General features: G+C 70.5%; 33 protein-coding genes, 2 pseudogenes and 1 riboswitch. Of the genes and pseudogenes, 11 read left to right on the forward strand and 24 right to left on the reverse strand.

Features of this window, described 5'->3' with window-relative positions; all coding sequences use genetic code 11:
• Positions 1-185: 185 nt before the first annotated feature.
• Entirely contained in the window at positions 186-1,046 is an 861-nt protein-coding gene (locus GA0115240_RS08405; protein WP_093736027.1) for a thioesterase family protein, read from the forward strand.
• Positions 1,047-1,092: 46 nt separating this feature from the next.
• On the forward strand, positions 1,093-2,259 hold the full coding sequence (locus tag GA0115240_RS08410) for a cysteine desulfurase family protein (protein WP_093736028.1): 1,167 nt from the start codon (positions 1,093-1,095) through the stop codon (positions 2,257-2,259).
• Between the two features lie 216 nt (positions 2,260-2,475).
• On the opposite strand, the gene GA0115240_RS08415 is transcribed toward GA0115240_RS08410, so the two are convergent.
• From GA0115240_RS08415 to GA0115240_RS08435, 5 genes are all read right to left on the reverse strand, one after another.
• Positions 2,476-3,534: an ABC transporter ATP-binding protein gene (locus GA0115240_RS08415; protein ID WP_370673296.1), complete on the reverse strand. Its 1,059-nt coding sequence runs from the start codon at positions 3,532-3,534 to the stop codon at positions 2,476-2,478.
• 107 nt (positions 3,535-3,641) lie between these two features.
• Entirely contained in the window at positions 3,642-4,694 is a 1,053-nt protein-coding gene (locus GA0115240_RS08420) for an ABC transporter ATP-binding protein (RefSeq protein WP_256069611.1), read from the reverse strand.
• A 65-nt stretch (positions 4,695-4,759) separates the two neighbouring features.
• The gene (locus tag GA0115240_RS08425) at positions 4,760-5,770 is read right to left on the reverse strand and encodes an ABC transporter permease (protein ID WP_093736029.1); all 1,011 of its coding nucleotides are present in this window, start codon (positions 5,768-5,770) and stop codon (positions 4,760-4,762) included.
• 115 nt (positions 5,771-5,885) lie between these two features.
• Positions 5,886-7,658, reverse strand: coding sequence for an ABC transporter substrate-binding protein (locus GA0115240_RS08430; RefSeq protein ID WP_093736030.1), 1,773 nt, complete (start codon positions 7,656-7,658; stop codon positions 5,886-5,888).
• 72 nt (positions 7,659-7,730) lie between these two features.
• Positions 7,731-8,729: an ABC transporter permease gene (locus tag GA0115240_RS08435; protein WP_093736031.1), complete on the reverse strand. Its 999-nt coding sequence runs from the start codon at positions 8,727-8,729 to the stop codon at positions 7,731-7,733.
• A gap of 232 nt (positions 8,730-8,961) precedes the next feature.
• Between GA0115240_RS08435 and GA0115240_RS08440 the strand changes: the two genes are divergently transcribed.
• Positions 8,962-10,485, forward strand: a complete 1,524-nt coding sequence (locus tag GA0115240_RS08440) for a DUF885 family protein (RefSeq protein WP_093736052.1) — start codon at positions 8,962-8,964, stop codon at positions 10,483-10,485.
• Positions 10,486-10,555: 70 nt separating this feature from the next.
• Here the strand turns inward: GA0115240_RS08440 and GA0115240_RS08445 are convergent, their stop codons facing one another.
• Both GA0115240_RS08445 and GA0115240_RS08450 read right to left on the reverse strand, forming a co-directional pair.
• Positions 10,556-11,275, reverse strand: coding sequence for an enhanced serine sensitivity protein SseB C-terminal domain-containing protein (locus GA0115240_RS08445; RefSeq protein ID WP_093736053.1), 720 nt, complete (start codon positions 11,273-11,275; stop codon positions 10,556-10,558).
• Between the two features lie 341 nt (positions 11,276-11,616).
• Positions 11,617-12,360 carry an enhanced serine sensitivity protein SseB gene (locus GA0115240_RS08450; protein ID WP_093736032.1) on the reverse strand — a complete coding sequence of 248 codons (744 nt, stop codon included), beginning with the start codon at positions 12,358-12,360 and terminating at the stop codon, positions 11,617-11,619.
• A gap of 124 nt (positions 12,361-12,484) precedes the next feature.
• Positions 12,485-12,581, forward strand: a riboswitch (glycine riboswitch).
• A 183-nt stretch (positions 12,582-12,764) separates the two neighbouring features.
• On the opposite strand from GA0115240_RS08450, the gene gcvT reads away from it, so the two are divergent.
• From gcvT to GA0115240_RS08470, 4 genes are all read left to right on the forward strand, one after another.
• On the forward strand, positions 12,765-13,907 hold the full coding sequence (gcvT, locus tag GA0115240_RS08455) for a glycine cleavage system aminomethyltransferase GcvT (RefSeq protein ID WP_093736033.1): 1,143 nt from the start codon (positions 12,765-12,767) through the stop codon (positions 13,905-13,907).
• A 118-nt stretch (positions 13,908-14,025) separates the two neighbouring features.
• Positions 14,026-14,406, forward strand: a complete 381-nt coding sequence (gene gcvH / locus GA0115240_RS08460) for a glycine cleavage system protein GcvH (RefSeq protein WP_093736034.1) — start codon at positions 14,026-14,028, stop codon at positions 14,404-14,406.
• A 36-nt stretch (positions 14,407-14,442) separates the two neighbouring features.
• Positions 14,443-15,696, forward strand: coding sequence for a serine hydroxymethyltransferase (gene glyA, locus GA0115240_RS08465; protein WP_093736035.1), 1,254 nt, complete (start codon positions 14,443-14,445; stop codon positions 15,694-15,696).
• A 210-nt stretch (positions 15,697-15,906) separates the two neighbouring features.
• Complete coding sequence (locus tag GA0115240_RS08470) at positions 15,907-17,304, forward strand: L-serine ammonia-lyase (protein WP_093736036.1); 1,398 nt, start codon at positions 15,907-15,909, stop codon at positions 17,302-17,304.
• A gap of 49 nt (positions 17,305-17,353) precedes the next feature.
• On the opposite strand, the gene GA0115240_RS08475 is transcribed toward GA0115240_RS08470, so the two are convergent.
• Entirely contained in the window at positions 17,354-17,950 is a 597-nt protein-coding gene (locus tag GA0115240_RS08475) for a hypothetical protein (RefSeq protein ID WP_093736037.1), read from the reverse strand.
• 439 nt (positions 17,951-18,389) lie between these two features.
• On the opposite strand from GA0115240_RS08475, the gene GA0115240_RS36735 reads away from it, so the two are divergent.
• Positions 18,390-18,545 carry a hypothetical protein gene (locus tag GA0115240_RS36735; protein WP_161302103.1) on the forward strand — a complete coding sequence of 52 codons (156 nt, stop codon included), beginning with the start codon at positions 18,390-18,392 and terminating at the stop codon, positions 18,543-18,545.
• Between the two features lie 210 nt (positions 18,546-18,755).
• Here GA0115240_RS36735 and GA0115240_RS08480 read toward each other — a convergent pair whose 3' ends face one another.
• The 6 genes from GA0115240_RS08480 to GA0115240_RS36100 all read right to left on the reverse strand — a co-directional run bounded on the left by GA0115240_RS08480 (position 18,756) and on the right by GA0115240_RS36100 (position 21,541).
• Positions 18,756-19,151: an Imm50 family immunity protein gene (locus tag GA0115240_RS08480; protein ID WP_093736038.1), complete on the reverse strand. Its 396-nt coding sequence runs from the start codon at positions 19,149-19,151 to the stop codon at positions 18,756-18,758.
• On the reverse strand, positions 19,138-19,647 hold the full coding sequence (locus GA0115240_RS08485; protein ID WP_093736039.1) for an Imm50 family immunity protein: 510 nt from the start codon (positions 19,645-19,647) through the stop codon (positions 19,138-19,140). The genes GA0115240_RS08480 and GA0115240_RS08485 overlap by 14 nt, the downstream gene beginning before the upstream one ends.
• Before the next feature lie 164 nt (positions 19,648-19,811).
• Positions 19,812-20,408, reverse strand: coding sequence for an SUKH-3 domain-containing protein (locus GA0115240_RS39150; protein WP_370673295.1), 597 nt, complete (start codon positions 20,406-20,408; stop codon positions 19,812-19,814).
• A gap of 129 nt (positions 20,409-20,537) precedes the next feature.
• Positions 20,538-20,690, reverse strand: coding sequence for a hypothetical protein (locus GA0115240_RS36745; protein ID WP_161302110.1), 153 nt, complete (start codon positions 20,688-20,690; stop codon positions 20,538-20,540).
• Between the two features lie 14 nt (positions 20,691-20,704).
• A complete protein-coding gene (locus tag GA0115240_RS36095; protein ID WP_141708776.1) occupies positions 20,705-21,121 on the reverse strand; it encodes a hypothetical protein in 417 nt (138 codons plus the stop codon).
• A gap of 15 nt (positions 21,122-21,136) precedes the next feature.
• Entirely contained in the window at positions 21,137-21,541 is a 405-nt protein-coding gene (locus GA0115240_RS36100) for a hypothetical protein (RefSeq protein ID WP_141708777.1), read from the reverse strand.
• 659 nt (positions 21,542-22,200) lie between these two features.
• Between GA0115240_RS36100 and GA0115240_RS08495 the strand changes: the two are divergent.
• Positions 22,201-22,746: pseudogene (locus tag GA0115240_RS08495) on the forward strand (tyrosine-type recombinase/integrase); the annotation flags it as partial.
• 417 nt (positions 22,747-23,163) lie between these two features.
• On the opposite strand, the gene GA0115240_RS08500 reads toward GA0115240_RS08495, so the two are convergent.
• A complete protein-coding gene (locus GA0115240_RS08500) occupies positions 23,164-30,150 on the reverse strand; it encodes an RHS repeat-associated core domain-containing protein (RefSeq protein WP_093736041.1) in 6,987 nt (2,328 codons plus the stop codon).
• Positions 30,151-30,568: 418 nt separating this feature from the next.
• Here GA0115240_RS08500 and GA0115240_RS08505 point away from each other — a divergent pair, with 418 nt between their 5' ends.
• Complete coding sequence (locus GA0115240_RS08505) at positions 30,569-35,521, forward strand: LamG-like jellyroll fold domain-containing protein (RefSeq protein ID WP_256069610.1); 4,953 nt, start codon at positions 30,569-30,571, stop codon at positions 35,519-35,521.
• Positions 35,522-35,625: 104 nt separating this feature from the next.
• Here GA0115240_RS08505 and GA0115240_RS08510 read toward each other — a convergent pair.
• From GA0115240_RS08510 to GA0115240_RS08525, 4 genes and pseudogenes are all read right to left on the reverse strand, one after another.
• Positions 35,626-36,330: pseudogene (locus GA0115240_RS08510) on the reverse strand (DNA polymerase beta superfamily protein); the annotation flags it as partial.
• Between the two features lie 143 nt (positions 36,331-36,473).
• Entirely contained in the window at positions 36,474-36,869 is a 396-nt protein-coding gene (locus GA0115240_RS08515) for a hypothetical protein (protein WP_093736043.1), read from the reverse strand.
• A gap of 100 nt (positions 36,870-36,969) precedes the next feature.
• Positions 36,970-37,425 carry a lamin tail domain-containing protein gene (locus tag GA0115240_RS08520; RefSeq protein ID WP_093736044.1) on the reverse strand — a complete coding sequence of 152 codons (456 nt, stop codon included), beginning with the start codon at positions 37,423-37,425 and terminating at the stop codon, positions 36,970-36,972.
• Positions 37,426-37,554: 129 nt separating this feature from the next.
• Positions 37,555-37,944 (reverse strand): BlaI/MecI/CopY family transcriptional regulator, encoded by a 390-nt coding sequence (locus tag GA0115240_RS08525; RefSeq protein ID WP_093736045.1) that lies wholly within the window; start codon positions 37,942-37,944, stop codon positions 37,555-37,557.
• Between the two features lie 163 nt (positions 37,945-38,107).
• On the opposite strand from GA0115240_RS08525, the gene GA0115240_RS08530 reads away from it, so the two are divergent.
• Positions 38,108-39,103, forward strand: a complete 996-nt coding sequence (locus GA0115240_RS08530) for an undecaprenyl-diphosphate phosphatase (RefSeq protein ID WP_093736046.1) — start codon at positions 38,108-38,110, stop codon at positions 39,101-39,103.
• A 134-nt stretch (positions 39,104-39,237) separates the two neighbouring features.
• On the opposite strand, the gene GA0115240_RS08535 is transcribed toward GA0115240_RS08530, so the two are convergent.
• From GA0115240_RS08535 to GA0115240_RS08555, 5 genes are all read right to left on the reverse strand, one after another.
• Positions 39,238-39,675: a universal stress protein gene (locus GA0115240_RS08535; RefSeq protein WP_161302112.1), complete on the reverse strand. Its 438-nt coding sequence runs from the start codon at positions 39,673-39,675 to the stop codon at positions 39,238-39,240.
• Positions 39,676-39,860: 185 nt separating this feature from the next.
• Positions 39,861-41,141 carry a PP2C family protein-serine/threonine phosphatase gene (locus tag GA0115240_RS08540; protein ID WP_093736055.1) on the reverse strand — a complete coding sequence of 427 codons (1,281 nt, stop codon included), beginning with the start codon at positions 41,139-41,141 and terminating at the stop codon, positions 39,861-39,863.
• A 159-nt stretch (positions 41,142-41,300) separates the two neighbouring features.
• Positions 41,301-41,741, reverse strand: a complete 441-nt coding sequence (locus GA0115240_RS08545; protein ID WP_093736048.1) for a hypothetical protein — start codon at positions 41,739-41,741, stop codon at positions 41,301-41,303.
• Between the two features lie 74 nt (positions 41,742-41,815).
• The gene (locus tag GA0115240_RS08550; RefSeq protein WP_093736049.1) at positions 41,816-42,244 is read right to left on the reverse strand and encodes a cupredoxin domain-containing protein; all 429 of its coding nucleotides are present in this window, start codon (positions 42,242-42,244) and stop codon (positions 41,816-41,818) included.
• 80 nt (positions 42,245-42,324) lie between these two features.
• Entirely contained in the window at positions 42,325-42,696 is a 372-nt protein-coding gene (locus GA0115240_RS08555; protein WP_237554717.1) for a ferritin-like domain-containing protein, read from the reverse strand.
• Between the last annotated feature and the right edge of the window lie 85 nt (positions 42,697-42,781).

The following is a 42,781-nucleotide window of genomic DNA, read 5'->3' on the forward strand; positions in this document are numbered from 1 at the left end:
ACACCCGGCCACCCGTCCGCCCAGGCCGCTCGCGCCGTTCCCCGCGCCCCTCGCGGGGCGCTCCACCCAGGGCGGCTCGGCGGGGCCGGCGGGCGGCGCGTGCCGGGGGGAAGACTAAGCGTTTGCTCAGCGTTGTTGCCGGTGTGGTGGACAACCGCGAACTACCGACGGGTAACGTAGAACTCATGGCAACTGCACCGGCCCGCGCGGCCATCGGGGACAGTGAATTCGACCGGGACACCGCGGTCGTCCCGCGCCCGGGCGAACCCGGGACGTACGACATCGACCTCTCCCCGGGGTGGACGATCATCTCCGCGCTGAACGGCGGGTACCTGCTCGCCGTGCTGGGCCGGGCCCTCGGGGACGCGCTGCCGCACCACGACCCGCTGACGATCACCGCGCACTATCTGACCGCGTCCCAGCCAGGCCCCGCGGTGGTGCGGACGCAGACCGTGCGGGTGGGGCGGACGCTGTCCACCGGGCAGGCCTCGCTGTTCCAGCGGGACGCCGACGGGCGGGAGGTCGAGCGGATCCGGGTCCTGGCGGGATACGGCGACCTGGACGCGCTGCCCGACGACGTAAGGACCACCGCCACGCCGCCGCCGATGGCGTCCTACGCGGACAGCGTGAGCTCGGACGACGCCCCCGGCGGCAGCCCGGTCCCCGGCTCCGTGGCGATCCTGGACCGGCTCGACCTGCGGCTCGACCCGGCCACCGCGGGCTGGGCGGTCGGCGCGCCCTCCGGCGCCGGGCGGATGCGCGGCTGGCTGGGACTGGCCGACGGCCGGGACCACGACGCGCTGTCGGTGCTGCTCGCGGTGGACGCGCTGCCCGCCACCGCTTTCGACCTGGGCTTCAAGGGCTGGACGCCCACCGTGGAGCTGACCGTCCATGTGCGCTGCCGACCGGCGCCGGGCCCGCTGCGGGTCTCGCTGGTCACCCGCAATCTGGCCGGCGGCCTGCTGGAGGAGGACGGCGAGGTCTGGGACAGCGCCGGCCGCCTGGTCGCCCAGTCCCGCCAACTGGCCCGTGCGCCGCGCGGCTGATCCTTCGGTCGGGCGGCCCCCGGCCCGACCGTAGAATCGGGGCACCATGGCCTACTTCGACCACGCCGCCACCACACCCATGCTCCCGGAGGCGGTCCAGGCGATGACCGCCCACCTCACGGTGACCGGGAACGCCTCCGCGCTGCACGCCGCCGGCCGGCGGGCCCGGCGTACCGTCGAGGAGTCCAGGGAGGCGCTGGCCGCCGCGCTCGGCGCCCGCCCCAGCGAGATCGTCTTCACCGGCGGCGGCACCGAGTCCGACAACCTCGCGGTCAAGGGCCTGTATTGGGCCCGCCGGGCCGCCGACCCGCGCCGCACCCGGATCCTCGCCAGCCCCGTCGAGCACCACTCGGTGATGGACGCGGTGTACTGGCTGGCCGACCACGAACACGCCGTGGTGGAGTGGCTGGCGGTCGACCGGCTCGGCCGGGTCCGTGCCGAGACGCTGCGCGCCGCCCTCGCCCGCGACCCGGACGATGTGGCGCTGATCACCGTGATGTGGGCCAACAACGAGGTCGGCACCGTCTTCCCGGTGCACGAACTCGCCGAGATCGCCCGCGAGTTCGGGGTGCCGATGCACTCCGACGCGGTCCAGGCCTTCGGCCAGGTCGCGTTGGACTTCGCCGCCAGCGGCCTGGACGCGATGACCGTGACCGGGCACAAGATCGGCGGCCCCTACGGAGTGGGCGCGCTGGTGCTGCGGCGCGAGGACACCCCGGTTCCGCTGCTGCACGGCGGCAATCAGGAGCGCAGCCGCTCCGGCACCCTCGACGTGCCGGCCATCGCCGCCTTCGCCACCGCCGCCACCCTGGCGGCCGAGCGCCGGCCGGACTTCGTCCGCGACGTGGGCGCGCTGCGGGACGCGCTGGTACGCGGAGTGCGGGCCGCGGCGCCGGACGCGATCCTCAACGGCGATCCCGCGCCGGACGGCCGGCTGCCCGCCAACGCCCACTTCACCTTCCCCGGTTGCGAGGGGGACGCGCTGCTGCTGCTGCTCGACGCGCAGGGCATCGCCTGCTCCACCGGCTCCGCCTGTACCGCCGGCCTGGCGCAGCCCAGCCATGTGCTGCTGGCGATGGGCGAGCCGGCCACTCATGCCCGCGGCACCCTGCGCTTCTCGCTCGGGCACACCACGACACCGGCCGAAGTCGCCCAACTCGTCACCGCGATCGGCCCGGCCGTCACCAGGGCCCGGGCCGCCGGGCAGACCTGAGCCACCGCCGGCCAGCGGCCCGGCACGGCGCGGACGGTGCACCGCGAAGGACCGGCCACCGCGAAGAACCGGGCACCGCGAAGGACCGGGCACCGCGAAGAACCGGGCACGGCGAAGGGGCGGACCCGCGGGTCCGCCCCTCTTCCGTCGTTCCGCGTCCCGGCGGACGCGCCATCACCCGACGGCCGCCACTCAACGGCCGTCACCGGCGGGCCGTCACACCACGGCCGGCTCCTCCACCACGCGCTGGTCCGGCGCGTTCTCCGGGTGGTGGCAGGCCACCTGGTGGCCGGGGGCCAGCGCCGCCAGCGGCGGCTCCTGCGTCGCGCAGATCTCCGTCGCCTTCCAGCACCGGGTGCGGAAGCGGCAGCCGCTGGGCGGGTTGACCGGCGACGGCACGTCCCCGGTCAGCAGGATCCGGCCGCCCGACGCGCCCGCGCCGCCTTCCAGTTGGGCCTTGCGCCGCTTCGGGTCCGGCACCGGCACCGCGGACAGCAGCGCCGTGGTGTACGGGTGGAAGGGCGTGCTGTACAGCGACTCGCGGTCGGAGATCTCCACGATCTTGCCGAGGTACATCACCGCGATCCGGTCGGAGACATGGCGGATGACGGACAGGTCGTGCGCGATGATCACATAGGTCAGGCCGAGTTCCTGCTGGAGGTCGTCCAGCAGGTTGACCACCTGCGCCTGGATCGAGACGTCCAGCGCGGAGACCGGCTCGTCGGCGACCACCAGCTTCGGCTTGAGCGCCAGCGCCCGGGCGATACCGATGCGCTGCCGCTGTCCGCCGGAGAACTCGTGCGGGTAGCGGTTGTAGTGCTCGGGGCTGAGGCCGACCAGTTCCAGCAGGTTCTGGACTTCCTTCTTGACCCCGTGCTCGGTGACGACCTTCTGCAGTTTGAAGGGCGCGCCCACGATGGTGCCGATGGTGTGCCGGGGGTTGAGCGACGAGTACGGGTCCTGGAAGATCATCTGGACGTCGCGCCGCATCGGCCGCATCGCGCCCACGCTGAGGTGGGTGATGTCGCGGCCGTCGAACTCGATCTTCCCGCCGGTGGGTTCGAGCAGCCGGGTGATCAGCCGGCCCATGGTGGACTTGCCGCAGCCCGACTCGCCGACCACACCCAGCGTCTCACCGGCCGCGACCTCGAAGTCCAGCCCGTCCACGGCCTGTACCGCGCCGACCTGCCGGCGCAGCAGCCCCTTGGTGATCGGGAAGTGCTTGACCAGCCCGTGCACCTTCAGCAGCGGTTCCCCGGAGGGTTGCCGCGGCACCGAGTGGTGGGGTTCGGCGGCGGGCGCCGCCTCGGCCCCGGACGCCGCGGACCCGGGCGCGCTCTTGTCCAGCGAGGTGTTCTCCGCCACGGCTTCGTCCCGGCCCTTCACAGCTTCGGTTCAATCTCTTCGGTCCAGATCCGGGCCCGGTCGGCGTCGGCCAGATGGCAGGCGACGACATGTCCGGCGGCCACCTCGCGCAGCTCGGGGACGACCGTCTCGGAGGACCCGCCGTTCAACTCCGCGTACGGGCAGCGCGGATGGAACGCGCAGCCGCTCGGCACGTTGATCAGGCTGGGCGGGGTGCCCTTGACCGGGTTGAGCCGGTCGATGCGGTCCCGGTCCATCCGCGGCATCGAGCCGAGCAGGCCCCAGGTGTAGGGGTGCTGCGGCTCGGTGAACACCTTCTCGGCGGTGCCGCGTTCGGCGGCGCGGCCGGCGTACATCACCAGCAGGTCGTCGGCGACCTCGGCGACCACGCCCAGGTCGTGCGTGATCATGATGACTGCGGAGCCGAACTCCTTCTGCAGATCGCGGATCAGGTCCAGGATCTGCGCCTGCACGGTCACGTCGAGCGCGGTGGTCGGCTCGTCGGCGATCAGCAGCTCGGGGTTGTTGATGAGCGCCATGGCGATCATCGCGCGCTGCCGCATACCGCCGGAGAACTGGTGCGGGTAGTCCGAGAACCGCTTGCGCGGCTCGGGGATGCCGACCCGCTCCAGCATCTCCATGGCCCGCTCGCGGGCGGCCCCCCGGGAGACCTTGTTGTGCACCCGGTAGGCCTCCACGATCTGCGCGCCCACCGTGTAGTAGGGGTGCATCGCGGACAGCGGGTCCTGGAAGATCATGGCCATCTTGCGGCCGCGCAGCCGCCGTACCCGGTCGGCGTCTGCGCCGATCAGCTCCTCGCCGTCCAGCCAGACCTCGCCGGAGATCCGGGCCTTCGCGGTGCGGTGCAGGCCCATGATGCCCAGCGAGGTGACGGACTTGCCGGAGCCGGACTCGCCGACGATGCCGAGGGTGCGGCCGCGGGCCAGGTCGAAGCTCAGCCCGTCCACCGACTTGACCAGGCCGTCGTCGGTGTCGAAGTGGATCCGCAGGTCACGGACCGACAGGTAGGCGTCGGCGGCCGGGGCCGCGGTGGCCGTGGACGACCGCACCGGCTCGCCGACCGCGGCGTCCGGCTGGTCCTTGGTCAGGTTCAGCTCATCGCTGCCGTCGGTGCTCACGAGAACCTCACCCGGGGATCAATGGCGGCGTACAGCAGGTCCACCACGAGATTGCAGAGGACGATGAAAACGGCGGCGATGATGGTGACGCCGAGCACCTTCGGCAGGTCGTTGTCCGTGATGGCCTGTACGGCGTAGGCACCGACGCCGGGGAAGGAGAAGACCGTCTCGGTGAGGACGGCGCCGCCGATCAGCAGGCCGAAGTCCATACCGAAGATGGTGATGATCGGGGTCAGCGCGGCCCGCAGCCCGTGCTTGCCGACCACCACGCGTTCGGGCAGGCCCTTGGCCCGGGCGGTGCGGATGTAGTCCTCGCCCATGGTCTCCAGCATCCCGGCCCTGGTGAGCCGGGCGTAGAGCGCCGAGTAGAGGAAGGCCAGGCTGATCCAGGGCAGGATCAGATTGGACGCCCACTGCACCGGATCGCTCTCGAAGCCGACGTACTGGATGTTGCTCCAGATCTGCCACTTGTAGACGAACAGGCCCTTGAGGACCAGGCCGGTGAAGAAGATCGGCAGCGAGACGCCGGCCAGGGCCACGCCCATGGAGATCCGGTCGAAGATCGTGCCGCGCTTGAGGGCGGAGACGACACCGATGGCGACGCCGGAGATCACCCAGATGACGGCCGCGCCGATCGCCAGCGAGATGGTGATCGGGATGCGCTGCTTGATCTCGGGCCACACCTCGACGTGGCTCTTGAAGGAGTAGCCGAAGCAGGGGCGGTGGCAGACGGCCGCGTCGGGGCCGAACTTGTAGTGCGCGCCCATGACGATGGACTTGATGAAGTGCCAGTACTGCTCGTAGAGCGGCAGATCGAGGCCGAGGTTCTTCTTGACGGCGGCGATCGAGGCGGGGTTGGCGTCCTTGCCCACGTACTGGGTGGCCAGCTGTGTGGTGGTCTGACCGCCGAGCTTGGGGACCCAGAAGAAGATCAGGAACGTGACCGCGCTGACGACCAGCACCAGGAAAATCGCGGCGATCACGCGTCGGATGATGTACGCAGTCACAGCGGGTCGGCGCCGGGGCCGCCGGACCGGGTTGCTGCCCGGTCCGGCGGCCCCGATGCCTTCACCTGCCTTCCGATGTTCGGAGCCTACTGTTCGATGCCTTGCGGCGGATTGCTTACTTGGACGAGCCGAGCAGCAGGTAGTCGTACATACCCAGGTAGGCCTGCGTCACCGTGACGTTGGTGGCCGAGTCCGGGCGGTACAGCAGGTTCTTGCGGTAGATCAGCGGCACGACGGTCGCGGTGTCCACGACCATCTTGTCGATCTGGCCCCAGGCCTGGCTCCGGGCGTTGGCGTCGGTGTTGGAGATCGCCGCCGCCAGCGCCGAGTTGATGGCCGGGTCGTTCAGTTCCTGCAGGTTGTTGCCACCGGACGGCTTGATGGCGCTGCCGTCGACGATCTGGTCCAGGAAGCCGTAGCCGGTCGGCCAGTCGGCGCCCCACGCGGTGAGCATCAGGCCCAGCTGGTGGCTGTGCACGTAGCTGGGCACACCGGCGAAGTTGGAGAAGTACTTGCCGGCCGGGAAGCTCTTGATGTTGGCCGTGATGCCGACCTGCTTGAGCGAGTTCTGGATCGCGGTCGCCTCGGCCATCTCGGCCGGACGGTCGCTGCGCGCGGTCAGGTTGGTGGTGAAGCCGCCCGCCTTGCCGCAGGCGCTCAGCGAGGCCTTCGCCTTGGTGGCGTCGCCCTTGTCGCCCGCCGTCGGGTACTCGTCGAACTTGGTGTAGCCGTTGACCGTCGGCGGGAGCAGCGTGGTGGCCACGTCACCCTTGACGCTGCCGCCGATGGCGGTCTGCACCGAGACCTTGTCGATCGCGTACTCGACGGCCTTGCGGCAGTCGATGTTGTTGAACGGCGCGACGTTCGAGTTGATCGCCAGGTACGAGGTGGCACCGGCGTACGAGTCGTCGGTGTTCTTCGCGTACTGGGGGTTGATCACCTTGGCCTGGGTCTGCGGGGAGACGCCGGTACCGCCGGAGTCCACCGTGGTGTTGCCCGCGAGCAGGTCGTTGTCGATGCTGGTCGCGTCGACCTTGAACTTGATCTTGATCTCGTCGGGCAGCGCCGAGCGCACCGGGTCGCTGGCCTTCGTCCACTCCGGGTTGCGCACCAGGTCGGCGCCCACACCGTCCTGGTAGGACTTGAACTTGTACGGGCCCGAGGAAACGATGTGCTTCACATAGCCGGCGCCGTCGTCCTTGGCCTGCGGCACGGGAGCCGTCTGCGAGAACGTCGCCAGGTAGTCGAAGTCCGCGAACGGCTTCGCCAGGTGGAAGACGATCGTGGTGTCGTTCGGGGTCTCGATGGACGCGATCCCGTTCGGGTCCTTGTCCTTGTACGGACCGGGGTACTTGTCGCCGCCCGCGAGGTAGGCCTTGAAGTACGTCGGGCCGTTGGACAGGGCCTCGGGCGCGAAGTTGCTGCGCTCGATGGCGTACTTGATGTCCTTGGTGGTGATCGGCGTGCCGTCGTCGTACTTCAGCCCGGACCGGATGGTGTACGTCCAGGTCTTGGCGTCCGCGCTCGGCTTGCCGAGGCCGGTGGCCAGGTCCGGGACGACGGTCAGGCCTTCCTTGCCGGCGGCCGGCTTGAAGGTGAGCAGCGTCCGCGCGTACAGGCGGGAGAAGTTCTGCACCCAGCCGTAGTACGTGTTGCCCGGGTCCAGGGAGTCCGGCACGTCGGAGTTCTCCATCGTGACGGTGCCCCCCTTCTTGTCGGAGGCGTTCACGATGCCGGTGAGCGCGGCGTCCTTCTTGGCCGACACACCGGCGGCACTCTTGGTGCCACCCGGCTTCTTGTCATCGTTCGAGTTGCTGCTGCACGCGGATGCTCCCAGGGCGAGCGCCGTGGCCAGCGCCAGCGCTGCTGTCGCTTTTCTGCTGTTCATGCCGAGGAAAGCCTCCTGTATCAGTGGTGAAGCTCGGGGTACGTGCTGCCTGCGGGTGGTCGGGGGCCGGGTTCACTTGCTGCGCGGGTCGAGGGCGTCACGCAGCCCGTCGCCCAGCAGGTTGAACGCCAGTACGGTGATGAAGATCGCCAGGCCGGGGACCACCATGTACTGGGGGTCCGCGTAGAACAGGTCCACGGCCGAGTTGAGCATCCCGCCCCAGGACGCCTGGGGGGGTGCGATGCCGACGCCGAGGAAGCTGAGCGCGGCCTCGAAGAGGATGTTGGTCGGGATCAGCAGCGTCGAGTAGACGAGGATCGGCGCGACCAGGTTCGGCAGCAGTTCCTTGAACAGGATGAACGGACCGCGCGCGCCCATGCTCCGGGCCGCCTCGACGAACTCCCGCTCGCGCAGGCTCAGTGTCTGGCCGCGGATGATCCGGCCCATGTAGGGCCAGTTGAAGAAGCCGATGACGAAGATCAGCACGCTGATCCGCAGCGGCAGCCCGTTCAGGCCGAACGCGCCGTCCTGCAGCGATGCCGAGATGGAGATGGCGAACAGCAGCAGCGGGAAGGCCAGGAAGGTGTCCATCATCCGGCTGATCGCGCTGTCGACCCAGCCGCCGTAGTAGCCCGCCACCACGCCGAAGATGACGCCGATGACCACCGACAGCAAGGTGGCGCCGGTCGCGACCAGCATCGACACCCAGGAGCCCTCGATGATGCGGGCCAGCAGGTCCCGGCCGAACTGCGGGTCCACACCCAGCGGGTGGGCCCAGCTCATGCCGCCCCAGCCGCCCTTGGGGGCAACGGTGTTGGGGTCGACGAGATCCTGGTGGAACGCGTTGGGATCGAGGTTGAACACCTTCTCGATCAGCTTGGAGAAGACCGCGAGCAGCACGAGGCAGATGACAACGATGCCACCGGCGACGGCCACCTTGTCGCGCTTGAAGCGCATCCAGGCGATCTGGCCGAGGGAGCGTCCCTCGATCGTCTTCCGCCCGGCACCCTGGAGGATGGCTTCGGGCTGTGCCTCCGCCTGTCCATGGGTGGTCTCAATCGGTGCGGTCATGGCGTAGCTGACCCCTCTCGCCGGCGGGTAACCGACGCGCGCCCGCCGCTGTAGCGGCTTTTTTGATCCGAACCAGGTTTGACGGCTCATAGAAACGTCAAAGTGTCTTCTGCCGGTGGATTCTTCTGTGCGGTGGTGATCACCCGCCAGCCCTGGCCGGGAACGGATGCGTAACTGTGATCTGGTGATTCATCGACCGTTACCCGCGTGGACCTCGCGGTACGGTCGTGTGGTGAACGAGCGGCTGCGCGCGGTGTACGACCTGATGATGCCCCAGGCCCGGGAAATGGCGGGCCTGCACGAGTACGACGGCAAGGTCCAGGATCTGTCCCCGGACGGGGTCCGCCGGGCGGTGGCCGAAGTCGTCCGCGCCCGCCGCGCCACGGGCCGGCTGGACGACGGGCACGACGAGGCGCACCTGCGGGTCTTCGAGAAGTCGCTGCGCACGCAGTACGGCGACCTCGAACTGCACCGGCGCGACCCGTATCCCCATCTGTCCAATCTCGAACTGGCCTGTTACGACCGCGAGTACGCGCCGCGCAAGGAGCGGGCCAAGGCGCGCCGCAAGCATCTGGCCCGCTGGCCGGAGGCGATCGAGGCCTCGCTCAGCTCGCTGGACCGGGTGAACGCGCCGGTGGCCGCGGCGCTGCTCGGCGCGGTGCGCGGCCTGGCCGCCGACCTGCACCCGGAGCAGGGGCCGGCCGAGGCCGCCGCGCTGGCCGCGCACGCCCGGCTGCTGGCCCGGTTGGAGGACACCGCCGAGCACGGCGACCCGGACCCCCGGCTCGGCGGCAAGGCGCTGGCCTCGCTGATGGGCGCTCAAGAAGGTGTGCGGGTGGATCTGGAGACGCTGGCCGAGGACGCGGCCCGCGAACGGGACCGGATGACCGAATTGCTCACCGAGTCCTGCCGCGCGCTCGACCCGGGTCGCGGCGTCGACGAGCTGATCCCCGAACTGCTCGCCGACCACCCGGACGCGGACGGGGTGATCCCGGAGGCGGCCCGGCTGACCGAGGAGGTGATCGCCTTCACCCGGGAGCACGGGCTGGCCCCGCACCTGGACGGCGAGTGCCTGGTCGGCCCCGCGCCGCCGTCGCGCCGCTGGTCGATGGCGATGATGTCGTGGGAGGCGCCCGGCGAGTCGGACGCGCCCTCCTGGTACAACGTCACGCCGCCGGAGCCGGACTGGCCCGCCGAGGAGCGCGAGGAGTGGCTGACGGTCTTCAGCCGCACCAGTCTGCCGTCCATCACCGTGCACGAGGTCGCCCCCGGCCACTTCGCGCACAGCCGGGCGCTGCGCCGTGCCCGCGGCCCGGTACGCCGTACCCTGCACAGCCTGTCCTTCGCCGAGGGCTGGGCCCATTACGTCGAAGAGGTCTGCCTGGAAGAGGGCTTCCGGGCCGGCGATCCGCGCTTCGCCATCGGCGTCGCCCTGGAGGCACTGGTCCGGGTCACCCGGCTCACCTGCGCGATCGGCCTGCACACGGGTTCGATGAACCTGGAGGAGGCCACCGCGCTGTTCATGCGCGACGCCCACCTGGCGCGTGCCAGCGCCGCCGCGGAGGCCCGCCGGGGCACCTTCGACGCGGGCTACGGCCGCTACACCTGGGGGAAGCTGGAGATCATGCGGCTGCGGAGCCGGGCCAAGCGGAAGTGGGGCGACGAGTTCTCGCTGCCGCGCTTCCACAAGTCGCTGCTGGCGCTGGGCAGTCCGCCGCTGGGCCTGCTGGAGGGGATCTTCCACCGCGACAAGTAGGCGGCGTCGGCGGTGCGCCCGGATCCGAGGCCGCGTCCAGGTCCGGGGTGCGCCCGCCTCCGGGGTGCGGTCAGTGCCGGGCCGGGCCCCAGGCGGCGCCGCCCCCGTACGCCTCGCGGTCGAAGAACGGCTGGCCGTTGGCGCGCATCCACATGCCCACCGGGTCGTACGCGTCGGCCATCGCGACCGTGGAGACCGCCAGGCCGTCCGGCACGCCGGCCAGCGCCTGCTGCATCATCAGCCGCACCGATTCGACGGCCTGCGCGGAGGAGTCGTAGACCTCGACCCCGACCGCGAGATACGGCTCGCCCAGGGCCGGCTGCACCCAGGCGCGGCGCAGCGCGCGGACCACGGGGGTGCGGTGGGCCACCTGGGCGAGCAGGGCGTAGAACTGCGGGATCTGCAGCGAGGGTTCGCCGATCTGGAGCGGACCGGCCGGCAGCAGGTCCAGGCCGACCGCGATCCGTCGCAGATCCGGCCAGGGGATGCCGACCCCGCCGCCGGCCGTGTGCGGGTTCAGCCACAGGCCGCAGCGGTCGGGGTAGAGGGTGAGCGCGATGTCCCGTCCGGAGACCACCTCGTGCTCGCGCGACCAGCCGCTGGCGGCCAGTTCGCGCGGCGAGGTGCAGCAGGGCGCGTAGCCGTGGCCGCCGACCTCCATGCTGCCGTACTGGGCGTCCGCGGCGCCGGACGAGCCCTGCCACAACAGCATCCACACCTGGCCGCCGGCCAGCGATCCGAGCAGGTTCTCGTAAGCGTCGAACCGGCCGGGCGCCACCTGGAGCAGCATCTGCTCCACATGGCCGGCCGCCGCCGCGCCGCCTTGCGCGCCCGCGATCACGTGGGACCGCCCCTTCCCCTGGTTCGGTGTTCCGGTCGTTCGGTCGTTGCTGGTCTCGCGCTGGTGTCGCGCCGCTGTCGTCACGTGGCCGTCACGTCCTCGGGCGCGCGCCGGTGTGCCGCACGCCATGTACGCCATCAAATCAGGTCGAGTGTTCCCGGTGGAACGCTGACCGACTCAAGCCGATCCGGCTAAATCTGGCGTATACGCGGCGTATACGTGGTCGGCCGGCCACCCGCAGCGACGGCCGGGCGCCCTCTCGGCGGCCCCGGTGGCTCCCGGCCGGCAGGTCAGTCGCGGGCGAAGAACGGCCGGACCGCGTCCAGCATCCAGTCCCCCACCGGGTCCTGGGCCACGTCCAGCAGGATGAGCTGGACCTGCCACGGCAGCGGTACGGCGCCCAGCGCCCGGCCGAGGGCGTCCATCGCGGCGGCCCGGTCCGGCTCCTGCCAGCGGTCCAGCTCCACGCCGACGAACAACTGCGCGGCGGCCTCCTCCACCGAGGCCAGCGCCCGGCGGGCGGTGAGCACCACCGGGGTGACCGCGAACTCGGCGGCGGCCGCGGCCAGGAAGTCCACCGGCTCCTCGTCCGGCGCCGGCTCCCACAGCCGCACCCGGGCACCGGACTGCGGCGCCCCGTACCCGCCCCGCTCCGCGCGGCACAGGTCGGCGACGGCGGCCGGCGGCAGCGGCACTCCGACGGCGCCGCCCGGGTTGACCGCGATACCGACCAGCGGGGGCAGCCCGCGGGCGAACTCGTGCACCGGCGCGACCGTGCACGGCATACCGTCGGCCGCCTGCCGGAACTGCTGCTCGGAGCTGAAGACCGGTACGTACGGGGAGCCGTCCAGCTCCATGGTGGGCAGGTCGAAGCCGGGCATGTCCGGGTGGCCGCCGTTCGGCAGCGGCACCCACACCCGGGAGCGGCTCAGCACCTCCAGCAGCCGGGGCGTGGCCGACGGGTTGCCGATGCTCGCGGTGAGCACCTCTTCCAGCTCGTTGGCCGGCCATATGTACGGTGCCGGATTCTCCATGTCCACCCTTGTCCGCCCATGTGCCTGCGTGCCGCTGCCCGGAAACCCTAGCGGCTGCGGGGGCCCCGGGCATGCCACCGGGGCCCGTGCAATGATGGGCGGCACAACTTGCATACCGGCCGTTCGAGGCCGCGCGGGAGAGTTCCGCCCCCGGTGGGGGCGGGCGCCGAAGGAGCAAGTCCTCCCTTGAATCTCTCAGGCACAGATACCGCGCGGGCGAGGCAGATCTGAAAAGTGGACGGGCCCCTGTCCGCAGCGCTGGTCCGGGGCTGCGTCCCACCCACGGTGCAAGCCGTGGCCCCGCGCGGGTCACGGTGAACCTCTCAGGTTCCGATGACAGATGGGGAGGCCAGGTTCACCGCTTGGCCCTGCCACCCGTCGATCCGTCTGGGAGCCCTTTTCCGATGAGCGAACCCCGCGAGTCCCACGACCCGCACGCCCCCCGCCGCACCGCGCTGGACGCGCTGCACCGCGCCCTGGGCGCCACCATGACCGACTTCGCCGGCTGGGACATGCCGCTGCGCTACGCCAGCGAGCGCGAGGAGCACCAGGCGGTCCGCACCCGGGCCGGCCTGTTCGACCTCTCCCACATGGGCGAGATCACCGTGACCGGTCCGCAGGCGGGCCAGGCGCTCGACCACGCCCTGGTCGGCCACCTGTCGGCGCTCGCGGTGGGCCGGGCCCGCTACACCATGATCGTCGCCGCGGACGGCGGCATCCTCGACGACCTGATCGTCTACCGGCTGGCCGACGAGGAGTACATGATCGTCGCCAACGCCTCCAACGCGCAGACCGTGCTGGACGCGGTGACCGGACGGGCCGCGGGCTTCGCGGCCGAGGTCCGCGACGACCGGGACGCGTACGCGCTGCTGGCCGTCCAGGGTCCGCAGGCGCCCGGCATCCTGAAGTCGGTCACCGACGCCGACCTGGACGGGCTGAAGTACTACGCCGGGCTGCCCGGCACGGTGGCCGGGGTGGACGCGCTGATCGCCCGTACCGGCTACACCGGCGAGGACGGCTTCGAGCTGTTCGTGGCGCCGGCCGACGCCGAGCGGCTGTGGCAGGCGCTGACCGAGGCCGGATCGGCGGCCGGCCTGGTGCCGGCCGGGCTGTCCTGCCGGGACACGCTGCGGCTGGAGGCCGGCATGCCGCTGTACGGGCACGAGCTGACCGCGGCCGTCACGCCGTTCGACGCGGGGCTCGGCCGGGTGGTGAAGTTCGACAAGCCCGGTGACTTCGTCGGCCGGGACGCGCTGGCCGCCGCCGCCGAGAAGACCGCCGCGCGGCCGCCGCGCACCCTGGTCGGGCTGATCGCCGAGGGCCGCCGGGTGCCGCGGGCGGGCTTCCCGGTCACCGACGGCGCCGGCGCGGTGATCGGCGAGGTCACCTCCGGGGCGCCGTCGCCCACGCTGGGCGTGCCGATCGCGATGGCGTACGTGGACGCGTCGCACGCGGAGCCCGGCACGGCCGGGGTGGCGGTGGACATCCGGGGCGTCCAGGAGCCGCACCGGGTGGTGGCGCTCCCCTTCTACCGGCGCGAGCGCTGATCTCGCGCCGCCGGGCCGGCCGCCGCGGCACCGTCTGACCCGCCCTCACTCGCACCGCCCGTCCGTAGCGCCGCGTGCCCCTGCGCGAGCACCCCGACCCATCCGGGAGAATTCCGTCATGAGCATCAATCCTGAGCAGCTGCGTTACAGCAAGGAGCACGAGTGGCTCTCCGCCCCGGCCGAGGGGGTGGCCACCGTGGGGATCACCTCGCACGCCGCCGACTCCCTCGGCGACGTCGTGTTCGTCCAGCTCCCCGAGGTCGGCTCGACCGTCACCGCGGGTGAGAGCTGCGGCGAGCTGGAGTCCACCAAGTCGGTCAGCGATCTGTACTCGCCGGTCTCCGGTGAGGTCACCGAGGCCAACCAGGACGTGGTGGACGACCCGTCGCTGGTCAACTCCGCTCCCTTCGAGGGCGGCTGGCTGTTTAAGGTCAAGGTGACGGAGGAGGGGGCGGATCTGCTGTCCGCCGCCGAGTACGAAGCGTTCACCGCCGGCTGAGCCGCCCCCGCGCACCGCTCCCGATCAGGAGTTCCCATGTCCCTGCTGAATCAGTCCCTGCACGAGTTCGACCCGGACGTCGCCGCCGCGATCGACGCCGAGCTGCACCGCCAGCAGTCCACCCTGGAGATGATCGCCTCGGAGAACTTCGCTCCGGTGTCGGTCCTGGAGGCCCAGGGCTCGGTCCTCACCAACAAGTACGCCGAGGGGTACCCGGGCCGCCGCTACTACGGCGGCTGCGAGTACATCGACGTGGTCGAGCAGCTCGCCATCGACCGGGTGAAGGAGCTGTTCGGCGCCGAGGCCGCCAACGTGCAGCCGCACTCGGGCGCCCAGGCCAACGCGGCCGCGATGTTCGCCCTGATCAAGCCCGGGGACACCATCCTGGGCCTGGATCTGGCGCACGGCGGCCACCTGACCCACGGTATGAAGATCAACTTCTCCGGCAAGCTGTACAAGGTCGCGGCCTACCACGTGGACGCGGACACCGGCCTGGTCGACATGGCCGAGGTCGAGCGGCTGGCCAAGGAGCACCGGCCGCAACTGGTCATCGCCGGCTGGTCGGCGTACCCGCGGCAGCTGGACTTCGCCGAATTCCGCCGGATCGCCGACGAGGTCGGCGCCTACCTGCTGGTGGACATGGCGCACTTCGCCGGGCTGGTCGCGGCCGGGCTGCACCCCTCACCCGTGCCGTACGCGGACGTGGTCACCACCACGACCCACAAGACGCTCGGCGGCCCGCGCGGCGGGGTGATCCTGTCCACCGCCGAGCTCGCGAAGAAGATCAACTCGGCGGTGTTCCCCGGCCAGCAGGGCGGCCCGCTGGAGCACGTCATCGCGGCGAAGGCGGTGGCCTTCAAGGCCGCGGCGACCGACGAGTTCAAGGACCGCCAGGTCCGCACCCTCGAAGGGGCGAAGATCCTCGCCGAGCGGCTGATGCGGCCGGACCTCGCGGCCGAAGGGGTCGCGGTGCTGTCCGGCGGCACCGACGTCCACCTGGTCCTGGTCGACCTGCGGAACTCGGTGCTGGACGGCCGGCAGGCCGAGGACCGCCTCCACGAGGTGGGCATCACCGTCAACCGCAACGCGATCCCGAACGACCCGCGGCCCCCGATGGTCACCTCGGGCCTGCGGATCGGCACACCGGCCCTGGCCACCCGCGGCCTGCGGGCGGCCGACTTCCACGAGGTCGCCGACGTGATCGCCGAGGCGCTCAAGCCCGGCTACGACGTGGCGGCGCTGCGGGAGCGGGTCACCGCGCTGACCGAGCGGTATCCGCTGTACGCATAGCCCTCGGGGGGCGCGGGGCCTCCCGGTTCGCCCCGCAGGGCGCGGGGGAACCGCGCGAGCGGTCACGACGAGGGCCGCACCTCGTCGCACCTCGTCACCGGCCCGGCGGCGGTTACCGCCGTCGCCGGGCCGCCGGCCGGGGACCGGTTCCTCGCGCAGTTCCCCGCGCCCCCGCGGGGCGCACCCCTCATACGTCAGGAGCCGCACGCCATGGCCATCTCTGTCTTCGACCTCTTCTCGATCGGCATCGGCCCCTCCAGTTCGCACACCGTGGGCCCGATGCGCGCGGCCGGCATCTTCGCGCACCGCCTGAAGAACGAGGGCCTGCTCAGCCACACGGCCGCGGTCCGGGCGGAACTCTTCGGCTCGCTGGGCGCGACCGGCCACGGCCACGGCACCCCGAAGGCGGTCCTGCTGGGCCTGTCCGGCCACTCTCCCCGGACCGTCGACGTCGAGACGGCCGACGACGAGGTGGCCGCGATGCGGGCCACCAAGCGGCTGAGTCTGCTCGGCGCCCACGAGATCGGCTTCGACCCGGACACCGACCTCGTCCTGCACCGGCGCCGCTCGCTGCCGTACCACGCCAACGGCATGATGCTGTTCGCCTACGACGCCGCCGGCGAGCCGCTGCTGGAGAAGACCTACTACTCGGTCGGCGGCGGCTTCGTGGTGGACACCGACGCGCTGGGCGGGGAAGGCGGCGCGGGCCGGATCAAGCCGGACGACACGGTGCTGCGGCACCCCTTCCGCACCGGCGACGAACTGCTGCGGTTGTCCCGCGAGACGGGCCTGTCGATCTCCGCGCTGATGCTGGACAACGAGAAGGCCTGGCGTACGGAGAGCGAGATCCGGGCCGGGCTGCTGGAGATCTGGCAGGTCATGCGGGACTGCGTCCAGCGCGGCATGGCCCGCGAGGGCATCTTGCCCGGCGGTCTCAAGGTCCGCCGCCGCGCCGCCCAGTCCGCCCGCCAGCTGCGGGCCGAGGGCGACCCGGCCGTGCACGCCGTGGAGTGGGTGACGCTCTACGCCATGGCGGTCAACGAGGAGAACGCGGCCGGCGGCCGGGTGGTGACCGCCCCCACCAATGGCGCGGCCGGCATCATCCCCGCTGTCCTGCACTACTACCTCGACTTCGTCGCCGACCCCCGGATGCCGCAGGCCGACCAGGACGACGCGGTCGTCCGCTACCTGCTGGCGGCCGGTGCCATCGGCATGCTCTTCAAGGAGAACGCCTCCATCTCCGGCGCCGAGGTCGGCTGCCAGGGCGAGGTCGGCTCCGCCTGCTCCATGGCCGCGGGCGGCCTGGCCGAAATCCTCGGCGGCACCCCCGAACAGGTCGAGAACGCCGCCGAGATCGGCATGGAGCACAACCTGGGCCTCACCTGCGACCCGGTCGGCGGCCTCGTCCAGATCCCCTGCATCGAACGCAACGGCATGGCCGCCGTCAAGGCCGTCACCGCGGCCCGCATGGCGATGCGCGGCGACGGCCGCCACCATGTCTCCCTCGACAAGGTCATCAAGACCATGAAGGAGACCGGCGCCGATATGAAGGTCAAATACAAGGAGACGGCCCGCGGCGGGCTGGCGGTGAACGTCATCGAATGCTGAGGGCTCGGCAGTTCACTCGGACCACTCGGCGGCTCTTTTATCGCTGTGTTCAGGAAAGCGGGATCGGCGGCGGCTCGGGAAGATCTCCCGGCCCTTCGGCCGGCCGAATCACCGGAATCGGCGGCAGCGGGGGAATCGGGGGAAGGGGCGCAAGCGGCGTAGCGGGAGCAATGACCTGGCCGGCCCGCCGGATGGCGCGCAGCACCCGCCGCCGCTGCCGCAACAGCTTGCGCGCGTTGTGCGGGATGCCCATGAGCCGGAAGAGCCCGTTGGTGAGGATTTTCGCCCGGCCCCAGTCGGTGGTGGTGTCGACGACGCCGCCCGCCTGCGCGACCCGCATGGCCGTGGCCACCGCGACGACGCGATAACCAGCGCCTTCCGCCAGCGGCTCCACCTCGACCGTCATGACACCGGCGCCGCTGCGGATGAACCACACCGCCCCGCCGGCCGGCGTCGCCTGCGCCTGAGGACGGCCGAACAGCCGCCGGGCGAACGCATGCGAGGCCTTGGTACCGATGTCGGTGATCTGCTCCAGGCTCAGTCCGCCGACCTCGACCGCCACCGGACGCATCGAACGCACCCCGAGGTACTTGAGGGTCGCGAGTGGCGCGGCGAGAACGAGTAAGAAAACGAGAAGGATGGTCACGGAGGCCCCCCACCGAGTTTGTGTTACGAACTCCCTGGGTTTTTACGCTAGCACCGGCGGAGTCGGCCCGTGGGCGATTTGGAGCGGTCAATTCCGCTGATCGAATGCGCGGCGCGCGGAACGGAGTCGGTAGCGGAGCCGTCAGCCGAGTGCGGAGCCGTCAAAGGAGTCGGCAGAGGAGTCGGCAGAGGAGTCGGCAGAGGAGTCGGCTCGTGGGCAGCAAGGGAAGTGCGAGGAAGAAGAGGCTATTTCGCCGACCGGTTGTCCGGTGTTTCCCGGGGCGGTCGCAGGGGCGGGCGGGAAAGTTCCCCACCCCCGGCGGCGATGCCCTGGCTGGGGTGTGGTGCGGTGTGCCGTGACTCTCAGAACGACGGTTTCCGGGGCGGCTCAGTGACGAACAGACTGCCGGTGCGGAACGCGGGCGACCGCGACGGGCACCGTGGAGTTCACGGTCGTCGCCGCCGCGCATCCCCTCACCGTGTGGCTCTACGAGGACGGCGACCCCTCCACCATGATTCTCGACTACGAGATCCTCGACGCCTCCGGCGGCACACTGGAGTGCGGTCACCAGCGCCCGGCCGACGCCGGAAGCTGATGGACGGCGCGCGTTCCGCCCCGGCATGGCGCCGGCCGGCACATCGTACGGGTGAGGACACGCATCGTCTGCGGGTACCGTCATGGGGGGCTGTCGCAGAGCGGAGTACGTCGCGCGCCCGCAGCGGCGAACTGGCGCAGTACGCGGAGTGGGTCGGCATCTGACTCGCTCCGAAGCGGGCCAGTTGCGGAATCGCCGGGCCTGGGCCGATCAGATGGCTCGACCCGCCAGGCGTCCCGTCGGCCCATCGGCTCTGATCTCGTCGACGTCGAACGACATCCGCTTTCCCTCGCCGCTCAACTCCACGTGTGAGCCTGCCAGTGACACCCGGTCGAACCGGTCGATGTTCCATCCGTCCAGCGAGAAACTTTTGACCCCGACGCAGATGAGGAAGAACTCGACTGCGTTGTGACCCCTCGCCTCCCACGCGGCGACGGCGCCCGCCGGCAGAGCCAAGGCGAAGAAACCCAGGGTGACCGATGACCGTCTCTCGTCGACGTGTACGGAGAGCAGTTCGTAGTCGGTCAACGGCGGTGGCGGCGCACCCAGGACTGCGCGGAGCGGGCTCGGATCGGCAAGGGCCTCGGACCAGTCATGGAGAGTCATAAAACGGCCTGGTTGTCACTGGTGGCAGGATTCGGTACAGGCGCTGGTCGACGTGATTCTCGAAGTGACGCCGCGCATCGTACGGGTCTCCCTCGCCCGAGCGGTAGGCGTTGAGGTGACTGACCTGAAGAGCCTCGGCAGCCGTGAATTCGAGGGTGAAGTCCGTTCCCTGCGTCACGACCCGGAGACGCCGTTGCGGGATCGATCGCAGGTGGACATCGACCGCGGTCCGATCCGGCGTCCCTCGCATCCGCAGGTCATCGCCGACGGCCAAGAAGTGAATCTGCGCCTCGAACCGGTCGCACCTCGCTTCCGTCCAGGCCGAAGGCGCCCGGTCGGGAAACCGCGGAAGCTCCACCCGCAATTTCAGGCCCGGACCGTAAGGGCTCAGATGGACGGACCTGAGGACGAGCCCTTCCAGGGGCGGGATCTCGGTATAAAGCGAGGTCAACCGACCGGCGTCGACCAGAAGGCCCGACCAGTCAGGAAGCGGCACGGCACGGCTCCTCTCCTGATGATGCGCTCATGATAGGCGCGGGGTCTCAGCCCGCGGCGGCTCCGCCCGTGGCCGCTGCCGAGGCGATCCAGGTGAGCCCTCCCTGGGCCAGGGCTTCATCCCCTCTGATGCCCGAACCCAGATCAACGGGCGATCCGCGCTCACTATGAGGTCCAGGCCCTCCCGAGGCGTGCTTCCGATGCTCCACAGGCCGTTCGCGTAAGCGGCCAGAGCGCCGTCCTGCCGCATGAAGACATGCGAATAGCTGAGCCACCAGCCGACGGGAAACCACGAGCCGCCGATGGCCGAGCCAATCGCCAAGGATTCGTCCTGATGTCTGCCGCCACCCCCCCGTCAACAAAAAAGGGTTCACCGTCTACGAAATTGGGGCCGTCCTCACTGGCTGGCCCGATTTTCAGGCCCCGGAACGATTCGAGAAATTCGGCTACCCCTGGACTCGAGATGTACCCCTGCCTCTCCAGAGACTGGATATCGAAGGACACGTCGAGATGTCGATCGGGATACCAGCCGGCCAGCCGCAGTGCGAAAACCGTTGCCGGGTTCAACCGGGAGGTCAAATCCCCAGGCCCATCACTCACTAGTAGTTCACTCCCAAGCTGTCCATTCTGCGCGGCATGGCCGGGGTGGGCAAGCGGGGCGGCGACGTAGCGGCCGGCCCCGGCCCGGCCGCGCGCGACCCGCGCAAGCGGGTCGCCTTGAACCAGTAAAGAAACTCTGAACAGCTCCCCCGCGACACCCACCGGGCGCGCCCTGACAAAGTTGCCGAACGGCTGCGGCCGCAGCAGGTAGCCCTGGGCGACCCAGTGACTGGCTTATGCCAAGCATGGGCTGGGGACAATCAGCTCTGCCGCGCCGAGTCGCATCGGTGGTCAGCCGTTCTTGCGGAAGACGGTCTTCCGAGCGCTTGGGCTGGTTTCGAGTTCCTGGACGCGGTCGCGCAACTCCGCAGTCTGCTCCAGGGCACCGCTGAGTCCGGCGATCCGCTGTGTCGTGCAGCGCGCCTCCGCTGACGTTGCCGTCACGCCATTAAGGTGCATCAGTCCGGATGCGCGAGAGACGAAGTCGCGCCGCCTGCCGAAAGTTCACCAACGGCCACAAGAAGCCCCTGTGCCATATTCGTCAAATTTTCCTTGAAAGCCCCAACCCTGTCGACAAACGCTTCTTCTGAATTGAAAGATGTGGGCAGCCACATTAGAAGAACATAGAGGGCATGGATCTGCTCCTCCGACAGACACAGTTCAATCCTTCCATTGGAGCCGTCCCCCTTTTCAACATCCTCGATAGCGGACAGAAGTTTACGCGAGGCCGGCCCAAGAATTAGCGACCGCTGGGCCGGATCCGCAACGTACTCCGAGAATGTCCTGACGCTGTTAACCATCACCAAGTACTGAGAATTGACCAGGTCAAGTGCAAAATTTCCATCCTTGCGAGCAAGGATCACTTTTCTTCTCACGGATCACCCACCCCATCACTTCGGTGCGAAACGTGCCGCAAAGTCCGCAGGACTCATTGTATAGCCGTGGATCATTCGAGTATTCCGAATAATCGCGACGCCCTTATTTGAATCGTAGAGGGCCTCTGCCCCGGAACTCCCACTCCTCACCACGGCGTCCACGTGAGTGAAAGTTGCATTCTTGAAACTCGCAAAGTAGTTCCCGAGTCCGGCGGGATCGTGTCCAATTCCCGGTATCACGTGATCGCCAGCGTTTTTGGTCTCCTGAGCCGTGGCCTCCGGACCATCGGCTGAATTCATTCGCTGCACCTGATAGTCGGCACCATCGGCAATCTGCGGCCCGTGAGCATCATCGATGGAATTGTATGTATCTTCATCGAGCCCGCCGAATTCTTGGTCAATACCGTCGCAGTTGTGCACCAGGACCGGCGTGGTCCCGGCGAGTACATAGTACGTGTGACACGTGCACCCGCTCTACCTGCGTTTTCGCAGGTCAAGCGATATTCAGCGGTTCGCCGAAGTGCGCGTTCGGCCGTGGTTGTCCGTGGTTGTTGCCGTCACTACTGCCGTCAAGGGTCTAGACCAATCGGGAAGGCCGGTCGCCTCTCGGCGGTTCGGCGGTCGATTGCCGAGGCGGCCCTCGGTCGGCGTGCGGCGGGGCTCGTAGGTCGGCCAGCCCTGTAGCCCGGAAGCAGGGCGGGAGGGGGTGGTCGACGGCAGACGGTCGGGAACTTCGCCCCCCCGCCGGAGGCGTCGCCGGCCACCGCACCCGGTGCGCCCGGCGTCGGACGTGAAGGGCCGAGCCCCTGGCTTGCCCTGTGCCTGCGATCCGGCCGAAGGACGGTCGTAGGCGACAACATGCTGTGCGAAGCACCGGGACTCTACGCCCTCAACCTGCCTCTGATGGAACCAGGTTGGGCCCAGCTTGCGCCTGGGTCTGGTCGCTCGCCGACGCCCGGAACGGGCGTTGCTCGCCCGACGGTGGGTCGGTCGGCGATGTCCGGCCGGCTCAGACGGGCAGGGGCCGCCTTGAACCTCGTAGAGAAAATTTGGACGCACCCCCGGCCCCTGGCACGTTCGACCTGACCGGCGGAACCGCCAGCTTCCGCTGCACACTCCAATGCACCAACACCGCCGGCCTGACTGCCCGGCCGACCAAGACGCAGAGCTCCGAGCGGCGCATCGCCCTGCCCACCGAGTGCCTGCGCTCCCTCGAACAGCACCGCGCCCGGCAGCGCCAGGAGCGCGAATCGGCAGGGACGGGCTGGAAGGCGAGCGGGTACGTCTTCACCCGCCCCGACGGCAACCCGATCGAAGGAGCCACCCTCACCGGGAACTTCAACGCCCTGCTCCGCCGCGCAAGGCTGCGCCGCATTCGCTTCCACGATCTCCGGCACTCGGCGGCGACCCTCCTCTTGGAGCAGGGCGTCGAACTCGTCGTCATCAAGGAACTCCTCGGCCACGCCCGCATCGGCGTCACCGCCACCGTCTACGCCCACGTCCGACTCCGCCTCCAGCGCGACGCCATCGACCTCCTCGGCAACGCCCTCCGGGCCCCGGCCGAGGCCGCCGTCCGACTCGGCGACGGCGACGAACCGCCGCCTTGTGCAGCAGTCGTCCGCTGACGTTGCCGTCAACTACTGCCGTCAGAAGCCCCAGAAGCCCCGCCTGGAACCCTCCCGGCGGGGCTTCTGGACGTCTTGCCTTTCAATGTACGGGACCTATGGAGTAGCCACCAAAGTGGGTCTCGGCGCAGTCAGGGTGCGATCCTGGCCTCAAAGAAGGGATCGGCTAGTCCTCCGCAGGATCGATGGATTGCCGAATCCCATTTGATTCCGCAAAGGCAGCCTCTGCCTCAGAACGGACACGAACTTTTTCCTCGTTCGATGGAATTACTTCCGCGAGAAAAAGCAGGGCCCGCCCTATATCCTCCCTCCATTTTGCGTAGGCAATGCTGTCCGTACCACTGTTTGGCTTCTCTGATTTAACGCGCCTGAGATTCACCAGGGCGGACTTCAGCCGAGGATCAACTGGCCACATGGTCAACCGGTCCCAATTCCAAGGAGCGGCAGGGTTCGCTGACACGATGGACAGGGACCTAGGAGATCTCCGTGTTCTTCATAACTCCACATGGGTCCTCCATCCTTCCATCCACCTCCGCCAATTTTCACCGTTTGTACTGTGGCTCCCCTTAGCTCGATACTGTCGTTTTCCAGAGCCGCAGCACAGTTTATTTCCGCGCAACCTCCGTGCCCTTGAGCATCCGCAATCGCGCGCGCGGTTTTCTCCGGAAGTGAACCTGTACGAGTGTCGGCACTCGTTGCATATCGTACTTTGCCGTCAGCGGAAGTGATCTTGGAGGCTGTTGCTGGACGCCCACCTGGTCCGGATTTCGTGGTGTTCATGATGTTGTCGGCGAAATCAAGGAGATCATCGTCAGCTTCGTCGCAGTTATGAACCAGCACCGGCGTGTTGCCCGCCAGTACATAGTACGAGTGCAGGCCCGCGATGGTGAGGTCGTAGGTGATCGCGGTGGTGTGGTAATTGCGGATGGCGGTGACGGTCGCGAAGGTGCCGTTCGGCTCGCGGAGGTGGGTGCCGGGGGTCAACTGGGCCGCGTCGGTCCACTGGTGGGTGGTGGCGTCCCAGAAGGGGTGGTGCCAGGTGGTGGTGAGGACGGCGGTCGCGCCCGGCGCCGTTGTCGACGCCGACGCCGGCATCGTCTTCGGTGTCGTCCTGGACGCGGTCTTCGCCGGATCGCCCTTCGGCGTCGGCGCCGCTGCCGAGGTGATGGTGAGTGCGGTGAAGTCGTGGTCGGTGGTGGTCTTGATGACCCGCTGCACCGCGTGGGCCGAGGTGTCGCCGGTTTGCGGGTCGGTGGCCAGGACCGTGTCGCCGGCCTTGACCGAGGCGATCGGCTCGCTGGTGCCGTTCGCTTCGAGGACCGGGGTCGTGCCGGTGAAGCTGTGGGGAACGAGGCAGGAGGCGCCGTCCTCCGCCAGGTCGGCGGCTTCCTTCTCGGCCATCTCCTCGCCGGCCTCGTAGGCGGCGATCTCCAGTTCGTCCTCGCCGCCGGTGAGGAAGAAGCCCGCGACCAGTCCGGCCGCCTGGGCGCACCCGCCGAGTGAGGGGTTGGAGACGCAGCCGACCACGTCGGAGGCGCCGCTCACGTGGTAGGCGATGTCCGCGCCCTTCTTCAGGTCGCTGGTGAACGACCCCCACATGGACTTCTTCTTCGGCTTGGCCTTCGGCTTGGGCAGCGGGTGGCTGAGCTCGTACTGGTACGTGTAGTAGCTGACGTCCTGCTGGTAGCGCAGCTTGGCGTACTTCTGCGTCGCGTGGCCGTGGCTGTCGGTGTAGCCCTGGTCGTGGTACCAGTCGGTCATGTCCTTGACGTTGCCGAAGCCCAGGCCGCTGACGTCGTCGTAGAGCATCTGGCCGGTGGGATCGGAGCCGGTGACCGGGTCGTTGCCCGCGTAGTCGTAGCCGCCCAGCTGGGTCGGGTCGGTGGCTTCCAGGACCGGGTCGGGGGACAGGAACCGCCCGCTGGACGGGTCGTATTCGCGGGCGCCGAGATTCTCCAGGCCGGTCGCCGGGTCGGGGGTGCCGCCGACGTAGCCGTCGTCGCCGCCCGGCCACACCCCCGGGGCGGTGCGGGACTGGCCGAAGGGCAGGTAGGAGCGGCGGGTCGGGGCGAGCGTCTGGTAGTCGATGGCGAGGGTGTCGGTGCCCTGCCGGTCCGGGATCAGGTACTGGACGTCGCCGGTGCTGGAGCGCTCGGCGATGGTGGTGCCGGCGATGTCGTAGTAGCGGGTGCCGGTCGTCGTGCCGGTCGCGGTGTTCTCCTCGACCTGCTGGCCGTCCAGGAAGAGGGTGGCCTTGCCGGGGTCGGTGCGCAGCACCAGGTTGCCGTCGGTGTCGTACAGGTACGAACTGGTGCCGCCGGTCGCGGTGTCGGAGAGCGAGCCGAGGTTGCCCTGGTCGTTCCAGCTGAGCGTCTGGGTGCCGGACTGGGTGGTGATGGTGTGCTCGTTGCCGGCCGCGTCGTAGGTGTAGTTCGCGGTGTGCGCGGTCGCGGCGGGGCCGGTGGCGGTGGTCGCGCTGAGGGTGTTCGGCTGGTCGGTGGCCGAGCCCTGCGTCGGGTAGGTGTAGCTGGTCGCGGTGTCGGCGGCGGTGTTGCCGGCGGTGTCGTGGTCGGTCTGGGTCTTGCGGTTGCCGGCCGCGTCATAGGTCCAGGACTGCCAGTACGGGTTCGGGCCGCCGACGGTAGGGCTGTTGCCCGGCGCCGGGGTGGCGGCGCAGGCGTCGGTGGCGGTCCAGGCCGCCGACAGGCGGGTGGCGTAGTCGTACTGGTAGCACTGGGTGTCGCTGACCGCGCCGCTGTTCTGCTGATCGGTGGTGGAGGTGATCAGCCCGGCGCCGGCCGAGACGTCGGCGTCGGTGTAGCTGTACTTGGTGTCGTCGACGACCGTCGTGGCCGTGGCGTCGGTGGTCTTGGCCTCGGTCGGGCGCTGGGTCTGCGGGTCGTAGCCGAGAGTGAGCGCCACCCAGGTGCCGTTGGGGCCCATGGTGTACTGCACCGGGTTGCCGTACTCGTCGTAGCCGACGGCGCCGACGTAGTCCCAGGCGGTGGTGCCGGAGCTGGCCGAGCTGGTCGGCTGGCCGTACAGGTCGTAGCCGTAGTCGAGTTCCTCGCCCGGCAGTCCGCCGGCCGCGGCGTAGCTGCGGGTGGCCGGCAGTCCGGACACCGCGGTGTAGGTGCGGCTGGTCAGATAGCCGCCGCTCGGCGCGAGGGCGGCCTCGGCGGCGGGCAGGTTCGCCAGCGTCTCGCGCTGGCTGCCGGCCAGTCCCAGGCTGTTGTAGTTGAGGACCGTGTTCGTCACCGCGGGGCTGGTGGTGCCCATCTGGTAGGACGTGGTCGCGGTCGGGTAGCCCTTCTTCAGGGTGTCGTACGTCCAGGCGCTGATCTCGTTCGCGGCCGACGGGGCCGCGCTGCCCGAGGTGTCGTACGCGAAGGTCTTACGCCCGTCGAGGTCGTAGGTGTAGGTGGTCTGCTTCCCGCGCGCGTCCGTGGAGGTGAGCAGCTGGCCGGCGTTGTCGTAGGTACTGCTGCTGGCGCCGGCGTCCGGGTCGACCGCCGAGGTCTGGTTGCCGAGCAGGTCGTAGGACCAGGACCAGGAGTTGCCGGCCGCGTCGGTCTCGCCGGTGCGGTTGCCGCTGGCGTCGTAGCTGTAGTGGGTGTCGGAGTAGTCGGCGGCGGGGTCGCTCGGGTCGGCCGGTACGCCCTGGTGGTACTGGTACAGGTCGGTGGTGTTGCCGCGGGCGTCGAGGAAGGTGCTCTGCGCCACGCCGCCCTTGGGCGGCACGGTGGTGGTGACGTTGCCGCCGTAGCTGGTGGTGGTGCGCCAGGTCTCGGTGCCGAGCGCGTAGGCGATCGAGGCGGTCTGCCGGCCGGCGCCGTCGTACAGCAGGCCGGTCGATGACGGGATCGTGCCGGACTGGGCCTGGACCAGCGTGCCGGAGGGCGCGCCGGTCGTGTAGTAGGGGTCGGTGGTGCTGGCGGTCAGACCGTCGGTGTTGTAGACGGTGTCGGTGACGTCCCGGCCGCCGTCCATCGTCGCCGTCTGGGTCTCCCGTTGCCGCAGCAGCGCGTCGTAGAGGACTTCGCTGGTGCGGTAGGTGTCCTTGGCGTCGTTGTTGAGGGTCTGGGTGGTGACCACCGAGGGGGCGCTGTTGGAGATGGTGTACGTGTACTTCTCGTAGGCCGCGGTGATGCCGGGTTTGAATTCGGCGGTGATCCGGCCGAGCGCGTCGTACTGCTTCTTGGTGACGAAGCCGCCGGGGTCGGTCGACTGCAGGGCCAGGCCGCGCAGCGGATCGTAGGTGGTCGTGGTGATGAGCGTGGTGATCGGGTTGGTGATGGCCACCGACGTCGGGGCCGCGCCGGTGGCGGGCGTGTAGGCGGTTCGGGTGGTGCGGCTGTCGGCGTCGGTCGCGGTGAGCGCGCGGCCGTATTCGTCGTAGGTGCCGCTGGACATGGTGACGAAGGCCGGCGTCGAGCCGCTGTAGGAGGCGGCGTTCTGCGTCATCGTGACCAGGCCGGTGGTGGGCGCCGCCGCGAACGTGGTCGAACCGTCGTAGAAGGTCCGGGTGTCGGAGACGGCGTCGTGCGGCAGTGCCGGGGTGGTGGCGCAGTTCACCGACACGGTGGTGTTCTCGTCCGGCGCGTCCAGGATCCACGCGGTGGTGTTGTCGGCGTAGCTGACGGTGGCGCACTGGTCGTCCGCCGCGGTGGTGACGTCGCCCAGGTCGCTGGTCCTGGTGACGCGGCCGTAGCTGTCGTGGGTGTAGTCGGTCTCGGTCTCGCCGGTGCGGCCGTCGGAGAACGGGGTGTAGACGCGCTCCTTGCTCTCACCGGTGAGGTAGGACTTCTGGGCGGGCAGCGCGGTGCCGAGGCTGTGGGTGGCCATCGCCGCGGAGGTCCACGGGTCGCCGATGGTGTCGGTGACGACCTTGCCGCTGTCCGCGCCGTCGTACGTGACGGTCTCGTAGGTGTTGCCCGCGTACTGGTCGGAGTCGGTGACCGCGGGGTCGCCCCGGGAGTCGGTGACGGTCGCCGACCGGGTGCCCTGGTTGGGCAGGGTGTCGCCGTCCATGCCGCGGAAGTAGGTGTAGTCGGTCTCGGACACCGGGTCGGGCGCGGTTCCGGTGGTGACCTTCATGCCCTGGTAGCCGCGGAACTCGTCCCAGGTGCGCTGGCTCGCCGGCGTGAGGGGACTGTCGTCGTAGTGCCAGGCCGGGGTGCCGATGGGGACGTAGTGGGTGGCGATGTCGTCGTGGACGCCGCCGCTGGTCGGGTCCTGCTCGGTGACGCCGGTGACGACGTACTTGTTGAACCAGTCCTCGATCGGCTTGGTCGCTCCGCCCGGGGTCCAGTACGACGGGTAGCACAGCTTGGTGTTCTGGCTCGGGTCGCTGGGCACGCCGGACGCGCAGGCCGCCGAGGAGTAGCCGACGCTGATCTTCTCGTCGCTCTCGGTGATGATGCTGTTCAACCGGTGCCGGGTGATCGGCGGGTAGCCGTCGGTGACGTCCACCCGGTTGGACAGCGCCTCGCCGTCCAGCGTCACGGGGGGCATCGGCAGCGTGGCGCTCGATCCGCCGGCGCTGATGTCCTGGCCGGTCCGGGTGATGGCCGACAGCCACAGCGACGGCGTGGTGGAGTCACCGGTGGGCGGGAAGCTGTGGGTGAAGCTCCACGCGTCGACATCGGTCTCGGTGCTGCCGACCAGCGCCTGGGTCTGGACGCCGGTCAGCTCGTACTTCGACCAGAAAGTGGGCGAGTTGATGGTGCAGGCCGCGTTCTGCGCGCACTGCAGGTCGTAGGGGACGTCCGGCCAGTCCTTGGCGGTGCTGGAGGTCAGGGTCGAGACGGCGCAGCCGGTCGGCGAGGTGTCGCAGCGGCCGTTGACATTGAAGGTGACGCGTCCGGCCGGGGAGGTGGAGTACACCTGGCCGGCCCGCTGGCCGTAGTCGATCTTCCAGAGGTATCCGCCGCGGGTGTACGGGGTGGTGGCGCTGGTCCCCAGGTCGCGGGCGTAGTAGCCGGTGTCGTCGGTGTAGTAGTAGGACGACGCGTCCTGGTGCGCGTCCACGACGTAGTCGAGGTTCCACCGGTAGGCCTGCTGGCACCAGGAGTTGGCGAACGTCGCGTTGTAGCAGGGCTGTCCGGAGGCGGTGGCGTACACCGGCTCGGTCCACACCGAGTTGGTGGCGGTGCTGGTGGAGGTGTAGCCCGGCAGCTCGTTGAGGCCGAAGTAGTACTGGGTGCCGTCGTCGGTGGTGACGATCCAGTACTCGCCGCTCTGCGCCCCGTTGACGGCGCCGGTCTTGTACTGGATGCGCTCGTTGGCGTCGTCCTGCGGGTGGTAGTCGCCGGTGGCGTCGTCCTTGATCAGTGTCGAGGAGCGTCCGGCCAGTGACATGGTGAGGGTGTTGCTGTCGGACCAGCAGCTGTCCTCGGTCTTGGTGGCGCCCGCCGGGTTCTGGTCGCAGGACTGGTAGGAGCGCTCGATGAAGCCGGGGTCGTAGTCGAAACCGTCGCCGACCCAGGATGCCTGGTTGTTGGTGGAGGAGGTCAGTCCGTCCTGGGACTGGGAGTTGTAGTCGAGCGAGACGCTGGGCTCCAGGCCGCCGGGGACGCTGGGCAGGCTGATCGGGTAGGACCAGCTGAAGGCGTCCGAGCTGCCGCCGGCCTGCCAGGAACCGGACGGCAGGAGCGAGGTCGCGGCGAAGTCGCCGCCTCCGCCGCCGGCGGAGCCGGCCGCTGCCAGCACGGTGGCGGGCGCGGCGCCGGCCAGGTCGACGTTCGCGGTGAGGGTGCGGGCGGTGGCGTCGTCGGTCGACGCGACCGGTATCTGGGTGCGGCAGCTCGCCCGTTCGGGGGTGGTCAGCGCGCAGGCCGGCAGCGACACCAGGTGCAGCCGGGAGGCCCAGTCACCGCCGAAGGCGGGGGCGAACCGGCTGTAGTCCAAGGTCAGTCCGACACCGGCCTCGGCGCTGCCGGTGTCCTCGCGGGTCAGTGAGAGCAGCACGCCGGAGATGCCGGCGGCCTGCGCCCGGGCCCGGGGCAGGACCTGGACGCCGACACCGGACGGGGTCGGCACGGCGGGCGTGGCGGTCTTCGCCACCGCGGCCGTCCCGGCGCTCTTCGCCGCGGAGGTCCCGTGCCCGGCCGCCGGCCGGGCCGCCGTCGCCGTGCCGATCCACACCGGCAGCGAACCGGCGCGGACCGGCGCCGACCGGCCGGCCGCGCTGCCGCCGGGCGCCGTCGTCAGGGAGACATCAGCGCTGCCGGCCGGCCAGGAAACGGCCGGCGGCCGATAGGACGGCGTCGCCTTCGGCTTGGTGTAGTGCGAGGCCACCGGGGTCACCGGGACCGGTTTGGTGTGCGGGGGCGACGGCGGCTTGGCGACCGTCGCCGCGGCGGCCGCGGGCGCGACCTGGAGAAGCGCGGCGCATACGGCCATCGCTCCGACTGCCGCGGTGAAAGCACGCAGTGCCAGATGCCCGGACCGTCGTCCGGACCGTCTTCCGGTCCGTCCACCCGCTCCGCCCGCCCTGCCGCCTCGGTTCAAGCCCCTACCGGAAGCCACCGTGTCCCGCCCCTCGCAGTCCGCGCGATCCCTCGATCGCTTGGGAAGCTACCAACGGCAAAGTCCCAGGTGAGATCCGTTGCCCACTCCAGACACACTCTTTACCTCCATTACTTCCCCTCACTTCCGCCACATTCGGGCGGAATCGAACGTTCCACCGAACATCGGCTCTGGCTTGGGCAGTTGCCCTCTCCTAGCGTCAGTTGCGGCCGGACCCTCCGGCTCCTGGACGGGAGATCTCGTGACGCGCCTGCACCACAAACCAGCCCGGCGGGGCGGAGTCGGCCCGGCAGTGCGGACAAGAACAGCCGTTCTGACCGCACTTGCCCTGCTGACGTCCGCCGCGGTGACCGTCCCCGCCTTCGCCACCCCCTCCCCGCCACCCGCCGGCACCCAGCCGAACTACTCCTCCGGCCAGTCCGCCCCGGTCACCGGCGACTCCCCGGCCGACCCCGGCACGCCCCGGCTGCCGGACGGCTACGGACCGACCGCCCAGCAGCAGCAGGCCATGCGGGCCGCGGCCGCGACAACCGGCGCGACGGGGAAGGCCACCGTCGTGGACGCGCTGACCACGGCCGACCAGCAGATCAGCGCCGTTCCCGGCGGCGGCTTCGAACTCACCGCAAACGCCGAGCCGGTCCGGGCCCGGAAGCAGGGCGGCTGGGTCCCGGTCGACACCCGGCTCCGCCGGGCCGCGGACGGCAGCTGGTCACCCGCCGCCGCCGCGTACGGCACGGTCGCCTTCTCCGGCGGCGGCGACAACGCGCTGGTGACCAGCCGCTACGACGGCGTGACCGTCGCCCTGCGCTGGCCCGGCACGCTGCCCGCACCCACGGTCAGCGGCAGCACCGCGACATACGCCTCCGTGCTGCCGTCCGTCGACCTGGTGGTCGCCGCGACGTCCAGCGGCGGCTTCACCGACACCCTCGTCGTCAAGTCCGCGGCGGCGGCGCGCAATCCGTCACTCGCCGAACTGCGCCTGGGCACCACGGTCAAGGGCGGCCGGCTGCTGCCGACCGCCGACGGCGGGCTCGCCGTCCATGACACCCGGGGACGCGAACTCCTCACCGCGGCAACCCCCTTGATGTGGGACTCCAACAAGAAGCTGCCCGCGGCCAAGAAGGCGAGCGCGGCCGACCGGGGCGCCGCCGCCGGGAGTTCGGACGGTTCGGTCCCCGTCGCGGCCGATCCCTCCGACACCGCGCATCCCGGACTGGCCGCCCGGGTCGCCCCCGTCGCGACGAGCACCACAGCGTCGGCCCTGGCGCTCGAGCCGGACCGGCGCCTGCTGGCAGCGCCGTCCACGGTCTTCCCGGTCTACATCGACCCGACCTTCAACTGGCATCCCTACGACCCTGTCGCGCCCGCCTACGACGAGGTCAAGCAGGGCTGCCCCGGGGTCTCCTTCTACGACAACGACGGTCAACTGGCCGACGGCGGACACCTGGGGGTCGGCTACAACGGCTGGCCGGAGGGCGACTGCCACACCGGCGCCGAGCACGCCGTCTACCAGTGGAAACTGTCCTCCACGCTCTGGGGCGCGCACATCAACACCGCGACGGTGAAGGCCAGCGAGGTCTACTCCGCCGCCTGCTCCGGCACCTACACCGTGAACCTGCACTGGACCGGCGGGATCGGGTCGAAGACCGACTGGAGCAACCGGCCCAAGAACAACAGCTATTCGACGACCGCCGGCTTCGCCCGCGCCTACAACCCGGACAACTGCCCCTCCAATCCGTCCGTCGCCGAGGGCTTCAACGTCCTGACCCCGCTGAAGGCCGACGCCTCGGGTCACGCCTCCTCGTTCACCGCCTCGCTCAGCGAGGACGGCCTGGAGTCCAGCCACACCGACACCGGCTTCTCCCGCTTCTCGGACAACCCCAGCTTGGAGGTCTTCTACAACACGATCCCGTCGGTGCCGTCCGCCTCGACCATGGCCGCGATCTCCGGCGCCGACGACGCCGCCTGCGACACCACCGCGCCGTACCCGTACATGGGCAAGACACTGGCCAGCACTCCGCCGGTGCTCGAGGCGAAGGTGTCCGACAAGGACGGTGACAAGCTGCGGGCCACCTTCCAGTACTGGGTGGACGGTTCGACCACCAAGGCGACCGGCCTGAGCGACGACAACATCGCCAGCGGCAGCTACGCCAAGTACACCCTGCCCGCCGCCTTCGTCAGCTCGCTCACCACCGGCAAGACCGTCGACTGGCAGGCCGAGGTCAGCGACGGCGAGGACAGCACCGTCATCACCCAGTCCCCCACCTGCCACTTCACCGCCGAGCCCACCGCCCCCAACGCACCGACCGTCACCTCGGAGAACAACCTGTTCCCGAACACGGACAACGGCGGCGGGGTCGGCGCCCAGGCGGGCACCACCGGTGTCTTCGACGTGGCCACCTCGGGCGGCACCTCGGCCACCAAGTTCTACTACTCGGTGGACATCGCGCCGGCCACCAGCAACCCGCCGGCCTCCGAGGTCGTGACGGCCGCCGCCAACGCCGCCAAGATCAGCCTCAAGCCGTACTCGGCCGGCCCGCACACGCTGTACGTCTACGCGGTGGACGCGGCGGGTGACGTGTCCGGCGTGGGCAGTTACCCCTTCCTCGCCACCGGCGACCCGAACACCCCCTGCGCCAGCCTCAGCGCGTGCTTCAACAACACCGGCATCAGCGCGGACACCGCGACCACGCAGGCCGACATCGACGGCAGCGGCGACAGCCTGTCCGCCACCGACCTGGCCAACGCGGGCTGGGCGAGCGGCGGGAAGGTCACCGTCGACGGCGCCACCTTCACCCTGCCGGCCTTCGGCGCCGGCCAGAAGGACAACCTGCTGGCCGCCAACCAGACGGTGGCCTACGCCGGTTCGGGCAACGCCCTGGAGTTCCTGGCCACCACCACCTACGGGAGCCAGGCCACCCCCGGCGCCATCGCCGGCGACGCCACCGCGCCCTACGTGCCGGAGGGCACCACCGTCTCCGGCTCGTACTGCTTCATCGGCACCGACCCGCAGGGCACCTGCCCGGCGGCCGGCACCATCACCTACACCGACGGCAGCACCACGCCGTACGACCTGACCGTGCCCAACTGGTGGATGGGCGGCACACTGCCCGCCGTCACCCTGCCGCACCGCAACGACGCCACCGGCACGCACGCCAGCCCGCACGGGCTCTTCGCCTTCTCCGTCCCCACCGACCCGACCAGGACCATCGCCTCGGTGACGCTGCCCGACGTGGGCAACCACATCGGCTACGACACCCCGTCGCTGCACATCTTCGGCATGGCCACCCGCAACACCACCGCGGGCACCCCCGAGGCCAACGGCGCCACGGCGGCCGCGCCCAGCGGCCAGTCCTGGACCGGCGCCTGGGCGAGCCCCAACGAGGGCCAGTACAACTTCCAGGGCGCCGACTTCTCCAACCAGACCTTCCGCATCGCCCTCAAGCCGTCGCTGTCCGGCGGCACCGTCCGCGTCAAGCTCGACAACGCGCTGGGCGCCAGCAAACTGTCCATCGGCCATGCCACCATCGCCGTCGACTCCGGGTCCGGGGCGCCGTCCCCGATCCCGGCCGGGGCTCCCGGCACGCTGAAGTTCGGCGGCGCCCAGGCCGTCACCATCCCGCAGGGCGGCTCGGTGTTCAGCGATCCGCTGCCGTTCACCGTCACCGCCAACCAGTACCTGCTGGTCTCCTACCAGTTGTCGAACGCGGTGCCCTATCTGGTCCAGCACTCCTTCGCCAACACCGCCTACGAGTACCTGACCGCGGTCGGCGCCGGCGACAAGACCACCGACACCACCGGCACGCCCTTCGCCCAGCAGTGGAACGGCTGGTACACCGACCTGGTCACCAACCTCGACGTCACCTCGGCCGGCACGCCCACCCAGGCGCTGCTCGGCGACGGACTCATCGACGCCTTCCAGCCCGGCACCACCCCGGTGACCAGCGGGAGCCGGGTGGCCGACGCGATGGCCGCCGCCGAACCCACCACGCCGCATCCGTACGGCACCATCTCCGAGGGCATCGAGTCCAACGACCTGATGACCGACAACCCGCAGACCTTCAACAGCAAGATCATCGGCGGCCCGTCGGTGCTGTCCCGGATCGACCGCGATCTGCTCGACCAGCCCGGCATCAGCAACGTCATCATCACCGAGGGACTCGAGGACCTGCTGGAGGGCAACAGCAGCGACGATCTGGAGGCCAACGGCTACACCGCGCTCGTCCAGCAACTCCAGAGCCGTGGAATCACCACCACGCTCGCCTCCCTGACCCCCTGCGACGCCTACGCGGGTGACGGCGCCACTCCCAACGACCCCTGCACCAGTGACGTCGACACCAACCGGGGCGCCGTCAACGACTGGATGAGCAGCATGCCGCTGGGCACGCCGTGGGACACCGTGCCGCCGCCGGTCTACTTCGCGGACTTCGACACCGCCCTCGCGGTGCCGGACGCCGCCGACGGCGAGGAGAAGCTGGCGGCCGCCGCCGACACCGGTGACCACGTCAACCTCACCAACGCCGGTTACGCCGCCGAGACCACCTCGATCCTCTCCCCGCACGACACCTGGGCCCTGGACGACGGCGACGGCTTCCCCGTCGCCACCGACACCGCACCCACCGACACCCCGACCACCGTCAACGACACCACCGGCGTCGGCGGCAACCCGCTCACCCTGGCCGGTGCCACCACCTGGACGGCCGACGCCACCCGCGGGGAGACGCTGACCTTCGACGGCGCGACCGCCGAGGCGGACAGCGCCGCGCCCGTTCTCAGCACCACCGGCAGCTATTCGGTGTCCGCGTGGGTGAAGCCGTCCGCGCTCCCGGCCCGCAACGCCACCGTCGCCGCCCAGGCCGCCACCGAGAACAGTCCCTTCTACCTCCAGTACAACGAGGTCGGGGCCGGCGCCCCCGGCTGGTCCTTCAGCCTCGCCAAGGCCGACACGCCCAGCCCGGGCTTCTGGAACGCCGCCACCACCGGGGCCACCCTCAACGCCTGGACGCACCTGGTCGGCACCTACAACGCCACCACCCACACCATCCGTCTCTACGTCAACGGCACTCTCACCGCCACCACCACCGGCGCCACCTCGTACGCCTCGACCGGCCCCTTCGTGGTCGGCCGCGACCAGTACGACGGCGTCCCGACCGACTACTTCCCCGGCTCGGTCAGCGACCTCCAGGCCTGGAACTACACCCTCAGCCCGGACCAGGTGACCGCTCTCCACCAGCAGATCCCGTAATCACGCACGGACGGAAGCCGGTCGGCGCGCGGTCCCGCGCGGCACTCAGCCGCGGGGGGCCGCGCGCCGGCCACGGATCAGCGGCGCCGGTCAGCCGACACCGGTCAGCCGGCGCCGGCGTCGTCCCGGCGGTGGTAGAAGTGCGCCCGGACCCGCCGGAGCCATGCCTCGACCGAGGGCTCGTCGGGGTCGGCGGGCAGGGCGCTCGGGGTTTCCTCGAAGAGGGTCTCGAAGCGCCGGAGCATCGGGAGGGCCGCGGCGGGGTCCGCCGCCACCTCCTCGCCGAAGCGGTGGTACGCGTCGGGGTCCTCGACCCGGATGCTCAGCCGGCCGGTGGCGTAGAGCTCGTATCCCTGATGGCACAGCCGGCGCAGGTGGCGGGCGTGCTTGGCGGTCCGGTTGCGGGTGTCCGCGCCGAAGGTGCCGTCGGCGCGGTCCCTGAGCCGTCTGAACTGACCGCTGGCGTAGCCGAGATACGCGTCACGGACGCGCCGGGCGGACAGCAGTGAGCCGCGCAGGCCGATCAGCTCGTCGCCGAGCGGGGTGCGGATCTCGTACAGCTCGTCCGGCAGCCAGACGAGTTCCATCGCGGTCGGGTTGCCGCCCAGGGCGAGCCGGCACCACTTCGCCGCCTCGTGCAGCGTGCGGTCCGGGTGGGTGCTGACGTGCGAGTCCTTGGGGGCGTGCAGCCCGTGCAGGTCCTCGGTCGGGGCCGCGAAGAGGGCGAGCCGGTCGATGTCGGAGCCCGCGCGGGCCAGCCCGTAGGCCGTGGATCCGACGATGCCGGACAGCAGGACGTGCACAGCGGCCTCCTCGGCTGGGCGGTCCGGCCATCATGCGGGACCGGCCGGCCGGCGGGCCAGCGGGTTTCCGCGGCGCCTGCCGGGCCGGACCCGGACGACACGGCGCCCCCGCCGCCCGAGCGGGACGGCAGGGGCGGTGATCGCGCGGGTCAGGCGCCGGGCCGCTCGTACAGCGCGTTCAGCAGCCGGTCCAGACCGGCCAGGTCCGGATGGTGCGCGGCCATCCGCAGGCCCCGGCCGTGGTCCCGTACGCCCTCGCGCGTCCGGGAGGAGATCCCCGCCTCCACCGGAAGGGCGGCCGGGGACCGGACCGCCGCCGCGCACACCCGCCGCAGCGCCGCGCTGAACGACCGGTGCGCGGCCCTGATCGGCCGGGCGGCTTCCTCCGCCATCGCCGACGCCTCGGCCCGCACCACGAGCAGATAGGGGCCGCGCCGCACGAGCGCCTCGTCGACGGCCGCGCGCGCGGCTTCCGGATCGAGCCCGGTGCGGGCGGCGACCCGGACGGCCAGTCGGTCCAACAGGATCTGCTGCGAGTCGGCCATACCTCATCATCCCCCACCGCGGCCCGGCGCGCCCCGCGAAGACGGCGGCCGGGCAGCGGCCCCGGCCGTCAGCGCCCGGCGGCCGGCCCCGCGGCGGGGCTCAGCACCACCGGTAGGCGAACTTGGTGGTGTTGTACGAGCAGGTGTCGACGGTCGCACCGGTGGACTTGCGCAGCGTGGCGGTGTCCTTGTCGTTGTTCCACACGTACCAGGAGCGGCCCTGGTAGCGGTTGGTCGACGTGTTCGTGCCCTTGCCGGTGTGCACCGCCACCGTCCGGCCGGCGGCCAGCGTGAAGGAGCCGAAGGTGTAGACGTGGCGGCTGGCGTCCGTCAGGGTCCACTTGGTCAGACTGACCGGCTTCGACGTCGAGTTGGTGATCTTCACCCACTCGGCGTCCAGGCTCTTGACGGAGCCGGTGTCGCTGCCCGGGCTGTTGTAGTAGATCTCGTACAGGTGGAGCGAGCCGGTGGCGGCCCCGGCCGGAGTGGGCGCGACGGCTATGCCGGCGGCGGCCGCCGTGACGGCCGCGGCGGCGATGACGCGAGAGCGGAGCATGGAACGTCCCTGACGTAGGGCCGGGCACCCCCCATATCGGGCCCGGCGGAGCCCTCAGCGTAGAGACGCCCTCCGCACGCCGGAACCGCTGTTACAAGATCCGGACAAGTGCCGTGCGGGAGAGGGTCGCTAGCGGTCGCGGTCCAGGTCGGGGCCGAGGAGGCGGCGCAGCAGGTTCTCGTCGGCGGCGGAGAGGTTGTCGACGAAGCGGGCCAGGACGGCCTGGCGGTCGGGGAGTTCGTCCAGTACGCGCTGCATGCGGCGGGCGGCCAGGCCCGGTTCGTCGGCGATCGGGGTGTAGGCGTAGGCGCGGCCCCGGGGGGCGCGGCTGAGGAGTTGCTTGATGTGCAGGCGGGTGAGGACGGTCACCACCGTGCTGTAGGACAGGCGGTTGTTGAGACGTTCGACCAGCTCACCGGCGGTCAGCGGAGTTCCGGCCCCGTGCAGGGCCGCGAGTATGTCCGCTTCCAGTGCGCCGTTGGGCCGCTTGCGGCCGCTCCCGTCGGTGTGCTCCGGCATGGGTTTGCCATTCCTCCACTCGTCTTCTACATTCGCAGTGAGCTTCTACACCGGTGTAAAGGCACGCCTGCTCTGCCAGTGTGCCATGCGGTCCGACGACGGGCGGCGTCCGGGCCGGACCGCCGGGGAGCGGCTCCACCTCCTACGTCCACAAGGGATCTCCGTGTCGGATCTGTCCTATCTCCAGGCCGTGGTCATCGGCGGCCTCCAAGGGGTGACCGAGCTCTTCCCGGTCTCCAGCCTCGGGCACTCCGTGCTCGTCCCGGCGCTCATCGGCGGCTCGTGGCAGCACCTGGTCACCGAGAACGCCAGCGGCGCCTCCGACGGCTCCCCCTACCTCGCCTTCGTCGTGGCGCTGCACGTGGCCACCGCGATCGCCCTGCTGGTGTTCTTCCGGCGGGACTGGGACCGGATCATCCGCGCCTTCGGAACCACGCTGCGCACCCGGAAGGTCACGACGTCGACCGAGCGGCTGGCCTGGCTGGTCGTGGTGGCGACCGTGCCGGTCGGCCTGACCGGGCTGTTGCTGGAGCGCAGCTTCCGCACGCTGTTCGCCAAACCGCTGGCCGCCGCGGTCTTCCTCACCGTGAACGGACTGATCCTGCTGCTCGGCGAGCGCCTGCGCCGCACCGCGGAGGCGCGCATGCCCCTGCCTGTCGGCGAGACCCCGGTGCCGGTCGGCTCGGGAGGCGCCGCGTATCAGGTGGCGGCCGAACCCGTCGCCCAGCCGCCCGCCCAGCCGGGCGCCGGCGTGCTGCCCGCCGCGGCGGCCACCCGGACGCTGGAGACCCTCGGCTACCGGGAAGCGGCCGTCATCGGTGTGTTCCAGACGCTGGCGCTGCTGGCCGGCATCAGCCGTTCCGGCATCACCATGGTCGGCGGGCTGCTGCGCGGCCTGGACCACGAGGACGCCGCCAAGTTCTCGTTCCTGCTGGCCACTCCGGTGATCCTGGCGGCCGGCCTGCTCAAGCTGCCCAGCCTGGCCGGCCCGGCCGCCGCCCACATCCACGGCCAGGTGATCGCCGGCTTCCTGGTGGCGGGGGTGGCCGCCTACGCCGCCGTCCGGTTCCTGTCGCGCTACTTCACCACCCGGACGCTCACCCCGTTCGCGATCTACTGCCTGGTGGCCGGGGTGGGCAGCATCATCCGCTTCGCCTGAGCCGCCCCGGGGGCAGCGCCGGTCCGCCGGGCCGGGAGCAACCGGCCGGCGGACCGATCGGGCCGTTCAGGCCCGCTGTTCAGGCCGCGCAGTTCAGGCTCGCAGTTCAGGAAGCGCTGTTCTGGCCTCGCAGTTCAGGCCTCGCTGTGGACGAGCAGCACCGACACGGGCGAGGCCTTCGCCACGCCCCGGCTCACGCTCGAGTGCAGCAGCGCGGCGATCCCGCTGTAGTGGCCGGGGCCGACCGCGATCAGGTCGCTGCCGAGCGCCTCGGCCCGCTCCACCAAAATGGCGGCCAACTCCTCGCGCAGGCCCTCGTCCACCTCGCCGTCCGCGGTGATCCCGTCCTCCCGCAGCCGGACCAGCGCCTCCTCGACGACCTGCCGGCCTTCCGCGCTCTCCTCCGCGGTGACCACGGCGCCGCCGGTGAGACCGCCCGCGATGACCTGGGAAGGCCGGATGTGTATGACGTGCACCTTCCCGCCGGTCAGCTTGGCGAGGGACGCCACCGCGTCCAGCACCGCGGTGCCGTGCGCGGAACCGTCGACAGCGGTGAGGATGTTCTTGTACATACGATCAACTTCCTTGTTCTCAAGGGGTCTCACGGTGGGCGACCCTGCCGTACCCATCAGCGGCCGAGAACAAGGCCCCATTCCCCGATCCGGTGTGAAAACCGCCACTGGCCGCAGGCCCGCGGCCCCTTCCGGCGGCCTTTTCCGGCGGCCTTTCCCCCGGCGGCGCGGCCGCCGGTCGGGCGTCAGGGGGCGTCGGGGACCCGTACGGTCATGACGGCGATGTCGTCGCGGCCGTCGCCCGGGTGCTCGTCCGCCAGCAGCTCGCACAGCTCGCCGGGCGGCAGCGACGCGTGGGCGGCGACCAGTTCGGCCAGCGAGCGCAGCCCCGTCTGGATCGGGCGATGGCGGTGCTCGATCAGCCCGTCGGTGAACAGCACCACGGTGGAACCGTCCGGGAGACGGCAGTTGCTGTCGTAGCGCGGGAGGTTGAGGTCCACGCCGAGCGGAAGGCAGGGGTCGTCGTCGAGATACCGCGGTGCCTGGCCGGGGGCGAGCAGCAGTGGCGGCGGATGGCCCGCGTTGCTCCATTCCAGTGACCACTGTTCGCCCCGGCGGTCGATCCGGGCCAGCAGCGCGGTGGTGACGAGGCTGCTGGGCATGGCGTTCAGGGCGAGGTCGAGCTGGGTCAGCATGCGGCTGGGCTGGCGCAGCCGGGTGTAGAGCAGGGCGCGCAGCATGCTGCGGGTCTGGGACATGGCGGCCGCCGCGGTCAGGTCGTGCCCGCAGACGTCGCCGATGGCCATGCAGCAGCTCCCGTCGGGCAGCGTCAGGGCGTCGTACCAGTCGCCGCCGAGCTGATCGGGCTCGGCGGCGGGCCGGTAGACGGCGGCGGCCCGGAACGGCCCGAGGTCGGACAGCCGGGGCAGCAGCAGGCGCTGGAACTTCTCGGAGTCCGCGCGGACCTGCTCGTACAGCCGGGCGTTCTCGATGGCCACCGCGGCGGCTCCGGCGAGCGCCACCACGACTTCCTCGTCCTGCGCGTCGAAGGGGCGGCCGTCGCGCCGCTCGGAGAGGTAGAGGTTTCCGTAGACCCGGCCCTGGACGGTGATGGCCACGCCCAGCAGGGTGTCCATCGGCGGATGGCCCGGCGGGAAGCCGGCCGACGCCGGGTGGGCGCGGATCTCGTCCACCCGCAGGGGCTGGGGGTGCTGGATGAGGTAGCCGAGCAGGCCCCGGCCGCGGGGCAGCCCCACGCCGGCCAGGTCGGCGACCTCCTCGTCGGACAGGCCTTCCGGGATGAAGACCGACAGTCCGTCGCCGTCCTCGGCGAGCACGCCCATGGCGCCGTACCGCGCGCCGACCAGGCCCATCGCGCTGGTCACGATCCGCCGCAGCACCCTCGACAGGTCGAGATCACGGCTCACCGAGAGCATCGCGGCCAGCAGCGTGTGCAGCTTCTCCTGGGTCCTGCCCAGTTCCTTCAGCTGGTCGGCGATCCGCAGCAGGTCGTCGTTCGGCGGCATGGGCGGCGCCGTCGGCTCGAGCTCTTCGTCCCCGTCCACCGCTCCGCCCTCCAGCCGCCGGGAAAACGATGATGTTCCTCCCCATATCCTCCCGGATATCCCCCTACCGTCTCATCCGCCGAGCCGGCCTGTCGCGGGCGGCACCCCGGGCGAGGCGGGTCATTTCATCCGCCGCCGCCTGCTGAACCAGTGGCTGATCAGCAGGAAACTGACCGCCAGGATCGTCACGACCTGGGAGCCCGCGCTGATCTTCTTGTCCGTGGTCCAGATGGGCTCGTACAGGTCGGGCAGCGGGCCGATCGACCCGAGGTCGTCGTAGCGGTAGATCAGCACCGCGAACAGGCCGCCGGCGGCCACCAACCAGGCGAAGATGTCGCCCACCGGGCGGCGCAGGAACAGGACGAGCAGGACGGCCAGGCTGGCCAGTCCCGCTTCGAGCCGGAACAGGTCGCCTTCGCTGATGTCCGAGCTGACCAGGTCGTACTGGTCGGCGAGATCGGCGTGGATGCCGGCGTTCACCGCGAGGCCGGCGGCTGCGATCAGCCGGACGACGAGATACGCGATCGTGCCTCCGGTGGTGCGGTGCCTGGCCTTCGCCATGCCGCCTGCCTTCGGGTCGGGGTGCTTCGGGTGGGCCCGCCTGCCGGTCACCGCCGCGGGGGCCGGGACGGCGGTCAGCCGACGCTGAGGGTGCCCTTCATGAACGGGTGGATGGTGCAGATGTAGTCGAACATCCCGGCGTGCTTCGGGGCGGTGAACGTCGCCGACGAGCCGGGGCCGATGGTGCCGGTGTCGAAGGACGAGTTGTCGACGGCGGTCAGCGTGTGGGCCGTGGTGTCGTCGTTCTTCACCAGGACCGTGCTCCCCGGGCGGACGGTCAGCGCGGCCGGGCCGAAGGCGAAGTTCTTGATGACGACGGTGGCCGAAGGCGCGCCGGTCGGTGCGGCGGACGCGGACGCGGAGCCGGTCGGCGGCGTACTGGTGGCGCCGGACCCGCCGCCCCCGCCACCGGAGTCGGAACAGCCGGCCAGGGCCAGCAGGGCGCCCGCCAGTGCGGCACCGGCCAGGCGCCGGCGGCGTACGGGAACGCGGGGGGCGGTCAACGGGGCCTCGCAGCTGGGGAGGGCAGGAAGGGTGACGGGGCGGCCCGCGGGTTCCGGCGGGCCGCCCCGGGTCAGGTGGGTCAGACCGTCAGGAGCGTCGGGCTGGCCGCCTTGTTCGTGGGCAGGAAGGTGTCCGGCACCGGGTACTGGCCCAGCACGAAATGCAGGATCGAGGCGTGCATCGCCTCCACGGGGGCGATGGTGGCCGCGGTCTCGATCCCGGTGGGGCTCTTGATGGTGGAGGTCGCGAAGAGATACGTCTGCGCGGCCTGGTCCTCCAACTGCAGGGCGAGTTTGGCCACGTCGCCGACGTTGGTCGCCTTCTTGACCGCCGCGGTGACCTGGGGCTGGCTGGACAGCGGCACATTGGTGATGGCGGGCTTGCCCGCCGCGGTCAGCACCGCGTTCCATGCCTTGGCGTGGTCGGTGTGCTGGGCCATCGCGGTGGTCATGAGGTGGTGACGGCCGGCGGGACGGTGCCGAGCTTGCCGGCTTGGCCGCGGTCAGCGCGCTCTGGTAGACGCCGACGGCCTGGTT

It is taken from the genome of Streptomyces sp. DvalAA-14 (assembly GCF_900091855.1).
Lineage (GTDB): Bacteria > Actinomycetota > Actinomycetes > Streptomycetales > Streptomycetaceae > Actinacidiphila.

Excerpts from the sequence above, each read along its gene's own strand:
- GA0115240_RS08405 (WP_093736027.1), top strand. The coding sequence starts at position 186 with ATGGCAACTGCACCGGCCCGCGCGGCCATCGGGGACAGTGAATTCGAC.
- GA0115240_RS08410 (WP_093736028.1), top strand. The coding sequence starts at position 1,093 with ATGGCCTACTTCGACCACGCCGCCACCACACCCATGCTCCCGGAGGCG.
- GA0115240_RS08430 (WP_093736030.1), bottom strand. The coding sequence starts at position 7,658 with ATGAACAGCAGAAAAGCGACAGCAGCGCTGGCGCTGGCCACGGCGCTC.
- GA0115240_RS08435 (WP_093736031.1), bottom strand. The coding sequence starts at position 8,729 with ATGACCGCACCGATTGAGACCACCCATGGACAGGCGGAGGCACAGCCC.
- GA0115240_RS08445 (WP_093736053.1), bottom strand. The coding sequence starts at position 11,275 with ATGCTGCTCCAGGTGGCGCCCGGCCGGTTCGACGCTTACGAGAACCTG.
- GA0115240_RS08450 (WP_093736032.1), bottom strand. The coding sequence starts at position 12,360 with ATGGAGAATCCGGCACCGTACATATGGCCGGCCAACGAGCTGGAAGAG.
- gcvT (WP_093736033.1), top strand. The coding sequence starts at position 12,765 with ATGAGCGAACCCCGCGAGTCCCACGACCCGCACGCCCCCCGCCGCACC.
- gcvH (WP_093736034.1), top strand. The coding sequence starts at position 14,026 with ATGAGCATCAATCCTGAGCAGCTGCGTTACAGCAAGGAGCACGAGTGG.
- glyA (WP_093736035.1), top strand. The coding sequence starts at position 14,443 with ATGTCCCTGCTGAATCAGTCCCTGCACGAGTTCGACCCGGACGTCGCC.
- GA0115240_RS08470 (WP_093736036.1), top strand. The coding sequence starts at position 15,907 with ATGGCCATCTCTGTCTTCGACCTCTTCTCGATCGGCATCGGCCCCTCC.
- GA0115240_RS08480 (WP_093736038.1), bottom strand. The coding sequence starts at position 19,151 with ATGACTCTCCATGACTGGTCCGAGGCCCTTGCCGATCCGAGCCCGCTC.
- GA0115240_RS08500 (WP_093736041.1), bottom strand. The coding sequence starts at position 30,150 with ATGGCCGTATGCGCCGCGCTTCTCCAGGTCGCGCCCGCGGCCGCCGCG.
- GA0115240_RS08515 (WP_093736043.1), bottom strand. The coding sequence starts at position 36,869 with ATGGCCGACTCGCAGCAGATCCTGTTGGACCGACTGGCCGTCCGGGTC.
- GA0115240_RS08520 (WP_093736044.1), bottom strand. The coding sequence starts at position 37,425 with ATGCTCCGCTCTCGCGTCATCGCCGCCGCGGCCGTCACGGCGGCCGCC.
- GA0115240_RS08525 (WP_093736045.1), bottom strand. The coding sequence starts at position 37,944 with ATGCCGGAGCACACCGACGGGAGCGGCCGCAAGCGGCCCAACGGCGCA.
- GA0115240_RS08535 (WP_161302112.1), bottom strand. The coding sequence starts at position 39,675 with ATGTACAAGAACATCCTCACCGCTGTCGACGGTTCCGCGCACGGCACC.
- GA0115240_RS08540 (WP_093736055.1), bottom strand. The coding sequence starts at position 41,141 with ATGCCGCCGAACGACGACCTGCTGCGGATCGCCGACCAGCTGAAGGAA.
- GA0115240_RS08545 (WP_093736048.1), bottom strand. The coding sequence starts at position 41,741 with ATGGCGAAGGCCAGGCACCGCACCACCGGAGGCACGATCGCGTATCTC.
- GA0115240_RS08555 (WP_237554717.1), bottom strand. The coding sequence starts at position 42,696 with ATGACCACCGCGATGGCCCAGCACACCGACCACGCCAAGGCATGGAAC.